Source organism: Mucilaginibacter gossypiicola, from assembly GCF_900110105.1.
Classification (GTDB): Bacteria; Bacteroidota; Bacteroidia; order Sphingobacteriales; family Sphingobacteriaceae; genus Mucilaginibacter; species Mucilaginibacter gossypiicola.
Window position 1 is genome coordinate 752,338 of record NZ_FOCL01000002.1, and the last position, 57,671, is coordinate 810,008.

The 57,671-nt window shown below is 44.0% G+C and carries 49 protein-coding genes (2 of these 49 only partly in view); 27 read left to right on the top strand and 22 right to left on the bottom strand.

Annotation, left to right across the window (positions count from 1 at the left end):
* Nucleotides 1-370, top strand: the end of a protein-coding gene (locus tag BMX50_RS08565; protein ID WP_091210075.1) for a c-type cytochrome domain-containing protein. Its footprint begins 1,787 nt before the window's first position; 370 of the gene's 2,157 nt are visible here — the last part of the coding sequence; its start codon lies beyond the left edge, outside the window; the stop codon is at nt 368-370.
* A gap of 170 nt (nt 371-540) precedes the next feature.
* On the opposite strand, the gene BMX50_RS08570 is transcribed toward BMX50_RS08565, so the two are convergent.
* On the bottom strand, nt 541-1,101 hold the full coding sequence (locus BMX50_RS08570) for an RNA polymerase sigma-70 factor (protein ID WP_091210076.1): 561 nt from the start codon (nt 1,099-1,101) through the stop codon (nt 541-543).
* Nucleotides 1,102-1,342: 241 nt separating this feature from the next.
* On the opposite strand from BMX50_RS08570, the gene BMX50_RS08575 reads away from it, so the two are divergent.
* The 5 genes from BMX50_RS08575 to BMX50_RS08595 all read left to right on the top strand — a co-directional run bounded on the left by BMX50_RS08575 (nt 1,343) and on the right by BMX50_RS08595 (nt 11,360).
* The gene (locus tag BMX50_RS08575) at nt 1,343-2,407 is read left to right on the top strand and encodes a FecR family protein (protein ID WP_091210077.1); all 1,065 of its coding nucleotides are present in this window, start codon (nt 1,343-1,345) and stop codon (nt 2,405-2,407) included.
* 221 nt (nt 2,408-2,628) lie between these two features.
* Complete coding sequence (locus BMX50_RS08580) at nt 2,629-6,099, top strand: TonB-dependent receptor (RefSeq protein ID WP_208864665.1); 3,471 nt, start codon at nt 2,629-2,631, stop codon at nt 6,097-6,099.
* A 23-nt stretch (nt 6,100-6,122) separates the two neighbouring features.
* Nucleotides 6,123-7,907 (top strand): RagB/SusD family nutrient uptake outer membrane protein, encoded by a 1,785-nt coding sequence (locus tag BMX50_RS08585; RefSeq protein WP_091210078.1) that lies wholly within the window; start codon nt 6,123-6,125, stop codon nt 7,905-7,907.
* A 167-nt stretch (nt 7,908-8,074) separates the two neighbouring features.
* The gene (locus BMX50_RS08590) at nt 8,075-9,202 is read left to right on the top strand and encodes an acyltransferase family protein (protein ID WP_091210079.1); all 1,128 of its coding nucleotides are present in this window, start codon (nt 8,075-8,077) and stop codon (nt 9,200-9,202) included.
* Nucleotides 9,203-9,452: 250 nt separating this feature from the next.
* A complete protein-coding gene (locus BMX50_RS08595) occupies nt 9,453-11,360 on the top strand; it encodes a beta-N-acetylhexosaminidase (protein WP_091210080.1) in 1,908 nt (635 codons plus the stop codon).
* A gap of 348 nt (nt 11,361-11,708) precedes the next feature.
* Here BMX50_RS08595 and BMX50_RS08600 read toward each other — a convergent pair whose 3' ends face one another.
* The 3 genes from BMX50_RS08600 to BMX50_RS08610 all read right to left on the bottom strand — a co-directional run bounded on the left by BMX50_RS08600 (nt 11,709) and on the right by BMX50_RS08610 (nt 16,265).
* On the bottom strand, nt 11,709-13,325 hold the full coding sequence (locus tag BMX50_RS08600; protein WP_091210081.1) for an aminopeptidase P family protein: 1,617 nt from the start codon (nt 13,323-13,325) through the stop codon (nt 11,709-11,711).
* Between the two features lie 355 nt (nt 13,326-13,680).
* Nucleotides 13,681-14,676 carry a glycoside hydrolase family 43 protein gene (locus tag BMX50_RS08605; RefSeq protein ID WP_091210082.1) on the bottom strand — a complete coding sequence of 332 codons (996 nt, stop codon included), beginning with the start codon at nt 14,674-14,676 and terminating at the stop codon, nt 13,681-13,683.
* Between the two features lie 359 nt (nt 14,677-15,035).
* Complete coding sequence (locus tag BMX50_RS08610) at nt 15,036-16,265, bottom strand: DEAD/DEAH box helicase (RefSeq protein WP_208864666.1); 1,230 nt, start codon at nt 16,263-16,265, stop codon at nt 15,036-15,038.
* A 377-nt stretch (nt 16,266-16,642) separates the two neighbouring features.
* On the opposite strand from BMX50_RS08610, the gene BMX50_RS08615 reads away from it, so the two are divergent.
* On the top strand, nt 16,643-17,143 hold the full coding sequence (locus BMX50_RS08615) for a GNAT family N-acetyltransferase (protein WP_091210083.1): 501 nt from the start codon (nt 16,643-16,645) through the stop codon (nt 17,141-17,143).
* Nucleotides 17,144-17,264: 121 nt separating this feature from the next.
* Here the strand turns inward: BMX50_RS08615 and BMX50_RS08620 are convergent, their stop codons facing one another.
* The 4 genes from BMX50_RS08620 to fumC form a co-directional block, all read right to left on the bottom strand.
* Nucleotides 17,265-17,699, bottom strand: coding sequence for a low molecular weight protein-tyrosine-phosphatase (locus BMX50_RS08620; RefSeq protein ID WP_091210084.1), 435 nt, complete (start codon nt 17,697-17,699; stop codon nt 17,265-17,267).
* 100 nt (nt 17,700-17,799) lie between these two features.
* On the bottom strand, nt 17,800-18,594 hold the full coding sequence (locus BMX50_RS08625; protein WP_091210085.1) for a S1/P1 nuclease: 795 nt from the start codon (nt 18,592-18,594) through the stop codon (nt 17,800-17,802).
* On the bottom strand, nt 18,594-19,169 hold the full coding sequence (locus tag BMX50_RS08630; RefSeq protein WP_091210086.1) for a hypothetical protein: 576 nt from the start codon (nt 19,167-19,169) through the stop codon (nt 18,594-18,596). The genes BMX50_RS08625 and BMX50_RS08630 overlap by 1 nt, the downstream gene beginning before the upstream one ends.
* Nucleotides 19,170-19,230: 61 nt before the next feature.
* Nucleotides 19,231-20,628 (bottom strand): class II fumarate hydratase, encoded by a 1,398-nt coding sequence (fumC, locus tag BMX50_RS08635; protein WP_091210087.1) that lies wholly within the window; start codon nt 20,626-20,628, stop codon nt 19,231-19,233.
* Between the two features lie 312 nt (nt 20,629-20,940).
* Between fumC and BMX50_RS34490 the strand changes: the two genes are divergently transcribed.
* Entirely contained in the window at nt 20,941-21,099 is a 159-nt protein-coding gene (locus BMX50_RS34490; protein ID WP_167667846.1) for a hypothetical protein, read from the top strand.
* 34 nt (nt 21,100-21,133) lie between these two features.
* On the opposite strand, the gene BMX50_RS08640 is transcribed toward BMX50_RS34490, so the two are convergent.
* The gene (locus BMX50_RS08640) at nt 21,134-22,804 is read right to left on the bottom strand and encodes a molybdopterin-dependent oxidoreductase (protein ID WP_091210088.1); all 1,671 of its coding nucleotides are present in this window, start codon (nt 22,802-22,804) and stop codon (nt 21,134-21,136) included.
* A gap of 140 nt (nt 22,805-22,944) precedes the next feature.
* On the opposite strand from BMX50_RS08640, the gene BMX50_RS08645 reads away from it, so the two are divergent.
* Nucleotides 22,945-24,012, top strand: coding sequence for a tellurite resistance/C4-dicarboxylate transporter family protein (locus BMX50_RS08645; RefSeq protein ID WP_091210089.1), 1,068 nt, complete (start codon nt 22,945-22,947; stop codon nt 24,010-24,012).
* Nucleotides 24,013-24,034: 22 nt separating this feature from the next.
* Here the strand turns inward: BMX50_RS08645 and BMX50_RS08650 are convergent, their stop codons facing one another.
* Nucleotides 24,035-24,640, bottom strand: a complete 606-nt coding sequence (locus BMX50_RS08650; RefSeq protein ID WP_091210090.1) for a hypothetical protein — start codon at nt 24,638-24,640, stop codon at nt 24,035-24,037.
* A gap of 196 nt (nt 24,641-24,836) precedes the next feature.
* On the opposite strand from BMX50_RS08650, the gene BMX50_RS08655 reads away from it, so the two are divergent.
* The 5 genes from BMX50_RS08655 (at nt 24,837) to BMX50_RS08675 (ending at nt 29,582) form a co-directional block, all read left to right on the top strand.
* A complete protein-coding gene (locus BMX50_RS08655) occupies nt 24,837-25,442 on the top strand; it encodes a DUF4142 domain-containing protein (protein ID WP_091210091.1) in 606 nt (201 codons plus the stop codon).
* A 119-nt stretch (nt 25,443-25,561) separates the two neighbouring features.
* Nucleotides 25,562-26,578: a Gfo/Idh/MocA family oxidoreductase gene (locus tag BMX50_RS08660; protein WP_091210092.1), complete on the top strand. Its 1,017-nt coding sequence runs from the start codon at nt 25,562-25,564 to the stop codon at nt 26,576-26,578.
* A gap of 39 nt (nt 26,579-26,617) precedes the next feature.
* Nucleotides 26,618-27,106, top strand: a complete 489-nt coding sequence (locus BMX50_RS08665; protein WP_091210093.1) for a TlpA family protein disulfide reductase — start codon at nt 26,618-26,620, stop codon at nt 27,104-27,106.
* Between the two features lie 449 nt (nt 27,107-27,555).
* Nucleotides 27,556-28,635: a glycine cleavage system aminomethyltransferase GcvT gene (gene gcvT, locus BMX50_RS08670; RefSeq protein ID WP_091210094.1), complete on the top strand. Its 1,080-nt coding sequence runs from the start codon at nt 27,556-27,558 to the stop codon at nt 28,633-28,635.
* A gap of 185 nt (nt 28,636-28,820) precedes the next feature.
* A complete protein-coding gene (locus BMX50_RS08675) occupies nt 28,821-29,582 on the top strand; it encodes a 2-phosphosulfolactate phosphatase (protein WP_091210095.1) in 762 nt (253 codons plus the stop codon).
* Between the two features lie 116 nt (nt 29,583-29,698).
* Here the strand turns inward: BMX50_RS08675 and gltX are convergent, their stop codons facing one another.
* Nucleotides 29,699-31,219: a glutamate--tRNA ligase gene (gene gltX, locus BMX50_RS08680; RefSeq protein WP_091210096.1), complete on the bottom strand. Its 1,521-nt coding sequence runs from the start codon at nt 31,217-31,219 to the stop codon at nt 29,699-29,701.
* Nucleotides 31,220-31,506: 287 nt separating this feature from the next.
* Here gltX and BMX50_RS08685 point away from each other — a divergent pair, with 287 nt between their 5' ends.
* Both BMX50_RS08685 and BMX50_RS08690 read left to right on the top strand, forming a co-directional pair.
* Entirely contained in the window at nt 31,507-32,724 is a 1,218-nt protein-coding gene (locus tag BMX50_RS08685; RefSeq protein WP_091210097.1) for a sensor histidine kinase, read from the top strand.
* The gene (locus tag BMX50_RS08690; protein WP_091210098.1) at nt 32,699-33,214 is read left to right on the top strand and encodes a DinB family protein; all 516 of its coding nucleotides are present in this window, start codon (nt 32,699-32,701) and stop codon (nt 33,212-33,214) included. The genes BMX50_RS08685 and BMX50_RS08690 overlap by 26 nt, the downstream gene beginning before the upstream one ends.
* 25 nt (nt 33,215-33,239) lie before the next feature.
* Here BMX50_RS08690 and BMX50_RS08695 read toward each other — a convergent pair whose 3' ends face one another.
* Nucleotides 33,240-33,719, bottom strand: coding sequence for a DUF1129 domain-containing protein (locus tag BMX50_RS08695; protein ID WP_091210099.1), 480 nt, complete (start codon nt 33,717-33,719; stop codon nt 33,240-33,242).
* Between the two features lie 97 nt (nt 33,720-33,816).
* Nucleotides 33,817-34,194: a DUF6249 domain-containing protein gene (locus BMX50_RS08700; protein WP_091210100.1), complete on the bottom strand. Its 378-nt coding sequence runs from the start codon at nt 34,192-34,194 to the stop codon at nt 33,817-33,819.
* A 900-nt stretch (nt 34,195-35,094) separates the two neighbouring features.
* Between BMX50_RS08700 and pdeM the strand changes: the two genes are divergently transcribed.
* The 6 genes from pdeM to BMX50_RS08735 all read left to right on the top strand — a co-directional run bounded on the left by pdeM (nt 35,095) and on the right by BMX50_RS08735 (nt 42,124).
* Entirely contained in the window at nt 35,095-35,751 is a 657-nt protein-coding gene (pdeM, locus tag BMX50_RS08710) for a ligase-associated DNA damage response endonuclease PdeM (protein ID WP_091210102.1), read from the top strand.
* A gap of 182 nt (nt 35,752-35,933) precedes the next feature.
* Entirely contained in the window at nt 35,934-36,725 is a 792-nt protein-coding gene (locus tag BMX50_RS08715; RefSeq protein ID WP_091210103.1) for a succinate dehydrogenase cytochrome b subunit, read from the top strand.
* A 41-nt stretch (nt 36,726-36,766) separates the two neighbouring features.
* On the top strand, nt 36,767-38,701 hold the full coding sequence (locus BMX50_RS08720) for a fumarate reductase/succinate dehydrogenase flavoprotein subunit (RefSeq protein ID WP_091210104.1): 1,935 nt from the start codon (nt 36,767-36,769) through the stop codon (nt 38,699-38,701).
* Nucleotides 38,702-38,808: 107 nt separating this feature from the next.
* Nucleotides 38,809-39,594, top strand: a complete 786-nt coding sequence (locus BMX50_RS08725; protein WP_091210105.1) for a succinate dehydrogenase/fumarate reductase iron-sulfur subunit — start codon at nt 38,809-38,811, stop codon at nt 39,592-39,594.
* Nucleotides 39,595-39,842: 248 nt separating this feature from the next.
* A complete protein-coding gene (locus BMX50_RS08730) occupies nt 39,843-40,277 on the top strand; it encodes an rRNA adenine methyltransferase (RefSeq protein WP_091210106.1) in 435 nt (144 codons plus the stop codon).
* Between the two features lie 314 nt (nt 40,278-40,591).
* A complete protein-coding gene (locus BMX50_RS08735; RefSeq protein ID WP_091210107.1) occupies nt 40,592-42,124 on the top strand; it encodes a SulP family inorganic anion transporter in 1,533 nt (510 codons plus the stop codon).
* Between the two features lie 124 nt (nt 42,125-42,248).
* On the opposite strand, the gene BMX50_RS08740 is transcribed toward BMX50_RS08735, so the two are convergent.
* Complete coding sequence (locus BMX50_RS08740; protein ID WP_208864667.1) at nt 42,249-43,259, bottom strand: zinc-dependent alcohol dehydrogenase family protein; 1,011 nt, start codon at nt 43,257-43,259, stop codon at nt 42,249-42,251.
* Between the two features lie 99 nt (nt 43,260-43,358).
* Between BMX50_RS08740 and BMX50_RS08745 the strand changes: the two genes are divergently transcribed.
* Nucleotides 43,359-44,213: an AraC family transcriptional regulator gene (locus tag BMX50_RS08745; RefSeq protein ID WP_091210108.1), complete on the top strand. Its 855-nt coding sequence runs from the start codon at nt 43,359-43,361 to the stop codon at nt 44,211-44,213.
* 5 nt (nt 44,214-44,218) lie between these two features.
* Here BMX50_RS08745 and BMX50_RS08750 read toward each other — a convergent pair whose 3' ends face one another.
* Nucleotides 44,219-44,668 (bottom strand): DUF4348 domain-containing protein, encoded by a 450-nt coding sequence (locus BMX50_RS08750; protein ID WP_091210109.1) that lies wholly within the window; start codon nt 44,666-44,668, stop codon nt 44,219-44,221.
* Between the two features lie 267 nt (nt 44,669-44,935).
* Between BMX50_RS08750 and BMX50_RS08755 the strand changes: the two genes are divergently transcribed.
* The 3 genes from BMX50_RS08755 (at nt 44,936) to BMX50_RS08765 (ending at nt 48,696) form a co-directional block, all read left to right on the top strand.
* Complete coding sequence (locus BMX50_RS08755) at nt 44,936-46,384, top strand: circularly permuted type 2 ATP-grasp protein (RefSeq protein WP_091210110.1); 1,449 nt, start codon at nt 44,936-44,938, stop codon at nt 46,382-46,384.
* A gap of 247 nt (nt 46,385-46,631) precedes the next feature.
* Nucleotides 46,632-47,567: an alpha-E domain-containing protein gene (locus BMX50_RS08760; protein WP_091210111.1), complete on the top strand. Its 936-nt coding sequence runs from the start codon at nt 46,632-46,634 to the stop codon at nt 47,565-47,567.
* Between the two features lie 160 nt (nt 47,568-47,727).
* Entirely contained in the window at nt 47,728-48,696 is a 969-nt protein-coding gene (locus tag BMX50_RS08765) for a transglutaminase family protein (protein WP_091210112.1), read from the top strand.
* A 229-nt stretch (nt 48,697-48,925) separates the two neighbouring features.
* Here BMX50_RS08765 and BMX50_RS08770 read toward each other — a convergent pair whose 3' ends face one another.
* The 7 genes from BMX50_RS08770 to BMX50_RS08800 all read right to left on the bottom strand — a co-directional run bounded on the left by BMX50_RS08770 (nt 48,926) and on the right by BMX50_RS08800 (nt 56,586).
* Nucleotides 48,926-50,128: a glycosyltransferase family 4 protein gene (locus BMX50_RS08770; RefSeq protein WP_091210113.1), complete on the bottom strand. Its 1,203-nt coding sequence runs from the start codon at nt 50,126-50,128 to the stop codon at nt 48,926-48,928.
* 57 nt (nt 50,129-50,185) lie between these two features.
* Nucleotides 50,186-50,782, bottom strand: a complete 597-nt coding sequence (locus BMX50_RS08775; protein WP_091210114.1) for a ribonuclease HII — start codon at nt 50,780-50,782, stop codon at nt 50,186-50,188.
* A gap of 87 nt (nt 50,783-50,869) precedes the next feature.
* On the bottom strand, nt 50,870-52,108 hold the full coding sequence (locus BMX50_RS08780; protein ID WP_091210115.1) for a PP2C family protein-serine/threonine phosphatase: 1,239 nt from the start codon (nt 52,106-52,108) through the stop codon (nt 50,870-50,872).
* A 40-nt stretch (nt 52,109-52,148) separates the two neighbouring features.
* Nucleotides 52,149-53,357 (bottom strand): ABC transporter permease, encoded by a 1,209-nt coding sequence (locus BMX50_RS08785; RefSeq protein WP_091210116.1) that lies wholly within the window; start codon nt 53,355-53,357, stop codon nt 52,149-52,151.
* 213 nt (nt 53,358-53,570) lie between these two features.
* Nucleotides 53,571-54,701 carry a glycosyltransferase family 2 protein gene (locus tag BMX50_RS08790; RefSeq protein WP_091210117.1) on the bottom strand — a complete coding sequence of 377 codons (1,131 nt, stop codon included), beginning with the start codon at nt 54,699-54,701 and terminating at the stop codon, nt 53,571-53,573.
* On the bottom strand, nt 54,685-55,659 hold the full coding sequence (locus tag BMX50_RS08795; protein WP_091210118.1) for a lysylphosphatidylglycerol synthase domain-containing protein: 975 nt from the start codon (nt 55,657-55,659) through the stop codon (nt 54,685-54,687). The genes BMX50_RS08790 and BMX50_RS08795 overlap by 17 nt, the downstream gene beginning before the upstream one ends.
* An 81-nt stretch (nt 55,660-55,740) precedes the next feature.
* Nucleotides 55,741-56,586, bottom strand: a complete 846-nt coding sequence (locus tag BMX50_RS08800) for a dienelactone hydrolase family protein (protein ID WP_091210119.1) — start codon at nt 56,584-56,586, stop codon at nt 55,741-55,743.
* 212 nt (nt 56,587-56,798) lie between these two features.
* Between BMX50_RS08800 and BMX50_RS08805 the strand changes: the two genes are divergently transcribed.
* Nucleotides 56,799-57,671 carry the 5' portion of a GAF domain-containing sensor histidine kinase gene (locus tag BMX50_RS08805; protein ID WP_091210120.1) on the top strand. 336 nt of this gene lie beyond the right edge of the window, so only the first 873 of its 1,209 coding nucleotides appear in the window; the start codon lies at nt 56,799-56,801; its stop codon lies off the right edge, out of view.

Genomic DNA, 57,671 nt, shown 5'->3' on the forward strand with positions numbered 1-57,671 from the left:
CGGTAACGGCAAATGGATCGCATCACAAAAAGATCTGGCAGTTATCATGTGGTTCAATAAACCAATTGATCTGCATTCGGTGAGCCTTAATGTGATGCGCAACATAGGTTCGCAGATCTTTTTACCTGTCGGGGTTGAAGTTTGGGGAGGTGCCGATCAAAACCACCTGAAGCTGCTAAGCACGATCAAAACAGGCACACCTAACCAAGCCGATCCGTTTGCGCTGACGCCGCTGGAATGTAAGTTAAGATCCGCACAACAGGTGTCCTGTATAAAACTGGTTGCACAACCGCTCAAAAGTGTACCGGCATGGCATCCGGCCAAAGGTAAACCGGGTTGGGTGTTTTTAGATGAAGTGTTTTTGAATTGATGGGGTTACTGGTTGAAGTTTAGTGATAGCTTTCTTCTTTTATGTCATTGCGAGGCACGAAGCAATCGCACGGAAGCAGGGCGGACCTGTATAGCATGCGATTGCCACGTCGCCCCCAGAGCTCATTCCCAGCCCCGCTCCTCGCAATGACATGGTTTTATTTGCTTCCTCTAAAAAAACATATAACTCACATGCTTCAACACCTGGCGTAATTTTTCAAGGGCGATGCTCATCTGGCGCTCAACAGTTTTAGGGGAGATATTGAGTTGTACGGCAATTTCCCGGTATTTCATATCGCTGAACCGGCTTAGTACAAAAATTTCGCGGCATTTCTCGGGGAGGGTTGCAATGGCTGCTTCTATCTGCAGGGCAAGCTCTTTTTCTTCAAGACCATTTTCAAGCGTATTACGCAGCTCATCAAACAGGTTGTTTTTTTCGAGATAATTAACGTAAAGGTTTTCTATTTTTTGGCGCTTGAGGTAATTGAGGCTCCGGTTTTGCACCATTTTAAAAAGATAGGAACTTACCGACGAGCAAAAATTCACCTCGTGCCCGCGCTCCCATAGGAGGGTAAACACATCGGCAGTAATTTCTTCGGCAATGGTTAAATCATTTACAAAGCGGTTGGAGAACAAAGTTAACCGGGTATAGTATAGCCTAAACAGGGTTTCAAAAGCTTTCGCGTCACCCTGTATAAATGAGGTTATAGGTAATTTGTTTTCCTGGATCATTAATCCTGCCTTTAATTAATCCGAATACTTTTTAAAAAACTTTAACAAGTTACGAAATTTTTCGTTCCGCATCAAATTTAATATGGAAATAATAAAAAGCTAACCCCAAACATTCTGTAAAAAAACAGTTACGCGTAATATGAAGGGGGCATTTACGCCACATGCCGAATAAAATTGAAAAATATTTCACCCGGCTTTGAGGGTATCCGTTTTTTCGATTGTCTTAACGATAATATTACAAATGGATAACGAAGAAGTAAAACTACTGTTGGTAAAATATATCACCGGCGAAGCTACCACACAGGAGCTTGAGCAGGTTAAACAGTGGATAAGTGCGCACCCCGAAAACGAGCAGTATTTTGCACAATTGTATGAAACCTGGCATAACATGCTTTACCTGCAGCCAGCGGTTGTAAATAAAGATCATGCCTATAATAAACTTTCGGCTGAGATAGAGCCCAAACAACCGTCGCGCTATGCAAGGCTGATCACCTGGGGAAAAGCGGCTGCCGCTATTGCTTTACTGGCGGCAGTTACTGCCACCTTATATAACAGGTATTCAAAAAACGTGGAGAGTGTCAGGCAAATAGCTGCTAATCCAGGCGCCATTAAAAAAATTGTTTTGAGCGATGGCACACAGGTTTGGCTTAATGCGGGCAGTAAGCTTAACTATACAGCCGATTTTGGCAAAACAACCCGTACTGTTTATTTAGAGGGCGAGGCATTTTTCGATATCGCCCCGGGCAAAAAGGAGATTCCTTTTATTGTTAACACAAAAAACTATACCATCAGGGATATCGGCACCAAATTTAACCTTAAGGCCTATACCACCGACCCATTCTTTGAAACTACCGTGGTAAAAGGAGAGGTATCGGTTGAAGGGAATGTAGATAACAACGCCCATGAAATGAGCCGCATTTATGTAAAGCCACGGCAGGTGCTCAGGATCTACTATCACCCTAAAAAAGAAAACTATAGCTACACCACACCCGACCCTAAAAGCCTGAGCGAGATCCAGGTATCAGAGATCGACTCGGCCAAGCTTGACCGCTATGACGGCTGGAAGGAAAACCTGCTGGTGTTTGACGGCACTACGCTTAGCGAGATAGCCAAAGTACTGGAGCGAAGATATAACGTAACCATAAACATGACCGATGCCGAATTGAGCAGCATCCGCTATTCGGGCAGCTTTAAAAACATCCCGAGCATTGAAAAGGTGCTTGCAATTATAAAGGCCAATACCGCTATAGATTATTCAATAAGCGGCAATACAGTAAACATTACACGAAACAACAATAATGATTAACGACTAACTAAAACAAAAAGGAAACTATGATTAAAAACTAACATTCTCTTTTACATAAAAAACCCGGATGTGCTACCAACACGCCCGGGCCTAAAGCAATCAAAGCTAATACCCTACGCTTGGGGAAGCATCGTATTAACTGATTAACAAACAAATTTATGATTAATTTTTACAGAAAGTCCGCTCTGGCCGCCGGCCCGTGGCAAAAAACGATCAAAATTATGAAGCTGGTAACCGTTCTGCTCTTAACGGGCATTATGCAAATACACGCTGCCGCTTATTCACAAAACGTTTACAACTTTAGTGTAAACAATATTTCTGTTAAGCAAATGTTTAAGCAGATTGAAAAAAGCAGTAAATACACTGTTTTTTACAGGCTTGACCAGGTTGACGTTGACAAGAAAATAAATGTGGACGTGCAGGACGCGCCTATTGAAACCGTAATGCAGAAGGTGCTGCAAAAACAGCCTTTAACCTTCCAGGTGGTAGATGACATTATCATCATAAAACCCGCAGATGAAAAACCAATTGTTACTTTAACCGTAACGGGGGTGGTTAAAGATGTTAGCGGTCAGCCCTTACCGGGGGTAAGCGTAAAGCTGAGGGGCAGTAATTTAGGCACAGTTACCGACATCAACGGTAAATATACCCTCACTATGCCCGACGGCAAAGGGACGCTCGAATTTGGCTTTTTAGGCTTTACCGCGCAAGCTGTACCGGTAAACGGACAAACCACCATCAACATAACCTTGCTTGAAGAGTCAAAAGCGCTGAACGAGGTGGTTGTAGTTGGCTACACCACGCAGAAAAAGAAAGACCTTACCGGCGCTGTTGCGGTAGTTAACGTTAAAGACCTTAACAAACAGGCTTCATCATCAGTGATCAACCAGTTACAGGGCCAGGCATCTGGTGTTACGGTTACCGGTTCGGGCCAGCCGGGCGAAGAACCTCAGATCCACATTCGTGGCTTCAATACTTTTGGTATTAATACGCCTTTGTATATAGTTGACGGTGTGGAAACAACCGATGTAAGTACCCTTAACCCTAATGATGTTGAATCGTTCCAGGTGTTGAAAGATGCCAGCTCTGCATCCATTTACGGTTCGAGGGCTGCCAACGGCGTTATTATCATTACCACCAAAAAAGGTAAAGGCAAGGTAAACATCCAGTATGATGCCTACTATGGTACGCAAAAACCTAAAGGCGGCAATGTTTGGGATATTTTAAGCCCGAAAGATATGGCTACCCTGAAAATGACTGCTCAGAAAAACTCGGGCATCACCGATTTTCAGGACGATCAATACAATCCGGATGGCACCGGTTCAACTTATACCCTGCCTGATTATATCACGCCTGCGGGCGCAAAAGAAGGTGATGCATCGGTTAATCCAGCGCTTTATTATGTGAACCCCAACTTCACATCGCCCGATGATTACAACAGCTTTTACCGCATAACAAAGGCCAATAAAGCTGGTACCGACTGGTATCATGCCCTTTTCAAAAACGCGCCTATTACAAGCCATAACCTTTCTATAAGCGGCAGTACGGATCAGGCCAGCTACTTATTTTCATTGAACTATTTTAACCAGCAGGGTACTTTGATTGATACTTATCAAAAACGGTACAGTCTGCGTTCAAATACAACCTTCAACTTAACCAAGCATATCCGCGTTGGCGAAAACCTGGCTTATACCATTACTAAAAATCCAAAGGTAAGCACCAATGATCCCGATGGTGTTATCACCATGGCCATTCGTGAGCAGCCAATTATACCGGTTTATGATATTAAGGGCAACTATGCGGGCAGCTATGGCTCGGGATTGGGCGATGCCAATAACCCGGTTGCCATACAAAACCGCAGTGCTGTTAACGGCGCTATCGACTATAGGATCTTAGGAAATATTTTTGCAGAAGCTGACATTATCAAAGGCCTTACTTTACGTACAAGTTTTGGTGGCGATATTGCCAACGGGCATGATCATTATTTCTCTTATCCAACTTATGAAAACGTTGAAAACTCGTTAACAAACAGTTACAGCGAAGATTCATACAGCAACTACAATTACCTGTGGACAAACACCCTGACTTATCAGCGCGAGTTCGGCAAACATAGTATCAAAGCTTTAGTAGGTACTGAAGCCGTTTCCTATTACAACTCCAGCCTTGGCGCAAACAGTAAAAACTATTTCTCGTTTGATCCTAATTACGTGAACCTGTCAACCGGTACTCCGGGCAGCAATTACAGCAACAAAAGCTCTTACTCACTTTTCTCTGAGTTTGCCCGTTTTGATTATGCCTATGATGATAAGTATTTATTCAATTCAACCATCCGCCGGGACGGGGCATCACAGTTCTCTGAAGCTAACAAATATGGCTACTTCCCTTCGTTTAGTGCAGGCTGGCGCATCTCGCAGGAGAGCTTCCTAAAAAACACTAAATGGATCACCGATTTGAAGATCAGGGGCGGCTGGGGTATTATGGGTAACCAGATCAATATTAACCCTGAAAACGCCTTTACTACTTTCAATACTGCTATAGGCCAGTCTTATTATCCTATCAATGGCGGCCCGGATATTGTTCCAGGTTTCTTCCAGGCGCAGATTGCCAACCCTAATGCCAAATGGGAAAAAGACATTAATACCAACTTTGGTTTTGATGCTACCTTATTTAACGGACAACTTTCTGTCACTGCCGACTACTATCGTAAAGACATCCGCGATCTGTTATTTAATGCCCCTCAATTAGGTACAGCAGGTAACGGTGCGGTGCCATACATAAACGTTGGCAAAATGAAAACCGATGGTTTGGATATATCTGTAACTGGTAATTTTAAAGCTAACAGCGACCTGAGCTTTACCACTACCGGCACGTTTACCACCTACAGCAATAAAATTAAAACCGTATCAACCGGTGCCGATTATTTTTACGGAGATCACCTGGGCAGGTTTGATAACTTCATAAGCCGCAACCAGGTAGGCCATTCATTGGGCGAGTTTTACGGATACCAGATAGAAGGTTTCTGGAACTCGCAAGCTGAAATAGATGCAGCCGACGCAGCCGTAAAAAAAGCGACCAATGATCCTAATGCCTATTATCAATCGGACGTTAAAGTTGGCCGTTTCCGTTATAAAGATGTTAACGGCGATGGGATAATTACCGATGCCGACCGTACTTTTATCGGCAACCCCAATCCTAAAGTTACAGCGGGTTTAAACTTGAGCGTTACTTATAAAAACTTTGATGCAAGTGTATTCCTGTATGGTTCATTTGGTGGCAAAATCTGGAACAGCGTAAAATACTGGACAGACTTTTATTCATCGTTTGAAACCGCCAAAAGCCATACCGCTTTGTATGACTCGTGGACACCAACCAACCATAATGCAAAAGCACCAATCCAGGAGCTTGATGCCTCAACCAGCAGCGGTTCAACACCAAACTCTTATTTTGTTGAAAACGGTACTTACGTAAGGATGCGTAACGCGCAGATCGGCTATTCATTTAACCTGAACAGCCTGAAGAAAATAGGGGTACAAAAACTAAGGATCTATGCTTCGGCAACCAATCTGTTTACCATTACCGGGTACAAGGGTGTCGATCCTGAGCTGAGCGGCTCTACCAGCACGTTTGGTATTGATGAGGGCAGCTATGGCAGTCCACGTACATTTTTATTCGGTGTTAACTTTTCATTATAACAGATTATTCAAGAAGGATTACGATGAAAGCATTAAAACATATTACAACAATACTGCTGGGGGCCTTAGCACTTAGCGCATGTAAAAAATCATATTTAGAAAAGCCGCTTACCGGCGCGCTTGAGCCACAATTTTTACAAACAGAAGAAGGAGCAAATGAGCTGTTGATAGGCTCATACGCCGTTCTTGACGGTCAACAGGGCGGTGATGCTGCCGTTGGCGGCGGCGGTGCCTGGGAAGCATCGCCTGATAACTGGATCTATGGGGGGGTAGCTGGCGGCGATGCTTCAAAAGGAAGTGTGGCGGGCGACCAAACCCCGATAGAACCCATCATGAAATATAACTCGGATGGCAGCAATGGCTTCTTTGATAGTAAATGGCGGGCCGATTATGAAGGTGTTTCGCGTTGCAACAACACCATCAAATCAATCATGAGCGTTACTAAAATATCTGATGCCAATAAAACTAACCTGCTGGCACAAACCAGGTTTTTAAGGGCTCATTATTATTTTGATCTGAAAAAGATGTTCAATAACGTGCCCTATCTTGATGAAACCACTACTGATATTAACCAGCCCAACTCTGGTGTTGATATCTGGGCCAAAATTGAGGACGATTTTAAATATGCTTACGCTAATTTACCAACTACACAACCGGATGCAGGTAGGGCAAACAAATGGGCAGCGGGTGCATATTTAGCCAAAACATATCTTTTTGAGCATAAATACACCGATGCCAAGCCGATTTTTGATGCAGTAATAGCGCAAGGCGTAACTGCCAACGGCAAAAAATATGCCCTTAATGCAAAGTTTAATGATAACTTCCGTACAGCAACCAATAACAGTGCCGAGTCGGTATTTGCTGTACAGGCAGCGGCCAATGCCGACCCTAATGGCCCCTCGCAAGCCAATAACGGCGACATGCTGAACTTTCCTTATGGCAATAGCAGCCCGTTCAGTTGCTGCGGTTTTTATCAACCATCGGTTGATCTGGCAAACCATTTCCGTACCAACCCAACAACAGGCTTGCCTTATCTTGATGATTATAACAGCCATGCCATCAAAACCGATATGAACGTATCGTCATCAAAAGATTTTACACCTGATGATGGAACTATCGATCCGCGTTTAGATTGGACTGCTGGTCGTCGTGGCATCCCTTATCTCGACTGGGGCTTACACCCGGGTTCTGACTGGATCCGCGACCAGGATTACGGAGGCCCGTATTCGCCGCTTAAAAATGTGTACGGCCAGGCCGAGCAGGAAACCAATGGTGATAATACTTCATGGGCACCGGGCTCAGGCATTAACTACAACCTGATCCGTTACGCCGACGTATTGCTGATGGCTGCCGAAGTAGAAGCACAGGTTGGTAGCCTGGACAAAGCCGAAAGTTATGTAAACATGGTACGTAACCGCGCTGCCAATCCGGAAGGTTTCGTGCACAAATACGTGGATGATGAAGATCCTACAGGCGGCTTTACCGATGAACCTGCAGCTAATTATAAGGTGAGCCCTTATCCTGGAGGTGCTTTTGCAAGCAAAGATTTTGCTTTAAAGGCCATCTACTTTGAGCGTAAAATTGAGCTGGCTATGGAAGGCCACCGCTTTTTTGACCTCGTACGCTGGGGTATTGCCGATACGGAACTTAATGCTTACGTTGCTTTCCAAAGCACCATCACCAATGATGTTAAGGGCGGCAAATTCCTTAAAGGTAAAAACGAGTATTATCCTATACCACAAAAGGAAATTGACCTTAGCGTAAAGGGAGGTTCGCCGGTACTGAAACAAAACCCGGGTTATCATTAATTAAAGCTGAAAGCAAAACGCGCAAAGCCAAAAGCTATTAAATTGGTGTTCAGCTTTGTGGCCGCTTATAACTTACCGGGATTGCACAATTCCCGGTAAGTTTATTATCTTGCCTTAACATCCCTGCTTTTTAAACAAGCTGATTATAAACATTTTTAAACCCATTTATGGACAAATCATCATCGCGGTTTTTATCGCTGGATGTATTTCGTGGCATGACTTTATGCTTCATGATCATTGTAAATACGCCCGGCAGTGGGGCAGCCCCATTTTCACCGCTTGAACATGCTGCATGGCATGGCTTTACCCCAACCGATCTTGTGTTCCCTTCCTTTTTGTTTGCTGTAGGCAATGCCATGAGCTTTTCAATGAAACGTTACCAGGAAATGGGTAATGCGGCAGTGCTAAGCAAGATCTTCAGACGTACGCTACTCATATTTTTAATAGGTTACCTGATGTATTGGTTCCCTTTCTTCTTAACAAACGGAGGTTTTCATTTAAAACCTATTGCACATACACGCATCATGGGCGTTTTACAGCGCATCGCGTTGTGTTATTGCTTTGCTTCGCTCATGATCCATTTCCTGTCTAAACAAACGGTTTTCATTTTATCCGGTTTGTTTTTAGTGATCTACTGGATTATCCTGCTGGTGTATGGCAACCCGGCCGATCCGCTGAGCATGACCGGCAATGCAGGTATCTATCTTGATAAATTTTTATTCGGCCCCGATCATTTATATCACGGTGAAGGTATCCCGTTCGATCCTGAGGGCGTATTAAGTACCCTACCTGCCATTGTTAACGTGGTAGTAGGATATTACGCCGGTAAGTTCATCCAGCAAAAAGGGAAGGGGTATGATACCACCACCAAACTACTGTTAACCGGCTGCCTGTTCATCTTTTTGGCCCTATGCTGGAATATGGTTTTCCCAATCAATAAAAAATTGTGGTCAAGCTCATTTGTGCTGGTTACCACCGGGCTCGATCTGGTGATCCTGTCGGCATTGATCTATACGCTGGAGGTCAACAATTGGAATAAAGGCAACTGGGCACGCTTTTTCACCACCATGGGTAAAAATCCGCTGCCTATTTATGTGCTTTCCGAAATATTACTGATCCCGGTAAGCATGATCATCATAAGCGGCAGCAATGCTGTCGACTGGATCAATACCGCCTTTTATCAAACCATAGCTCCCGGCCCGATAGGTTCATTATTGTTTGCTATCAGCTTTATGCTGATCTGCTGGCTGGTTGCCTATATCCTTGACAAACGGAAAATTTATATAAGGGTGTAATTTGGATATCGGATTTCGAATGTTCGATTTCGGATTTTTTTATCGCCCGGCGGCCGTGTCCTCACGGCCGCATGCTGGTGTTTTTGTCTGAACCCGAATTTATAGAATTAAGTAATTACCAGAATGCTCAGCAAATTCCAATAATTCCTTAAAATTCGAGTTCAGACAAAAAAATCAAGGTTCAGAAAACACTTCTTAATATTATTTAAAAAGTTTAATTTGCGTACATCCAATTAAATAACAATTCTTTATGAAGAAATTATCCTTATTGCTTTGCGGCTGTATGGCACACCTGCTTTCTGCAGCCCAAACAACCAAACCGGCCCTCGCGCTTATCCCGCAGCCGGTAAAAGTTACCCAAACTACCGGCGAGTTTGTGCTGCCCAAAACAGTTGTTGTTGAGGCCGGTTCATCTGCCGATGTGGCAAATGTAACTGCCTACCTCAAACGAAAACTATCTACATCCACAGGAGCATTTATCACTGTAAAAAGTACCGCCCCTACAGCACCTATCAGGCTGATCTTAAATAAAACTGCTGATACCGTGCTCAAAACCGAGGGATATAAATTATCTGTAACGCCTAAAAAAGTAGTGATCCGTGCCAATGATGCTGCCGGGCTATTTTATGGTGTACAAACGTTTTTCCAGCTGCTGCCTAAAGAGGTTGAGGGTTGGGAAATAGCCAAAGGTGTAAAATGGACTGCACCCGCAGTTGAAATTACCGACTACCCAAGGTTTGCCTGGAGAGGATTGATGTTTGATGTAGCCCGTCACTTTTTTACTAAAGCCGAGGTTAAGCAATACATCGATGCTATGGTTAAATACAAATTCAACCTGCTGCATTTACACCTTACTGATGACGAAGGCTGGCGTGTGGAGATCAAAAGCCTGCCAAGGTTAACCGAAGTAGGGGCTCACAACGTTAAAAAGGTAGGGCAGTTTGGTACCTTTACTCCACCTACACCTGATGAACCACGCACCTACGGCGGTTTTTACACCCAGGAAGATATCAAAGAGCTGGTACAATATGCTAAAGACAGGTTTGTTGATATCCTGCCCGAAATTGATGTTCCCGGCCATAGCCTTGCCGCTGTAGTTGCTTATCCAGAGCTTTCATGCACACCCGGTGCCGATAAATATGTGGTGAACTCCGGCGAACCTTTTATGGATTGGAGCGGCCCGCATAACCGCGCTATTGTTGACAACACCCTTTGCCCGGCCAATGAAGCTGTTTATACTTTTATGGATAAAGTAGTTACTGAAGTTGCCCAGTTATTTCCGTTCGGTTATATCCATTTAGGTGGCGATGAGTGCGCCAAAAATTTCTGGGAGCAAAGCGATGCCATAAAAGCATTAATGACTAAAGAAAACCTGAAGACCATGAGCGAAGTACAGGCTTATTTTGAAAAGCGCCTTGAAAAGATAGTTGAATCAAAAGGCAAAAAATTCATGGGCTGGGATGAGATCATTGAAGGCGGCCTGGGCCCAAATGCGGCAGTAATGAGCTGGCGCGGTATCCAGGGTGGCATCACCGCTGCCAAAGCCGGTCATGAAGTGGTGATGAGCCCAACTACATTTGCATATCTTGATTACATGCAAAGCGATCGTGTAAACGAAACCAAGATCTATGCCACACTTCGTTTAAACAAAACCTATTCATGGGAGCCTGTGCCGGATAGTGTTGATGCACGCCTCATTAAAGGCGGACAGGCCAACTTATGGACTGAGCAGGTATACAACATCCGCCAGGCCGAATATATGACCTGGCCACGCGGGATGGCTATTGCCGAGGATGTATGGTCGCCAAAAGGTACCAAGAACTGGGATGGTTTTTTCAGCAGGGTAGAGAAACACTTTCCACGCTTTGATGAAGCTGAAACCAAGATAGCCCCAAGCGCTTACGACCCATCATTTGATGCAGTACTAAACCCGGATAGCACACTAAAAATCACCCTGACTAACGAGGTAAACGGACTTGATACTTATTACAGCTTTGATAATTCGTTCCCCGACAGGTTTTATCCTAAATATACAGCACCGATAGATGCCCCTAAAGACGCAACCACGTTGAGGGTGATCACCTACCGCGGTAAAAAGCCAATCGGCCGTATGGTTACCATGCCATTGGCTGAGCTGAAAAGCAGGATTAAGAAGTAAGAGATAGTTTGCTTAAACATAAAAGCCCTTCGGATTAAGTTCCGAAGGGCTTTTATGTTTAATTACCTCCATGTCATTGCGAGCGATAGCGTGGCAATCTCGTAGCTATGCTCAGCGGCTTTGCATATAGTACAGGCATAACGACGAGATTGCCACGTCGCCCCATTGCACAACCCCGTGTTGCTCCTCGCAATGACATAAAGTTAATTTTCCACGCCGTCGCTCGGCTCCAGCCGAGTGTCAGCTATCTCGCGGCGTCTCGCCGCCGAAGCTGGCCAGAGGCCTGTCCAAAAGCCGCCACTCGCCCGGAGGCGAGCGGCGGCTTTTTTATCTTATCTTACCTTATTTTTACTTCAGCTCCGGGAATTTAGCGGCTTCAAAAATGCTTTTCTCAGTTGCGGCTTTTTCAACATCCTGCCATTTGCGTGGTGCATCGATGGATAGGATCGTACCCTTGTCTTTACCTATCTGTACATCATCTTCTATACGTACACCAATGTTCCACCATTTTTTATCGCAGGGGCTGCCGGCGGGGATATAGATGCCTGGTTCAACGGTGATCACCCAGTTCTCCTCCAAATTACCGCGACCGCCTTTGTCATGCACATCAAGCCCTAAATGATGCGAGCAACCATGCGGGTAGTACTTACGCACTTCCGAAGCATTTTTAATAATACCCAGCTTGATCAACCCTGCTGCTAAAACTTCGGCCGATTTCTGTTCAAGGCTGGCATACGGAACGCCTGCTTTGCATAACTTAAAAATTTCTTCCTGGGCATCATACACCAATTGGTAAATAGCCTTTTGCTCTTCGGTAAATTTGCCGGTGGCCGGTACAGTACGGGTAACATCGGCAGAGTAGCCATGATACTCGGCACCAACATCCATCAGCAGCAATTGGTTGTTAAGTTTTGTTGCCGAATTTTCTTCATAGTGCAGAATACAGCCATTTGCGCCGGCACCTACAATTGGCGGGTAGCCCTCGTCTTCTGCTCCATACCTTTTGTGTACATAGGTCATGATCCCTTCAACTTCGCGTTCGCTCATGGTTGGCTTTACCGATTTCATTACCTCCAGATGGGCGAGGCTTGATATTTCAACAGCTTTTTTCAATACCGCTATTTCTTCCGGTGTTTTTACACCGCGAAGCTTTGAGGTAAAAGTGTTAAATCCGATATTACCGCCTAAAGTATTGCCTATTTTGGCTTTAACCGCCACCAGGGTCACAGAATCCGGGCTGGCCAATAATTCCTGAACCAAAGGGCTCGCCTTGCTCAGGTCATTATTGTATCTCGCCTTAATATAGGTAACCATGCGTGCCAAATTTTGCGGCGTGGTACGATTGGCTATCAGGTTCATATCACTAACTGCCTGCCTGTCAAGATCAAGGATACCCGCCTTAGTTTTAAAAGCAGCTATCAGCTTCTTTAACTCGCCTGTCGAGCCGTCGCCCGTAACATCCTCGGGCAGCGCGTCATAATACACATTGGCAAACTTTTTAAAATCAACAGAGAATTTCGCAAAATCCTCGCTGTTATAAGCACGCTTAAAGCCCAGCTGCGATTTAGCACCTTCAACGCCCAAACGCCTGCCTGTCCATTGCTCACGACCGGCATCGCGGTGACGTACAAACAAAACTTCGTTATAGCTGCTGTCGCCATCGGCCTGCGTGTCTTTAAACACGAGCAGCACCGAGTTTGGCTCCTTATACCCCGAAAAATAATACAGGTCGGGGTTAGGATGGTATACATAATTAACATCGTTCGAAAACACCTGCTCGGGGTACGAGAAGATCACCGTTACTGAATTGGCGGGCATCAGGTCGCGGAGGGCCTGGCGTCTTCCGGCATGAAATTCTTTGCTTAAATAATCGGTGGGTAGGTTTTCGGCGGCTTGTCCGAAACAGCGGTTACTGCCGCTTAGGGCAAGTACAACTACTAATGCCCGAAAAAATGATCGCGTCATAATGATAAAGGAATAATGTCAGTCAAAAAACGGTTTAAGATACTAAATATCAGGGATTATCAACTTCACCCTTTTAGGGGGAAATACATGATGTGCAAATGATAAGATTTCAGATGTGCAAATTAAAACGCCTCCATTTCAGAAAAGGCAGAAAAGAAACTTACGAAGTTTTTGAAACTTCGTAAGTTTTGCCAAAATTATATCCGATATGTCATTGCGAGGAGCAGGCGAGGGATATTGGCGGGGCGCGACGTGGCAATCTCGTAACTATGCATTACCACAATAGCATATCCGCCCTGTATAGCTACGAGATTGCCGCGCTGTCGCTCGCAATGACATAAACTAAATAAGCAGCTTACTTAATCTTCCTTGCCGTTACACCTTCATTGGTGATCTTAACCGGCAGGATCTTGCCATCCTTATCAAAATACATTTTATCGATGCAGGTAACACGATGATTGCCATCTGTTTCGGTTAACGGGCGGCGGTGATAAACAATATACCATTCATCTTTACCCGGTACCTGGATCACCGAATGGTGACCTGCACCAGTGGCTATGCTGGCATCCTGTTTTAATATGGTACCAATACGGTTAAACGGACCAAAAGGCGAATCGCCAATGGCATAAGCCACGCGGTAATCCGGACCGGTCCAGCCGCCTTCGCTCCACATAAAGTAGTATTTGCCTTTGCGTTTAAACATCACAGGGCCTTCAACATAATCTTTTGGGGTGATCAGTTTATAGGTTTCCCCATCCTTAAATGGCTCAATACCTGTAAAATCATTTTTCAGCCTTACGATATTGCACTGACCCCAGCCACCATAGATCATATAGTACTGACCATCGTCGTCTTTAAAAACAAACTGATCAATAGGCTGAGCTTTATTGATGATCTGCCCGATGAGAGGTTTGCCCAAAAGGTCTTTGAACGGACCTTCGGGTTTATCGCCAACAGCAACGCCAATGCCGCCAACTTCATTATTGTTCTGGATATCGTTGGCTCCAAAAAAGATGTAGTATTTGCCATCCTTTTCGGTTACGGCAGGGGCCCACATAGCGCGCTTTGCCCACTTTACGGCAGCAGTATCTATAATATGCGGGTGTTTTGTCCAGTTAACCAAATCGGGCGATGAAAAGGCATCCATAAATACCTGCTCATTATATTTAGCCGAGTAGGTGGGGTACACCCAGTATTGCTTGTTAAAAATCTTAGCCTCCGGGTCGGCATACCAGCCTTCAACAATAGGATTACCGGATGTCTTTTTCTCTTGTGCTAATGCTTTGTTTGCAGATGTGGTAAGTGCCACACCTAATGCTGCCAGTAAAACCAGCTTTTTAGGGATAATCATTGGGAAATAGATTTTTGGTCTAAGATATTAAAATAGATAAAACGTTTTAGTAACGATGCACTAATTTATTCGAATTGAAGCGAATTAGACGAATTTAAGATTATCGGGATTAAACAGAGAGAACTCTTATCAAATTCATTCCGTTGACTTCAGTCAACGGAATGAGATAACAAATTAAAAGGCTTTAGCCAAATGCCGCTCGAACAGTTTGGGCTAAAGCCCGGGTGCTCGTTTATTTTTAACCGTTGACTAAAGTCAACGGCAATGAAATAATTATTGTAGATGCCGAGCTTCTATTCCCCGTAATTCGTGTAGTTCGATTAAATTGTGTTCAACTTAAAAGTATTCGTGAAAATCTTTTAATTACCGGTGTTCTGTTGTTTTGGTTTCTTTTTTCCCCAGCGGCGATTGGGTTTCCTCTTAGCATCTCCTTGCGCAGGTTCAGGCTTAAGGGGTTGTATTGCGGCTAACTCATCAGGCAGCTCCATCAGCTTGATAGGCTTTTCTATCAGCTTTTCAATATTTTTAAGCTTGCGCTCATCGCGATGGTTAACAAAAGTAATAGCAGTGCCGGTGGTAGCAGCCCGGGCTGTACGACCGATACGGTGGATGTAATCTTCCGGATCGCCGGGAACATCATAATTGATCACCAGGTCGATGCCTTCCACATCAATACCCCGCGAAAGCGCATCGGTGCCAATGATAACCGGGAGTAATTTGTTTTTGAACTTAAGCAGGATCTCCTCACGTTCTTTCTGCTCCAGGTCGGAGTGGAACGACATGGCGTTGATCTTGATAGCCTTAAGCTCTTTGTATAATGCTTTTACAATTTCCTTGCGCGATGCAAAAATGATAATACTTGTAAATGCCGAATCTTTAAGGATATGTTGCACCAGCGGCGTTTTTTGCTGATCATGCACCCGGTAAACCTGCTGATCGATACCGACAGCCGGCTGCGAAATAGCAATATTGATCTGCTCCGGGTCTTTCAAAATAGCCTTGGCCAGTGAACGGATGCGACCGGGCATAGTAGCAGAAAATAACAGCGTTTGTCTTTCCTTAGGCAGGTAGCTGATGATCTTCATGATATCATCCGAAAAACCCATGTCCAGCATACGGTCGGCCTCATCAAGTACCAGGTGCGTAAGATGATTGAGCTTCAGCACACCCGAAGTAAGGTGGGCAATAAGCCTGCCGGGAGTAGCTACAATAATATTTACATTATTCTGGATGCCACGGCGCTGCTGTTCGTAAACAATACCGTCACCTCCACCAAAAACAGCAATAGAGCTGATGCCCGTAAAATAGGCAAGGCCTTCAACCTGCTGATCTATTTGCTGCGCAAGCTCACGGGTTGGGGCAAGTATAAGGGCACTGGTATGGTGTTTATTTGTTTTGCTGATGCTGTTTAAAACAGGCAGCAGGTAGGCGCCGGTTTTACCGGTACCGGTTTGAGCGCATGCAATCAGGTCGCGCCCCTCCATAATGGTTGGGATAGCCATGGCCTGTATGGGTGTAGGGTTCAGGAAACCCATGCTCTCTACACCTTCAAATAATTGCTCGTTAAAATTAAAATCCTGGAAAGTCACTATATCTTATAAGTAAATTATGCAAGGTATAAAAAATTTAACGGGAAATGAGGGTTTTAGCATAATTGAGCAACCGTTAAGGATCAGAATAATTACATCGGTTCACTATCATGTAAATACAGGAGGCTCCTACGGAGCCAAAAGGTTTGTTTCATTTCCTATAAACATGGTACTCCTACGGAGTTCTATGCATGCGTGCTTTTTAAATTCCAAAGGAGTACCATGTTTATAGCCAATACAAGCCATATATCAAGGCTCCGGTAGGTGCCACCTATTACATTTCAAGGCACGTATCCTGCAAAATTTGTCTATAGCAACTCTTTAATGACACTTACGTTACCCTCACAATCAATTCAAAAATTTATTTTTGAAAACCTATGAATATTATCACCCAAACACCGCGCTTACTGATCCGCGAATTTACAGCCGAAGACGAAGTACTTTCAACTGTGATTGATGCTGATGACCGCCTTACACAGTATGTAAAGAAACGTACTCCACAGGAGAGTAAACAGGTTTTTAAGGACACCTTGAAAGAATACCAAAATGGTTCGGGCCTGGGCAGGTGGGGGGTTTTCAATATCGCCGATAATGATTTTATAGGCGTTTGCGCACTCAAACCCAGTGATTATGATAAGAGCCGAATTGAGTTGGGATATCGCCTGCACCTCAAATACTGGGGACAAGGCGTTGCAACCGAATTGGCAGAGGCATTAGTTAGCTACGGCTTAAATAAAATTGGCCTGAAAGAAGTTTGTGCCGTTACCCATCCTCAAAACGCCGCATCACAAAGGGTACTGATCAAAGCCGGGTTTGCAAGGGAAGGGATTGTGTTTTGGTATGGTGAAGATGTGCCGTTTTTTAGGGTTGAGCGGTAGAAAATAAAAAAGATGTCATTGCGAGCGAAGCGTGGCAATCGCATGCTATACAGGGCGGATTTGCTTCCGTGCGGTTGCCACGCTTCGCTCGCAATGACACAGCTTGAATGCTTGATTAAACTTACCTCAACCCTTTAATAATATCCTTACAACCGTTTTCAATCAATTCAAAAACCGGTTCAAACAGGCTGTCGTCATAGTACGGATCGGGCACTACCTTATCGCCTAAAAGGAGCTTTACTTTTGCAGCCTGTTCTTCGTTGCGGGCCATATCAAGCACATCGCTCAGGTTATTGCGGTCCATTACAAAGATGTGGTCGAACTCGTCAAAATCGGTTCGTTTAAACTGGCGGCAAACCTGTTTGCTGATATCAATTCCATGGTTGCGTGCGGCGCGGATCGAACGCCTGTCGGGAGCTTCACCTATATGCCATCTACCCGTACCTGCCGAATCAACATCCCAGCCCAGACCATTTTCATCTGCCAGGTGCTGCATGATCCCTTCGGCCAGTGGCGAACGGCAGATGTTGCCGAGGCATACCATTAGTATTTTCATTTTTTAGGTTGATTGGGTGGAAGGTGAGTGGTTGATTGGGTTGATTAAGTGAGTGGCTAATGTAATTGCTTAACTACTCACCTAATCAACCATTCACCAATCAACCAAATATCTGATTCAAAACACCGGCCAAACGAACGCCGGCTTTTACCATTTGGTCGTTTAGTAAACCAATGTATTTAAAGTTGTATTTATAGCTCAGGTTTTCACCGGGTTTAACGTCGGTGTACAGTTTGTCGGCAATCTGATCACTTTCGTAAATCCATTCACTTATCGGGGCGGCCTGAAGTTTGGTACGCTGAGCAGCGGTGGTATGATTAATCATAGTTGCATACTCAGTATAGCTCAATTGTTGAAAATCAATCAGCTGGCTATCCCAAACCGAGTGCAGGTTACTGTCTTTACCAAACCATTGCACTTTTACATCGTTACCGCCCTTATCACTTAAATGACCGGTATGCAAAGGCTGGTGTACATCCTCCACAATATGGATCAGCATACGCAGGTAAAGCAGCTTGTTGGTTTTAGTAGTGGTTTTCTTTTTGAGTTCGGCGATCAAAAAGTTCATTTTAGTATAGGCATCAACGGCCGTATCAGCTTTTAAATAGCCTTGTAGCTCAGGATAAGTATACGCCTTTTCCAGGTTAATAAAATGCCAGTTATACAGGTAATTGTAAGTCGGATCGGATTTGATAAAATCGGCCCAGTTACTGGTAATTGCTATTGATTCATTGCCTAAAATGGCCTCTATGGCTTTACGGGCTTTAGGTGTGAGGTAGCTATCGGCAACCTGTCCGCAAATACGGTGACCGTTAGTGCCCCAGGCCATGCTTTGCAGTGGGATATAAAATATAGCCACCAGTAGTAAAAGTTTCTTTAAAATTTGTGTTTTCATTACAATGGTTTTGGAATACAGCTTGTTCTTTTTATCAAGTGCACGTTAATAGGTATTACGTTTGATGTGCTTACAAACCTGATGAGCGAATCGCCTGTGCGGTGAACTTTAAAGTACTCTTCATAATCGCCAAATCTGAAACAGCCCTGTTCGTTTTTATATGAGCCATCGGCATTGCAAAACTGTCCTTTAATGTGCAGCGTATCCTGTCGTTGCGAATAAGTTCCGCGTACATATTCATCCCAGTGCCCTTTGCTCATACAGGTATCAGCTCCATAATTTACCTTGCTAACGGTACTAATCTTCAAAAGAAATGAATCACAGCTGAATTTAATGTCGTATAGCGAATATGTTACCAGGCTTTTTTGAGCGGGTACAGAGTCCTGTCGCCACTCACCCTGCAGTTTGCTATCTCCCGGCTCCTGCATATCGGGGTTCCTGCTGCATGAAGCTGCTACGATTAGGCAAAAGGCGAAAGGTAAAAGGCGAAAGGCTTTCTTTGAGCTGAAAGCTGAAAGCGAAAGGCTTAAAGCCTTAGTAAAGAAAAAATGGCGCAAATCAAAGCGTTTTGGCATAAACCGAATGCATTAAAAAAAGCCCCTCTCCTTCAGGAGAGGGGTTGGGGTGAGGTGGCTCTTATTTTAAGCTGCCTATCATATTTTCGGGGCGTACCCACTCGTCAAACTGCTCGTTGGTTAGTAAGCCTAAGCCAATAGCTGCTTCGCGTAATGAGCTGCCGTTTTTAAGTGCTGTTTTAGCAATTTTTGCTGCGTTTTCGTAACCGATATGCGGGTTAAGCGCAGTTACCAGCATCAATGAATTTTCGAGGTGCTTTTTGATGCCTTCGTAGTTAGGCTCAATACCTACAGCGCAATGATCATTGAATGATACGCAGGCATCACCAATTAACCTTGCCGACTGCAGGAAGTTAGCTGCCATAACCGGTTTAAATACGTTCAACTCGTAATGGCCGTTTGAACCGCCGATAGAGATAGCCACATCATTCCCCATAACCTGTGCAGCTACCATGGTAACAGCCTCATTTTGGGTTGGGTTAACTTTACCCGGCATAATAGATGAACCAGGCTCGTTATCAGGAATATGAATCTCGCCAATACCCGAACGCGGACCAGAAGCCAGCATCCTGATGTCGTTAGCAATCTTCATCAATGAAACCGCAATTTGTTTTAATGCGCCATGGCTTTCAACAATAGCATCATGAGCAGCAAGGGCTTCAAATTTATTTTCGGCAGTGATGAATGGCAAACCGGTAAACTGTGCAATGTATTCAGCAACTTTTACATCATAACCTTTAGGGGTATTGATACCTGTACCTACGGCAGTACCACCAAGTGCTAATTCTGAAAGGTGATCAAACGTGTTGCGCAAGGCTTTTAAACCGTGGTTCAGTTGTGATACATAACCTGAAAACTCCTGGCCTAAAGTAAGCGGGGTAGCATCCATCAAATGCGTACGACCAATTTTTACTACCGATTTAAAGGCCTCTGATTTAGCCTGTAAAGTATCGCGTAGTTTTTCAACACCCGGGATAGTCACGTCGATCAGCATTTTATATGCTGCAATGTGCATGGCAGTTGGGTAAGTATCGTTTGATGATTGTGATTTGTTCACGTCATCATTAGGATGGATAAAGGTTTTGCCTTCGCCCAGTTTATTGCCTTGTAATACGTGGGCGCGGTTAGCAACCACCTCGTTCACGTTCATGTTTGATTGCGTGCCCGAACCTGTTTGCCAAATCACCAGCGGAAACTCCGAAGCCAGCGAGCCGGCCAGGATCTCGTCGCACACCTGTGCTATCAGGTCGCGTTTTTCGGCAGGTAGTACGCCTAAGTCAGTATTGGTATAGGCGGCGGCTTTTTTCAGGTAAGCGAAAGCGTCGATAATTTCCTTTGGCATTGAAGCCTCGGGACCAATTTTAAAATTATTGCGTGAGCGTTCGGTTTGCGCTCCCCAGTATTTGTCGGCAGGTACCTGTACCTCGCCCATGGTATCGTGTTCGGTTCTGAAACTCATGGTATTAAATTTTGCAGGGGCAAAGTTATGTTTTTATATGATGCGGGGGAATGCGGGGTGTAAACTTTTTGATAGGAGAAGATTATTCTACTCGTCGTTGTTGGTGTTAGGAAGATTCAGATCGGTTGAAAATGTTGGTTAAAAAAGCCATGTCATTGCGAGGAGCGGCGTAGGCAAAAGCACATGGGGCGACGCGGCAATCCAGTAGCTACACAGGGCGGACATGCATTGGCTACGAGATTGCCGCGCTACGCTCAGTGACATATTTTTTTATTTCAAAATAGAGATAATTTCATCTTCCGAACACTTATAATGACAACACCAACAACGGCGCAGTTTTTTTGGAAAAATCCGATAAATCCCAAAAATCCTTTAATCCGGGTTCAGATAATGGCGTTGCCTCCGGCCGGGCTTTCCGCTCATACGCCTGCAGGCATTACGCTCTTGGCCGGTATCCGCTTCAATCCCTAACGCAAATACGTGATTTAATATACACCCTGATAAATCAAGTATTTGCAATCAAATCAAAGTATTCATCGTCCTCATTCTTCCCGCCAAAGCCTTTTCCAATCGTTTCGTGGCTTTCTACAAAATCAACACGGGCAATCCACTTTACCATTTTATAGCCTAATTGATTCTCTATCCTAAGCCTGAGCGGGGCACCATAAGCAGGGGTAAGCGGTTCGTAATTCATTTCCCAGGCCAAAATTGAAGCCGGTTTCATACAATTATCAAGCGTATGGGTATCGTAATAAGTACCGCCATATAAACCTTCCCCAAATGAGTAAAAAGCTACCGTAGTAACATTTGCATGCGGTTTAACCAATTCAACAAGTGCTTTTATTGGCACACCACCCCACTCCGCAATACCCGACCATCCCTGGATACAATGGTGCATGGTTATATTTTGCTCCTTGCCAAGGTTAATCAAATCTGTAATTGATAGCTCTACGGGGTTATCAACCAGGCCACCAACTTTCAGTTTATAATCTTTAAACCCATCGGCAGCCATATTGCGCCACTCTTCAGATTCGGGGATCTTTCCGTTTGCCCAAAAGTAGGGCGATATATCTTTGGGGCTGTAATAAATTTCCGGTTTAAATTTATTGATAGATAGTTTCCACAATGTTCCGTTGATAAAGGCTTCTATTTTTTGCAGCAATCGCGGCCTTCTCCATGATAGCCAGTGCGCAAAAAAACCAAACGCCACTATAAACAATATAAAGCCCAAACCAATATAAAGCCCCGAGGTATCAGTAGGGCTATCTGTACCGTGTATAATGTGGTTCATATTGCGTACAAGCCCCGTTGCCGCAACCATACTTACATGGATTACGATAAACGCAAGGTAAGCCAGCATCACTAAAAAATGAACAGAGCGCGCCCCCTGCCTGTTCCCGAAAAGCTTTGGCAGCCAATGAAACCTGTTTTCAATAGCCGGCGACATGGCCATGCCACTAAGCATAGCAACAGGGGCCAGTATAAACACCACCCCAAAATACGAGAGCTGCTGCAGCGCATTGTAATGATAAAACCCGTTTGGCTCAACCGGCATATTCAGCGTAGCGTAGTGAACAAATACATTCCACGAGTCGGGCAGTATTTGCCAGGATACGGGCACAAGCCTTTTCCACTGGTTGGTAGTAAAAAGCAGCACGCTAAATACGACGCCATTCAGCAAAAAAAACGGGACATTGATAAAATGCCAGCAACGGGCAAGCCCCACAGTATGGCGGTAACCGGGCAGGCCAACAACCGGGCTTAAATAACGGGCTTCATCTTTTGCCGTCCATATTTTATTGTCGGGTATTTTTAAAGGGGTGAATTTGATCCATTCAGAATCAGGCGTGCAATCATTATTCCAGTATAACCGGGGATGATCTGCCAGGATGGAAAGCCCGCTTCTGATAATGATAATTAAAAAGAAAAAGTTAACCCAGTGACTGAGGCATAACCACCACGGGAACCCTTTAGGATCGGCTTCGGTAACCGGGGCGAAAGAAGCAGATGGGTCGGCAGGCAGTCCCCATACAAGATACTGAAGCCATGCTACACCAACCGTAGCCAGCAGCAAAATGCCGATCACAACAAATATATAAGGTTTAATTCCTAAAAATAATCTTCTGTCTGCCGGGAAATGAACCGCTTGTTCCGCTGCGTTAAAGTTGGTAAACATATAAGGTAGGTGTAAATAGTTAAGTAAAAACTTACATATTATTTAAAGTATTGCAACACTGTTAAAGGTAATTAATAATTTGTGGATCTTTATTAACTAATAGCATAAACCCGGTAGCTATTATATACCTTAGATTGTAAATGATAGAACAACATCCGCCGCTGTCAAAACCCGGAGAACCGATTACAAACCATTCGCTTCAATCCTTTTTCCCCGGATATTTTGCGCTCGTTATGGCAACCGGAATAGTTTCCATCGGAGCCTTTTTATACAATATGCACCAAATCGCCAATACGCTGTTTGTGGCTAATATTTGCTTCTACATAGGGTTATGGGTTATTTTCTTTTTGCGGGTTATCAAATATCCCGTAGCTGTTTGGAAAGATATCACCAGCTCGTCGCGCGGGGTAACTTTTTTAACCATGGTTGCAGCCAATAATGTTTTGGGCAACCAGTTTGCTTTAATGACAAAACACCAGGACGTAGCCGTATTTTTATGGTGGCTGGGTATCATTTTATGGGTGCTGATCACCTACACCTTTTTTATTGTAATTACAGCAAAAGAACCCAAGCAAGGGGTGGAGGCAAGCTTAAGCGGCGCCTGGCTGCTTATTGTAGTAGCAACCGAATCTGTTGCGGTGCTTGGTGCACTGATTGCCGGCCAAACGGCCAATACCGATGTTGTGATCTTTATTTCATTTTGCGCTTTCTTAATAGGAGGAACGCATTACATGGTATTTATTTCGCTGATTATATACCGCTGGCTTTTTTTGAGCATGAAAGCCGAATTACTTACGCCACCTTATTGGATAAATATGGGAGCAGTTGCCATAACCACACTGGCTGGTTCCCGTTTGCTGATTTACGCCCATAGCCACGAATGGATAGCCGGTATACAATATTTTTTACCGGGTTTTACGGTTTTATTCTGGGCCTTTGCCACCTGGTGGCTCCCGATACTATTCTTACTACCTGTGTGGCGGCACGTTTTACAGCGGGTGCCGCTTAAATATGATCCGCAGTATTGGTCACTGGTATTCCCGGCAGGTATGTATACGGTAGCAACCTTTAATTTTTCAAAAGTACTCGAGCTTCCATTTGTTATGCATATCTCAAATGTTTTTATTTATTTATCGATGATAGCATGGGCAATAGTCTTTACCGGTATGGTGCGAAGCTTTATCAGGTATATTTTATCTCACAAATAACCCGGCCCAACAAAAACCAATATCACAAGTATAAGCTATCTGCCTTTTCAAACAGTTTCCTGTTGCATTCGGTAGCCCCTAATGAGTAATTAAACCGCGAAAGCGCATACAGTAACGGCAATTTGGCTGGCGCTATTTCGTTTTGTCGCAAATCGGCAAGCCAGTCGGCACCATCAAACTCCATGCGGTATTTTTTTTCAAGGCGTTCATAAATCCTATAGGCATCATCATGATCAAGCCATTCGGGTTTAATGTACAGGCCGGTAAGGTCGCCCATTTTTTTGCGTTCTTCAGCTTCTGCGGTATCGGCACTGCCAAATACAAAGTAAAAGTATAGCCACAGCAATAAACCAGCTCCGCCTATTATTGATGCGGTTGAATCCCTTTCAATAAAAAAGAATATAAAAGCAAAAAATGCAATGACAAGCGAAAACATGCGAGCATAACCCGCAATAATGCTTTGATAATTCAGCGGGATATTAAACCCGTTGCGGCTGCGCCAGGCGGCGCGGGTTACCAGCATGGAGCTGGTAGGAAACAGCGGAATGCCAATAACCACAAATTTGGTCTCTATCCACTGCCCGTTAACCTCATGCACTTTGCCCAAAAACAATGATCCTATTAACATATCAGGTATAATTTAGTCGTGTTATTATATATCACAACTTATAAAAGTGCTTTTAAACAAATGTTAAATATTTATTAAAAACTAAATAATACCGTTGAGCGCTTGTATCGCCCCCGTTTTAAACTTTACAAATAAGAAAATCAAACTTATTTAACTACAAAATGTTAACTGTAAAACAAATACATAAAACACTACTATGAAAAAGTTAAGTTTAATTGCAATGATGGCCCTGGCGGCATTATCATTCCAGGCGTGTAACGGCGGCGCCAAAAGCGGAGCCACCGATAGTTCGGCAGCTGTAAAAGATACTGCCGACAGCGCCAACAAAGTAAAAGACACTACAACTACAGGCGCAACAGGCATTGCTGTTACTGCCGATGATGCCAAATTTGCTACAGGCGCAGCCAACGCAGGCTTAGCCGAAGTTGCTATCGGTCAACTGGCCAGCGAAAAAGCTACCAATGCCAAAGTGAAAGACTTTGCCAAAATGATGGTTACCGACCATACCAAAGCCAATGATGAGTTAATGGCTATTGCCAAAACTAAAAACATTACCCTGCCATCTGCACCGGATGAAGAGCACGAGAAAAAGAAAGCTGACCTTGCTGCAAAATCAGGGGCTGATTTTGACAAAGACTATGTTGACGCCATGGTTTCGGGCCATAAAAAGGTGGAATCAATGTTTGAAGATGCGTCAAAAAATTGCAAGGACCCTGATCTTAAAGCATGGGCAGCCAAAACATTGCCTACCATTCAGCACCACTTAGCCGAAATTGAGGCTATCCAAAAAGGCATGAAATAATCAACTATTGATTATTTCAGAAAGAAAAAGGGAGATGTAACAATCTCCCTTTTTCTTTTATATAACTTGTGTGGGTGTAGCTAAAACGATACTTTTAACACAGCAAAATCTACTTTAATATGTCGAAACCAATAGTAACCGGCCTCATGGCCTACGGAATGTCGGGCAGGATTTTTCATGCCCCGTTTTTAACTACCAATCCGGGCTTTACCTTTAAAGCAGTGGTTGAACGCCATGAAAAAAAAGCCGGTAAAAAATATCCTGATGTTATTAGCTACGATACCATTGATGAGCTGCTTAACGACAACGAAATAGAGTTAATCATCATTAACACGCCCAACAATACCCATTTTGATTATGCTGTACAAGCCCTTAATGCCGGCAAACATGTATTGATCGAAAAACCGGCTGCCGTAACCTCGCATGAGGTAAAAGCACTGTATGATCTGGGCAAAAAACTTGATCTGAAAGTGATGATCTACCAAAACCGCCGTTATGACAGTGGCTTCCTTTCGGTAAAGGAAGTAATTGAAAGCGGCAGGTTAGGGGAGCTGATCGAGGTTCACTTCAGACTGGACAGGTACCGCATGGCTATCGGCGTTAAAAAATTCAAAGAAACGGCAGGCGTTCCTGGTGGAGGCCTTACCTATGACCTTGGGGCGCATTTGGTTGATAACGCTATCAGTATCTTCGGCCGGCCGTTGAGCTATGCGAAAACTACGGCTGCATTCAGACCAGATTCGCAGGTTGATGATTATTTCAATATCCACCTTAAGTACCCGAATCAACTTAATGTATACCTAACCTCGGGATTGCTCATCGCCGAGCATACCTACGGTTTTGTAGTACATGGAACATTAGGCAGCTTTGTTAAAATGCGCACCGATGTACAGGAAGCCCAGCTTGATGCCGATATGATGCCCACCGATGAAGGCTTTGGCATTGAACCCGAAGGCAGCGACGGTAAACTGGTGCTGATGGGGGCCGACGGGCAAAAAACTGTAGAGTGGATACCGTCACCCAAAGGTAATTATAACGGGATATTTGAGGCCGTATATCATACGGTACGCGAAAATGCGTTATTCCCTGTAACCGAAGAGCATGTTGCCTGGCAAATTGAATTGCTTGAAAACTAAAAATGTTGTAACTATGCTTATTAAATGCTAATTAAAATAATGAAGAAACTGTATTTACTGCTTTGTCTGATTATTGCCGCCGGGTGCAGCCAGGCACAAACGCCACCTGCTAATTCCGGCTTGCCGCCATATCACATCCTCACTACAGACAGTGTTTACGTTACTCCTGCCAACCTGAAAAAAAACAAGCCGGTAATGGTGATTTATTTTTCGCCCGATTGCAGCCATTGCCAGCACCTGATGTACGATCTGAAACCTGAGCTGCCCAAGTTAAAAGATGTGCAGATTGTGATGATCACCTTTATGCCAATGCTTAAAGGCATCCAAACTTTCCAGCGCGATTTTGACCTGGCCAAGTACCATAACATCACCATTGGTACCGAGGGTTATACCTATGTTGTGCAAAAGTTTTACAGCGTACAAACCACCCCATACATAGCCATCTATGATAAGTATGGTAAATTATTTCAGTCATATCCCAAAGTACCTAAAATTCCGGTGCTGATGGAAACGCTTAAAAAAGTATAAAGTATTTTATTTAAATATAAAGCCGGTTAAACTCAATTAAGTTTTAGCCGGCTTTTTTATTTAACGTACCATCAAGGTCTCTCGCAGATTTAAGTTAACCCACAAAATTGTTTTGCCGTGTAATCAGCAAGGCGTTTTGTTTTGCCCCTCTGGGGGCAAAGGGTATTTCTATACTTTTTATGCTACAAACCTTTTGCACCTCTGGTGCACTTGTCCTTAAAGACAGTTCAATTAATCCCTGATTATTAAATTATAAAAATCCCCCGGAGGGGGAAAAGGTTTGTAGAAATCACGTCGCCCCCTTTACCCGAACCCCAGAGGGGTTCAACATAGTTAAACTCGTAGAGGCCCGTGAGAAAATCATAAAGCAATCAACTCAATCAAAACTACCGAGGGGTACTGATTACGATTCAGATTAGTTACCTTTGCGGCCAATATTTAAGTTGACGATGAAGAATACCGCATTAACCGATATCCACGTAAAAACCGGCGCTAAAATGGTTCCATTTGCCGGTTACAACATGCCCGTTCAATACGCAGGAATCAACGCCGAGCACGAAACAGTGCGCAAAGCCGTTGGTGTTTTTGACGTAAGCCACATGGGCGAATTCATTTTAAAAGGCGAGAACGCGCTTGACCTGATCCAACGTGTTACCAGCAACGATGCTGCGAAATTGTACGACGGCAAAGTGCAGTACTCATGCCTGCCAAATGAAAACGGCGGTATTGTTGACGATCTGCTGGTTTACCGTATCGACGAGAAAACCTACATGCTGGTGGTTAATGCCTCAAACATTGAAAAAGACTGGGACTGGATCTCCAAATACAATACCAACGGCGTAGATATGAAAAACATATCTGACCGTACTTCACTGCTGGCTATCCAGGGCCCAAAAGCAGCCGAAGCTTTGCAAAGCCTTACCGAGGTGGATTTGGTATCGATGGAATACTACACCTTTAAAAAAGGAACGTTTGCAGGCGTTGAAAATGTGCTGATATCAGCTACTGGTTACACCGGAGCCGGCGGGTTTGAAATCTATTTTGAAAACCAATACGCTGAGCAGATCTGGGATGCCATTTTCAAAGCAGGCGAACCTTTCGGCATTAAGCCAATTGGTTTAGGTGCACGCGATACCTTACGTTTGGAAATGGGTTTCTGCCTTTACGGTAACGACATTGACGACAACACCTCACCTCTTGAAGCTGGTTTAGGCTGGGTAACCAAATTCAATAAAGAATTTACCAACGCTGAAGCATTGCAAGCCCAAAAACAAGCCGGTGTAAGCCGTAAATTGGTAGGCTTTGAAATGATTGACCGTGGTATTCCGCGCCATGACTATGTGATAGTTGATGCGGATGGCAATACCATTGGCAAAGTAACTTCAGGCACGCAATCGCCATCATTACAAAAAGCTATTGGTATGGGTTATGTAGATACCGCTTTCGCCAAAGAAGGTACCGAAATCTACATCAGCATCAGGGATAATAAAATCAAGGCACAAATTGTAAAACCTCCGTTTTATAAATAGGTCTTCGCCCCGAAGGGGAAATGCCTTCAAACTCCCCTCTTGAGAGGGGGCGCGGAAGGAATGAGCGTAAGCAGGGGTGTGTTATACAGCATTTATTCAGGCATGATTGACACACCCCTACACCCCTCTCAAGAGGGGAATCGCGCAGCCCCCGCTTTTATTTATTCATTAATTAAAATTTAAAGATGTCCGAGAATATCAATACCCAAACCCCTCCGTTAGCCAACGGAGGCCGGGGGGCGCACGTTTGTCTAACCCCTGCGCTATTACCGCTTTTTAACGTGGAAGATTATATTGTAGTGGTTATTGATATTTTCAGGGCAACATCATCTATATGTTATGGTATTGAAAACGGTGCTGAGGCTATTATACCGGTATCACAAGTTGAGGAGTGTGCCGCGTATAGAGAGAAAGGGCTGGATTACCTTCTTGCCGCCGAGCGCGACGGATCGGTAGTTGAAGGTTTTGATTTTGGTAACTCGCCATTTTCATACACTAAAGAAAAAGTGGCCGGTAAAACAATTGTGCTAACTACTACCAACGGCACCCATGCGCTTCATCTATCACGCAGCGCTAAAAAAATTGTTATTGGTTCGTTCCTGAACCTTACCGCTTTGAGCAACTGGCTTAACACGCAAAATGAAAACATCCTGTTAGTTTGCGCCGGGTGGAAAAACAATTTCAACCTGGAAGATACCCTTTTTGCAGGCGCTGTGGTTGACCAGTTAAAAGATAAGGGTTTTGTACTGGACGATGCCGCAATTGCAGCAAATGATCTTTTCCAGACCGGAAAACACGATATTAACGTTTATCTCAAGAAAACATCGCACGGCGAACGCCTGAAGAAATTAGGTATCGAAAAAGATATTGAGTTTTGTTTACAGATTGATCTGACTACTGCAATTCCTGTATTGGAAGGGGAGAAGTTAGTGAAGCTGAAGGCATAACACAAGTGATGTCATTGCGAGCGCAGCGTGGCAATCTCGTAGCCCATGCATATTCGATATGCTAAGCTACGAGATTGCTTCGTCGTTCCTCCTCGCAATGACATAAATTTTATATATCAGGCAGTAAACTCCACAAGCGCCTTTTCAATCCTGCTGATGGTTTCATCTTTACCAAGCAGGGCAACAATATCAAATACATGCGGGCCAAACTTACCACCTACCAGCATAATGCGGAATGGTAACATCACATCGCCCACTTTTAAGCCTTTTTGCTCGCCAAGTACTTTGAACTTAGCCTCAAGCTCATGTGCGTCGATAGTAGTTTCATTGTTTAATAACGTGATGAACTCACGATAAAACTCGGTTTTGGTATCAGTCCACTTAGGTTTTACGGCATTAAGATCGTACTCGTTTGGCTGTTCAAAAAAGAAGCCCGCCTGCTGATAAAAATCAGGGAGCAATACACATCTGTCTTTAATCAAACCGATAACTTTTGACAAATAGTCGTCATTATTAACAGTAACGCCTTTATCAGCAAATACTTTCTTAACTGCCAACTGCAAATCGCCTACTGCCAACTTCTTAATCCACTCGGCATTGAACCATTTGGCTTTTTCAAAATCAAACTTAGCGCCCGACTTATTAACACGCTCTATCGAAAATTTTTCAATCAGCTCATCAAGCGTAAAAATTTCCTGCTCAGTACCATCGTTCCAGCCTAAAGTAGCCAACAGGTTCAAAAAGGCCTCCGGTAAAAAACCTAATTCACGGAAACCTTGCGTTAATTCACCTGATTTTGCATCGAACCAATTCATGGCATAAACCGGGAAACCTAAGCGGGCACCATCGCGCTTACTCAGTTTACCATGGCCATCCGGTTTCAATATCAGCGGCAAGTGTGCCCATTGCGGCATATCGGCTTTCCAACCCAGGTATTCCCAAAGCAGTAAATGCACAGGTGCCGATGGCAGCCACTCTTCCCCGCGGAAGGCGTGAGTAATCTTCATCAGGTAATCATCAACTACCACAGCCAAATGGTACGTAGGCATACCATCAGCCTTTAATAATACCTTATCATCTACCTGGCTTGTTTCAAAACTCACATACCCTCGAATCATATCGTTAAAAGTAACGGTTTCGCCCTCGGGCATTTTGATACGGATCACGTGCGGCGTACCGGCAGCAAGCAATGCGTCAACCTCATGCTGTGGCAACGAAAGCGAGTTTCTTAAGGTATGGCGATAAGCTAATCCGTATTGAAAATTAGGGATCTCTTTACGATTTTTATCTAATTCTTCGGCAGTGTCAAATGCGTAGTAAGCATGGCCTTCCATCACCAGGCGTTCGGCATACTCGCGATAAAGCGGTTTACGCTCGCTTTGGCGGTACGGAGCATACTGCCCCCCGGCAACCGGACTTTCATCAGGGTGAAGGCCGCACCATTTAAGGCAATCTAAAATATATTCTTCGGCACCTTCCACATAGCGGGTCTGGTCGGTATCCTCAATTCGCAAAACAAAATCGCCGCCATGTTTTTTGGCGTATAAATAGTTAAACAACACGGTGCGCACGCCACCAAGGTGCAAGCCACCAGTTGGGCTTGGCGCAAAACGGACTCTTACTTTTTTATCGGTCATGATGGAGCAAAGATAAATTATATTTCAGATGGTAGATGTGCAGATTACAGATGTGCAGATTTTGGACGTGCGGATGTGCAAATATGCAGATGAAAAATGTTAATAATTGTTAATTAGATAGTTTAAAAACACAGTGTCAAATGACGGCATTTTTACGCCCTGTATGCATACAACCAATATACATGGTAACTAAGCCCCATTAATTTGCACATCTATCATCTGCATATTTGCACATCCGCACGTCTGCACATCTGAAATAATTTTACGTTATTTGGACTGTGCCCAGCATGAACCCATATCAACAGAAAAAACGTTGGAAATATTTGCTCCTTGCATTTGCCGTTGTAATTGCAATTGGCTCATTACTTTATACCCGTTACCTGGTAAAAAACATTGAGCGTTCGGAACGTACCCGCGCCCAGGTTTGGGCCATAAGTATGCGCCAGATACTTGCCTCAGATGATAATGATTTTTTAAACTATGTAATAGCCGTGCGTGATAGCCTCACCGTGCCCGCTATTGTAACTGACGAAAAAGGTGAAATAGTTTTACAGCGAGGTTTAGACACCACAAAGACTTTTATTAAGCTGGAAGCCGAAAGCAATAAAAAGAAAAAATATGATCCGGCTTATTTTAAAGAGGAGCTTCAATATATGAAGGGGCAGCATGCTCCTATTAAACTCCAGGTTTTGGGCGAAGAGAACTTTGTTTACTATAAAGACTCCCCACTGCTTACACAACTGCGCTTATTCCCTTATATCCAGCTTACTGTAATTGCTATATTTTTATTGATGGCCTATACCGCCTTCAGCTCGTCAAGAAAATCGGAGCAGGACCAGGTTTGGGTTGGCTTAGCCAAAGAAACGGCCCACCAGCTTGGTACGCCTATATCATCGCTCATTGCCTGGATTGAGCTAATGAAAGAGAAGTTTAATGCCGAAGATGATGTGCTGATTGCCGAAATGGAAAACGATGTAAAGCGCCTGGAAATAGTAGCAGATCGATTTTCGAAAATCGGCTCCAAATCCGTATTGGAAGAACATGGCGTGTATGCTGTAGTTAAGGATTTTGTTGATTATTTTAAAGTTCGCGTAAGCAAAAATATCAACTTCGAGCTTACCGGAAACCCTCATCTAAAAGCAGGACTTAATATTCCGCTGTTTGATTGGGTTATAGAGAATATCTTAAAAAATGCAGTTAACGCTATTGAAGGAAAGGGCAGTATCAAAGTAGAAATCAGCGGTAACAAGGTAAAAAACCAAATCTTTATCGATATTACCGATACCGGCAAAGGTATTCCCCGTTCTAAATTTGATACCGTTTTTCAACCCGGCTATACTACCCGTAAGCGGGGATGGGGGCTGGGCCTGTCGCTTACCAAACGTATAGTGGAAAATTACCACAACGGACAAATCTTTGTAAAAGACTCGGAAGTAGGCAAGGGAACAACATTCAGGATAATACTAAAAAACACGCGCAATGATAACAAAACCAAAACCAGGTGATTATTCGCCGTTTGCAGCGGGATATGTAGGGCTTGTTGGCGACAATGATGTAATTAACATGCTCGAACAGCAGATGGATATCAGCTACCAGCTGCTCAGCAATTTAACCGACGAAGAAGCTTTACATGCCTATGCCCCCGGCAAATGGACAGTTAAGCAGGCTTTGGGACACATGATTGATACCGAACGCACGTTTGCTTACAGGGCATTAGTGTTTTCACGCAACCATATTGAACTACCCGGTTTTGACCAGGATGTTTACGTTAACAATACCGATTTTAACAGTCAAAATATAAAAGATCTGGCTGAAGAGTTCAGGGCTTTGCGCAAGGGCAACCTTTATATGGTTAAAGCTTTCAGTGATGAACAATTAGCCCGTACAGGCATAGCCAGCAACCATTTGTTTACTGTAGCGGCGTTTGTATTTATGCTGGCCGGGCATGAGCGCCACCATTTAAACTTATTTAAAGAGCGGTATGGGATAGGGTAAGCCTGCCGCTCTTGTTTAAAACGAATTAATACCTTTTATAAAAAACACGGGTACGTAAAAACGGCCAAACCAAACAGAATATTATTCCCCTTAAAAACCAATACCAGGTCCATGGCATACTGGAGAAGATATTGTTAGGCATTTCCGGGCGACCACTGACGGCAACACAAATTGCCCCAATTATTGGTGATATAAACATCCAGCAGGCCCAGGCACCTAATCCCCACAGAAAGGCTTTCCAAAACTTTGGCCTTGGACTAAACACCATATCATATATAACCTTATTTTCTTCCGGTATGGTAGTCGGTTTCTCTACAAAACGAGGCCTTTGATCGGATTTATCCTCACGGCTTTTTTGCGGCTTATCCTGCCGTTCTTTTTGGGGTTCATCCCTTTTAAACTCGCTGCCACAATAAAGGCATTTGCTTATTTCCTGGGTATAATTGTATTCAAGCTGCCCGCCGCAATTACTGCAGCTAAGTGCTTTGTTGTTTGCTAATGACATGGTTTAAGCCGTGATTTGTCGGCGAATATAATTATTGGCCACAAACAAAAAAAGCCCAGCCAAAGGGCCGGGCCTTAAATAATATTGAATAAATCGCTTATAGTTTTTCGATACGCTGATCTTCTTTATCCAGCACTTCCTTTTTTTCGATACGGTATGAAATAAACAAGCCCGCTCCTCCAAAAATAGCTATCAGTGCTACGTATAAAAAGAAAACATCGTCGTCAAAACTATTGAATATGCCACGGTTTAAAACATATGCTAAAAACAATCCGATACCTGAGCCAATGAGCAACAAGCCCCATTTTAAATTTTGGTAAGGAGCCGATTGTGGTTTATAACTCCTTGGATCCATGTTTCTTTCGATCATAGCTAATTTCTCCCGTTTGTTTAAGTAAACGATCCCGAAGATCATTGCGAATAAGCTGAGGGGTATTATAATTCCTGCTAATACACCCAATTCACCTGCGCCCATAATATTTGTTTTTTTTAATTAAGTTAATTTTGTTTTTTCTCTCTGCAAATACCCCCGTTGTGGTGTATTTGTAAGCTATGACCACATGTTTTTTAAACAGGTTACACCCTGAATAAAAATATTTTCAACTAAACTTAATTGACTAAACCACTTGTCATGTTGAGCGATAGCGAAACTTGTTCTTCTATAAACATAACAGACATGCATGGCGAAGGAGAGGCTTCGTTAGTACCTATGGACATGATAAATAAAGAATATTCCCGTCAGCAGGTAAGCTTCGGGTGAAAGCGGGCAGAACAATGGTGGCCTTGAGCGCAGGAAAGGGCATAGCAAGTTTTTGCAGAAGCGTTGGGAAAGCGGGAGCGCAGCGGGGCAAAATAATTGCAGCCCGTGGTTCTGCCCGCTTTGCAGGGCAAAGGCTTGTGCGGCAAAGAAGCCTATCTGCTGACTTGACTTTTTGGATACTTTTGTGTCAAGACAAAAGTATCTGGCCCCGCGCGGCCAAGAGCGCGACGATGTTAGTTAATAGAACAAAGATCGTTGCCTATCTGTAAGGGTTTGTTTCATCCCTTACTAATGGAGTGACTTTATGTTACTGATTATTCAGGTATATTTTCAGCTTATTTATAAATATGGGCGTTGCCTGCGGCCCGGGCTTTCCATTACAAGTCCTCGCTTTGCCCACACACAACCCCGGCACACGCTCCGGGCTTTTCATTCCAATCCCTAACGCGGCCCCTGCACCCCATCGTTAAAATATATTTTACACGCCATCACGTTTATTCAGGGTTTCCCTGATAATTACTCGCCCTGTATAAAAAACTTATTGAAAAGTTTTTTATACAGGGTACAACAAAGCCAACCAATTCAAATAAATTTATTCGTATTAACTTTGCCTTAATGACAAGTGCGGCTACTCCATTTAACCTGCAGGGGCAGGACCTTTTATTACTTCCACAAAAAGCCATTTACTGGCAGCAGCAAAAAGCGCTGATAGTTGCCGATGTACACCTGGGCAAGGTTGGGCATTTTCGCAAAGCGGGGATAGCCATACCACGCGATATGGAGCAGAGCGACCTGGCTGTACTTTCTGATCTTATTTATGAACATAAACCTGAGAAATTAATTTTTTTGGGCGATCTGTTCCATAGCGATATGAATAACGACTGGGATTGGTTCATCCTTTGGCGCAGCCAGTTTCCTGCATTACAGATCATACTCATCCGCGGCAATCATGATATAATCGATGATAAGCATTACCGCAACCTTAATATCGAACTGCATGACGATTTATTGATAGGCCCATTCCTGATGATGCATCATCCGCTTGCCGATGATCAGCAGGCAGCAGGCTATGTTTTTTGCGGGCACATCCACCCGGGCGTAAACCTGAGCGGCAGGGGGCGACAAAGTATTACGCTGCCATGTTTTGCTTTCGGAAGCCGGCAGGTTATACTGCCGTCGTTCGGTAAATTTACGGGCCGGGTTGCTATCCGCAGCCTTCAAAACGACAGGATCTTTGCTGTATTGAAAGATAAGGTAGTGGCTATCGCCTGATTTTTAGCACTGCACTAACCTTTATTACAGCTCATTAACTGTCATGACAGTGTATTTACACCTTAACAGCCAGTCCATTGCTTTAGATTGATTCTAAATAGATTTTTGATCTTCAATAAGCCAAAACCTCTTCTATGTTTTGTTATTTAATAAATACTTTTGCCTAACAAATCCAATTCATAATGAGCGAATTCAAACAAACCTTAAACTCGTCGCTGGGCAAAAAGCTGATCATGGCTTTAACAGGCTTGTTTCTGTGTACCTTTTTAATTGTACACGTAGGCGGCAACCTGCTGTTGTTTAAACACGATGACGGTTTCAGTTTTAACGTGTATGCCAACTTCCTTACGCATTTTCCGCCTATCGAAGTAATTGCATACCTGTTGTACCTTTCCATTTTAGTGCATGCACTATACGGTTTGATCCTGACTGTCAAAAACCGTAAAGCCCGTCCTGTACGTTATGCAGTAGCGGCAAAATCTGATGCCTCATGGTCATCAAAAAACATGGGCCTTTTAGGTTCAATCATGTTCCTGTTCATCGTTATCCACATGGGCGATTTCTGGTTCCGTTACCACAACGACCAAACCATGGGCTTTAAAGAGTACCGTACCGATCTGGCTACAGGCGTTACCACCGCTGCCGAATACAAACCGGTTAACGCTGATTTCAGCCACTCTGTATCAACCGAAAACAATGTAGAGGTTGTAAGGGTAAAAGACCTGCATGCACGCGTTGTTTATAGCTTCAGCAACATTATTTACGTTATATTTTACGTAATAGCCATGGGCGCTGTAGCATTTCACTTGCTGCATGGTTTCCAGAGCGCATTCCGCACGCTGGGCTGGGTACACCGCAAATACACCCCGGTAGTTTACTTTATTGGCACATGGCTGTTTGCGGTTATTATTCCGCTGCTTTTTGCAGCCATGCCGGTTTATTACTACTATTTATCAACCCAGGGAGCTCACTAAGTTAGCTGGCCAAAAGCCACAAACATAAACATATAGAAGAGATGACATTAGATGCTAAAATTCCTCAAGGCCCATTAGCCGAAAAATGGAGCAAGCATAAATTTGATCTGAAGCTGGTTAACCCCGCCAACAAGCGTAAATACGATATCATCATTGTAGGTACCGGTTTGGCAGGCGCTTCGGCAGCTGCCACTTTAGGCGAGCTGGGTTACAACGTTAAGGCATTTTGTTTTCAGGACAGCCCACGCCGTGCGCACTCTATTGCTGCACAGGGTGGTATCAATGCTGCTAAAAACTATCAAAATGACGGCGACAGCGTTTTCCGTTTATTTTACGATACCATTAAAGGTGGTGACTACCGCGCCCGCGAGTCAAACGTTCACCGTTTGGCCGAAGTTTCGGTAAACATCATTGACCAGTGCGTTGCCCAGGGCGTACCTTTTGCCCGCGAATACGGCGGCTTACTTGATAACCGTTCATTCGGTGGTTCGCAGGTATCGCGTACATTCTACGCGAGGGGCCAAACAGGACAACAGCTTTTATTAGGTGCTTACTCTGCCCTTAACCGTCAGATCCACGCCGGTAAGGTAAAAGTATACACCCGTCACGAAATGCTTGACGTGGTAACTATTGATGGCCATGCCAAAGGTATTGTTACCCGTAATATGCTAACCGGCGCCATTGATACGCATGCAGGTCACGCGGTATTGTTATGTACCGGTGGCTACAGCAACGTGTTCTACCTGTCAACAAACGCTATCGGCTCAAACGTAACGGCAGCCTGGAGAGCACACAAACGCGGTGCTTTCTTTGGTAACCCTTGCTATACTCAAATTCACCCAACCTGTATCCCGGTAACCGGCGATCACCAGTCGAAGCTTACGCTGATGTCTGAATCGTTACGTAACGACGGTAGGGTATGGGCACCAAAAACGGTTGAAATTGCCGAGCAATTGCGCAAAGGCACATTGAAAGCCGACCAGGTTAAAGAAGATGACCGCGATTACTTCTTAGAGCGTAAATACCCGGCCTTCGGTAACCTTGTTCCGCGCGATGTGGCTTCACGTAACGCCAAAGAAATGGTTGAAGAGGGCAGAGGCGTAGGCGGTTCGGGCTTTGCAGTATTCCTTGATTTTGCCGATGCCATCAAACGTTTAGGCGAAGAAACCGTTAAAGCCAAATACGGTAACCTGTTTGATATGTACATCCAGATCACGGATGAAAACCCGTATAAACAACCAATGCGTATTTACCCTGCGGTTCACTATACCATGGGTGGCCTTTGGGTTGATTATAACCTGAGCACTACCATTCCTGGTTTATATGCTTTGGGCGAGTGTAACTTCTCCGATCACGGCGCTAACCGCCTTGGTGCATCAGCATTGATGCAAGGTTTATCTGACGGTTACTTTGTGATCCCTTATACCCTTGGTGATTACCTGGCTAAAATTGGCCCTAAAAAGGTTGACACTAACCACCCAGCTTTCGCAGCCACCAAAAAAGATGTAGTTGACCACGTAAATAAATTGCTGGCCCTTAAAGGCAACAAAACTACCAACGAGTACCACCGCGAACTTGGCCACATTATGTGGGAGTACTGCGGCATGGCCCGTACCGAAGAAGGCTTGAAAAAAGCCAAAGGTTTGATCCAGGCATTGAAAGCTGATTTCTGGAAAAACGCTATCGTAACCGGCGAAAACGAAGAAGTAAATGCTTCATTGGAAAGAGCGGGTCGCGTGGCCGATTTCATTGAGCTTGGCGAGCTGATGATCGATGACGCTTTGATGCGTAAAGAATCATGCGGTGGCCACTTCAGGGTTGAATCGCAAACACCAGATGGTGAAGCACTGCGCGATGACGAAAACTTTGCGTTCGTAGCTGCCTGGGAGTTTAAAGGCGAGAACCAGCCGGAAGAGTTACATAAAGAGCAATTGACATTTGAAGCAGTTCACCTGTCTCAAAGAAACTATGCTTAATTAGAGAATGGTTGATTAGGTGAGTGGTTGATAAAGTTAAACCCACTCACCCAATCAACCACTCACTCAATCAACAAAAACAACGATAACTCAAATCTAAAACAAAGATGAGTAACGGAAATATGAACCTGACGCTTAAAGTATGGCGTCAAAAAAATGCTCAAACCGCGGGTAAATTTGTAAGCTACAAAGCTGAAAATATTTCGCCTGACATGTCGTTCCTTGAAATGCTCGACGTGGTTAACGAAAGCCTGACCCACAAAGGCGATGAGCCAATAAACTTTGACCACGACTGCCGCGAAGGTATTTGCGGTATGTGTTCATTATATATCAATGGTCACCCACACGGACCAAAACGCGGTATCACTACCTGCCAGCTCCACATGCGTACTTTCCACGATGGCGAAACTATCACCATTGAGCCATGGCGCGCAGAAGCATTCCCAATTGTTAAAGACTTAGCGGTTGACCGCTCTGCCTTTGACAGGATCCAACAGGCTGGTGGTTATGTTTCGGTGAACACCGGTGGTGTACCTGATGGCAACGCTATCCCTATCCCTAAGGTTATTGCCGACGAGGCTTTCAACTCGGCCACCTGTATCGGTTGCGGTGCGTGCGTTGCTGCTTGTAAAAATGCATCTGCTATGCTGTTTGTATCGGCTAAGATCACTCAGCTGGGTTTATTGCCACAAGGTCAACCAGAGCGTTACCGTCGTGTGCAATCAATGGTAGCCCAGATGGACGAAGAAGGCTTTGGTAGCTGTACCAACACCGGCGCCTGCGAAGCTGAGTGCCCTAAAGAAATTAAGCTGACCAACATTGCCCGCATGAACAACGACTATTTCAGCGCGAAACTGTTCAGGGAAGAAGAAGTACACGAACAAAATCATTAATTGATTTTCTGTATAGTATAGCAAACGGCCCGGTGAAACCGGGCCGTTTTTGTTTTAGGAGTGATATAAACCATGTCATTGCGAGGAACGAAGCAATCGCACGGAAGCATAGCCGCTCTGTATAGCATGCGATTGCCGCGCTACGCTCGCAATGACATAGTTTTTGACGTCACTCTTTTTTTAATTGTCCTTTGTTTATATATCTTCCCAAAAGCATAAATTTAAATCACAAAAACTACAAGCATCCTATGCAATTCGACCCGGAAAACCATGTTAACAAACTTTGTGCTCAAGGAATGTTATTGGAAGGCGAAGCCAAACGAGATGAAGCTGCCGCATTGTTTCATCAGGCCTGGAATGAAGCAACAAATGCCCTTGAGAAGCTCATTGCCACACATTATGTAGCACGGCATCAACAGAACGTTGCAGATAAATTAAAATGGGACGAAACTGCGTTAAAATTCGCTTTTGAAATAGAAGGGCAGGAGATAAAAGGGGTTTATCCTTCACTTTATCTTAATATTGCCAAATGCCATGAGGATTTGGAAGACTTTGATAAAGCGCGTGAAAACTATCAGTCGGCCCTGAGCTATACCAGCTTCTTACCTGACGATGGTTATGGTAATATGATCAAAGCCGGAATTAATAATGGCATAGAGCGTGTTCAATCAAATACAAGATAAGTCCCTCCTTCATTGCCGTTGGTTTTAACCAACGGATAACAAACAACTAAGCAAAAGGGCTTCAGCCCAAATCCCGCATGTTTATTTTGGCTAAAGCCGCTTATCATCTTAGCTTATTCCGTTGGTTAAAACCAACGGCAATGAAATTTTACTTCAGCATATTAAAAAGCCTCAATATCCTCGCTTCGCCTCAGTCCGGCATTTTTGCATATTTTTGCGGGGCGACTAAATTTTGATGGTTTGCTCACATCCCTTTATTCATTAGCTTATCTACAAGTCTTCAATAAAGGCTACTCAATACTTAACCACTCTGGATGAAATTCTCTTTACATCTTTTCGACTTTTCGCAAAAAATCAACTATAAAAACGAAATCCTGGCCGGTTTAACCGTAGCCATGACCATGATGCCCGAATCATTATCATTTGCCATACTCGCCGGCTTTCCGCCGCTGATGGGCTTGTATGCCGCCTTTATCATGGGCTTGGTAACCTCCATATTTGGCGGCCGCCCTGGGTTGGTGTCGGGCGGAGCCGGGGCAACTGTTGTGGTACTGATAGCGCTTATGAAATCGCATGGGCTGGAGTATGTTTTTGCCGCGGTGGCTTTAGCCGGCGTAATACAAATTCTGGTTGGTTTGTTTAAACTGGGCAAGTTTATCCGCCTGGTACCGCAACCGGTAATGTACGGCTTTGTTAACGGCCTCGCCGTCATCATTTTCATGGCACAACTTGAGCAATTCAAAACCGTAGTTAACGGACAGGAAGCCTGGCTCAGCGGCACGCCGTTGTTGATCATGGCTGGCTTGGTAGCTTTAACTATAGCCATCGTAATCATTCTACCTAAGTTTACCAAAGCCGTGCCACCATCGCTTGTTGCTATTATTGTAGTGTTTGTGCTGGTCTTAGGCTTTGGCATTCATACCAAAACAGTAAGAGATATCGCGGCAGTAAGCGGTGGCTTTCCGCCGTTTCATATTCCGGCTATCCCTTTTAATATCGATACTTTAAAGATCATTTTCCCTTACGCGCTCATCATGGCAGGCGTTGGCCTTACCGAAGGCTTGTTAACCCTAAACCTTGTTGATGAAATGACCGCTACCCGGGGCAACAGCAACCGCGAATGCATTGCGCAGGGTAGTGCCAATATCCTCAACGGCTTCTTTTCGGGCATGGGCGGCTGCCCTATGATTGCCCAAACGCTGGTTAACCTATCGGCAGGGGCCAGGGCGAGGCTATCAGGCATCATTGCATCACTCACAATCCTGCTTATTATCCTTTTCGGCGCCCCTGTTATCGAAAAACTGCCTATGGCCGCACTTACAGGAGTAATGATCATGGTTGCAATCAGCACCTTCGAATGGATCAGTTTCCGGATCATTAACAAAATGCCTAAACAAGACGTATTTGTGGGGGTCCTCGTAGCGCTGATCACGATATGGCTCCACAACCTTGCCCTTGCGGTATTGATAGGCGTTATTATTTCGGCCCTGGTTTTTGCGTGGGAAAGCGCCAAACGCATTCGTGCCCGCAAATACGTTGACGAAGCGGGTGTAAAACATTATGAAATATACGGTCCGCTGTTTTTTGGTTCGGTGATGGCTTTTAATGAAAAGTTTGATATCGCCAATGACCCGCAGGAAGTCATCATCGATTTTAAAGATAGCCGCATTGCAGATATGTCGGGCATTGAGGCATTGAATAAGCTAACCGAAAAATATCACGGAGCTGGCAAAAAACTGCACTTAAAACACGTAAGTGACGATTGCAGAACACTGCTTAAAAATGCAGAAGGGATCATCCAGGTGAATATTTTGGAAGATCCCTCGTATAGGGTGGTTGAGAAGTAATTTTCCGTAGAGACGCATCACATGCGTCTCCCGCTTTACAAATCACACCGGATAAGCTCTTACTAATTGTCTGCCTTAAGGAAGACGCATGTGATGCGTCTCTACATTCCTTTTTTAACGCTGTTTACTCAGCAACATCAATCACCAGCTTACCGTTCGCCTTGCCGTTCTCCAATATATCATGAGCATCATTGGCACTTGCAAGTGTAAAAGAACGCTCGTCAACCAGCGGAACAAGCTTACCTGCATCTGCAAGTTTGGTAGCTTCCTCCATAATTTCGCCATGATGCTTGCGTCCTTTCCCGGCAATCATCGGCATCAAAGTAAATACGCCCGAATAAGTAGCCCCACGGAATGATAAAGGCGCCAGCTTATGCTCTCCCCAGCCCAAACAGCTTACCACATGCCCGGTATAATAACGGGCGGCAACAAATGAGGCATCTAACGTAGCACCACCCAAAGTGTCATAAACAATATCAAATCCCTCACCATTGGTATATTTGTTCACATATTCTTCAACGGTTGTGGCCCTGTAATCAATAAAAGTAGCACCAATGCTTTCAATATATTGCTGTTGTGCTGCGCTACCGGTAGCATAAACATCGGCTCCAAACGCCCTGGCTATTTGAACTGCCAAATGTCCAACACCGCCAGCGCCACCATGCACCAATACTTTTTGACCTTCATGCACATTTGCCCTATCCACAAGGCCTTCCCAGGCGGTAATGAAATTAAGCGGCATAGAGGCCGATTGGCGCATACTTAAGCTTGATGGTTTAACAGCAAGCAAATCGGCATCAAAAGCGGCATATTGCGCATAAGTGCCCTGTAAGCCGCCAATGCCACCGGCAAGTCCATACACTTCATCGCCTGCCTTAAAACGGGTTACACCGGCGCCAACAGCTTCAACGATACCGGCAAAGTCCATCCCTAAAATGGCAGGTAATGGCTGTTTGGCATGCCCGCCCTTGCCGGTGCGGATCTTGTTATCCAATACACTTACACCACTTGCTATAATGCGTACCAGTACCTGGCCTTCTGCAGCGGCAGGGCGTTCAACTTCGGTTATGGTAAAAGGGGCATTTGCTTCGGTGGCCATTAGTGCCTGCATGGTAGTTGTATTTTGAGTTTCCATTTTAGTAATTCTGCGTTGTTTGATTTTATAGTACAAAATTATACAACACACAGCCTGTTTACCTTGTACAAATCCTCGTAATAATTGTACATTTACACTATGGCTAAAGATAATTTATACCAGCCGTTCGAGATCGTATTGCGCGAGCCTCTCCATACCTGTCCCCGCAGCGAACATTCGCACAGCTTTTTTGAGTTTATTTATATTGTAAGCGGCACCGGGAAGCAGTGTATCAACAAAAGCAAATTCATATATAAGCCCGGCCACTTATTTCTGCTTACGCCCGATGATTCTCATTATTTTGAGATAGCAACCTCAACGCAATTCCTCTTCATCCGTTTTAATATGGCTTACATCAAGGACTACAAACTGCCGGGCGATGCAGCTAAACACCTTGAGTTTATCCTTAAAAATGCAGCCCAGGCACCCGGCTGTGTATTAAAGCACCATGAAGACAGCGCCATTGTGAAACCTATTATGCAAGCCATTATCAGCGAGCAAAATAAAAACAACCTTTATAGCAAAGAGCTTTTGCAGCAATACATCAACACCATTATTGTTATAGTTGCCCGCAATATTGCCATGAACATGCCCGATGAGGTTGATGAAAATACAGAGGAAAAAACACTTGATATTTTGCAATACGTTCAGACTAATATCTACTTCCCCGAAAAGCTGAGAGCAGAAGCCATTGCAGATAAAATGGGGATTTCAGATACTTACGTAGGCCGCTATTTTAAAAAGCATACCGGCGAAAGCCTGCAGCAGTACATCATCAATTACAAACTTAAGCTTATCGAAAACCGACTGCTGCACAGCAACATGCGTATGGTTGAAATTGCCAATGAGCTTGGTTTTAATGACGAGAGCCACCTGAACCGGATCTTCAAAAAATACAGAAATATAAACCCTTCGGAGTTTAGGAAAACCGGGGCGCCGCCGGCTATGGCTTAGGGCATTTAGTCTGATGCATCTTCTGCATGGTCCAGCCACCATTTTCCGTTCAGGCATTTAAAATAATGAAAAACCAACACCCCGGTATCTTCAACCATCAACTGAACCTTAACCGTAGTTTTGTTAACCCAATGTTTCTCCATCAATATTGTACCTCCCGGTAGTAAATTAATCTGCTTCCACTTTTGCATCGGCACTATGTGTACAAGGGCTTTTTCTTCCTCTGTATCCGGCAGCTCTATCACTTTAAAAGGGAATTTAACCCGTGATATCTGAAATGCGGCATCGGCATTAAACTTCTTAAAAAAAAGATTAAAATCTTCGGAGCCCGACTGGGTAATATTGTTATCTATTTCCTGATTTAACTGCTTTACCGGTGTTTTTAAACTACAAAATAATATCAGCGCTGTAGTAGCTATAATGGAAGTAAAATTGCCGCCTGATTGATATAACATGATATGGCCTGGTATAAAAATATATTGCTAATATACATAATACCCTGTTAACATACGCATTAAATAAGTCGCCCCGCTTTCGGTTCATATCAATTAAAACAATCCATGTTTCGCAACAACAAAATAACAAATATCGCACAAATTGAAAATTTGATTAAAAAAACTTTAAAAATTTCAAAATAATTTGCTTTTTTATCAAAAACACTTCATAAATTACAATTTCTAAAGATAACTGATTATCAATTTTTAAACTATTGTAATTTTTTCATGGAAGAATCAGCTTATTTTGACAAATACAACCCAATAAATAACGTTTGGGATGAAATGTATGGCTTAGATGCTAATGTTCGAGAACATTATCGCAAAGTTATTGACTACATTTCAAAAGAATCGGCCGACGACCTGAATAAAAAGGAAGAACTTGCCAAACGACTGTTCATGAGCCAGGGCATTACCTTTACCGTTTACAACAGCGGCGAAGGCATTGAAAAGATATTTCCTTTTGATATTATTCCACGTATTATCACTGCCGATGAGTGGGCCTTTGTTGAACGGGGCATCAAGCAGCGCCTTAATGCGCTTAATCTTTTCCTGAAAGATATTTACCACAATCAGTTTATTGTAAAGGATGGCATAGTGCCGATTGATATCATTTATTCGTGCCCTCATTTTTTGCGCGAGATGTACCAGCTTCAGGTACCTTATGATATTTATGTGCACATTTCAGGCATCGACCTCATCCGCGATGAAGACGGCACTTTTTATGTGCTGGAAGATAACCTGCGCACCCCATCGGGTGTAAGTTATATGCTCGAGAACCGGGAGATCACCAAACGGCTATTCCCTGATTTGCTGCCGCAATGCAGCGTGCGCAGCGTTACCGAGTATCCATCTATATTATATAAAAACCTCCTGGCGCTTTCGCCAAGGCAAATTCATAATCCAACTATTGTTTTACTTACGCCGGGCATTTACAATTCGGCCTATTTTGAACATACCACGCTGGCCCGTTTAATGGGGGTAGAACTTGTGGAGGGGCGCGACCTGGTGGTGAACAATCATAAAGTTTACATGAAAACCACTACCGGCCTGCAGCAGGTAGATGTGATATACCGCCGTGTAGATGATGAATTTTTAGATCCGCTGGTATTTAACCCGGCAAGCATGCTGGGTGTGGCAGGTTTGATGGGCGCATACCGCAAAGGCAATGTAGCCATTGTAAACGCAACAGGTACAGGTGTTGCCGATGATAAAGCGGTATATGCCTATGTACCCGACATGATCCGCTATTACCTGAACGAAGAGCCGATACTCAAAAATGTACCAACCCACCAGTTGGGCAATCCCGACGAGCGCGAAATGGTGTTTAAAAACCTCAATAAAATGGTGGTTAAAAAAACCAATGGCAGTGGCGGCTACGGGATGCTGATGGGCCATGCGGCAAGCGAACAGGAAATTGATGAATACAAAAAGGAAATACTGAAAGATCCGCGCAATTTCATAGCGCAGCCAACCATCAGCCTTTCGGCGGCACCCTGTTATATGCAAGGCGAATTAAAGCCGCGTAGGGTTGACTTAAGGCCTTATGCGCTTTATGGCCCCGATGGTATTGAAATTGTACCTGGCGGTTTAACCCGTGTGGCCTTAAAAGAAGGCTCGCTGGTAGTAAACAGCTCGCAGGGCGGTGGCAGTAAGGATACCTGGGTTTTGGCCTGAGGTTAAAGAAGAAGGAATTGCGAATAAAATCCCCTCTTGAGAGGGGGCGCGGAAGGCAGCGCAGTAGCAGAGGTGTGTTTCTGCGATAAGCTTATTACATGCGTAAACACACCCCTACACCCCTCTCAAGAGGGGAATCGCACAAGCCCGCGCTTTTTGAATAAAGAAATAAAGTATAATTAACAAAACCTGGCGGTATTAATCCGCCAGTATAATCATTCCCCCTTTAGGGGGTTAGGGGGCTCTTATGTTAAGCAGGGTTGCAGCAAGTTTTTATTGGTTAAGCCGTTACATTGAACGCAGCGATGGTATGCTGCGGATGTTAAAAATTAATTACGCCTCATCGCAGGATACGGTGCAGGAATTTACATGGGAGCCTGTAATGAGGATTTTTGCCGGGCTTAACGCCGGCGAGGCCGAAAAGCTGGACAACGACAGCCGGTCGGTTTTAAAGTATATGGTTACCGGAAAAAACAATCCTAATTCCATACTTAATATCATCACACTGGCACGAGAAAATGCCCGTGGCGTGCAGGAGCACATTACCAAGGACCTTTGGCAATGCCTTAATGAATATTACCACACCGTAAAAGATCCGCGCCTGGAACGTTCCCTGCACCGGGAGGACCCGATAGGCGTACTGGATGTGCTGATAAAACAGGTAATGCTTTATTACGGTACGGTAGAAATTACCATGGAACGCGGCGAAGGCCGTGCGTTTATGAACATTGGGAAATACCTGGAGCGGGCTATCCAGTCGGTTGATATTTTGGATACCAAGTTTAGTTCGATAAGTGACAACCCGGACCTCCTTACTGATACCACGTACTGGAAACATTTGTTGCTTTCATTGGGCGGATATGAGCTGTATTTAAAAACCTACCGCGAAGGCTTTGAGGCCGAAAACGTTTTGGAACAGGTTGTATTGAACAATGATTTCCCACGCTCGGTTATCTATTCGGTAAATAATATTCAGCGTTATTTCGACAGGTTGAAGAACGACAGCAATGCCGACGACTATCGGGAAATGTCGTTCCAGATAGGCAGGTTACAAAGCCGCATCAAATACAGTTCGGTAAAAAGCATTAAGCAGGAGGGGCTGCACCTGTTCCTCACCCAGATCAGGAGCGAACTGTACGGCGTGGGCAATTCATTAAATCAGCACTATTTTGCTAATTCATAAACTTAATTTGAAAATGTGCCGATTTGAAGACGAATCAATTTTCAAATCGACACATCTTCAAATTATTCAATTAACCAGTTAATAGATTTTGATTTGAAGTTTTGAAAACCTATTCCCTCATTTTCAAATTTTCAAATCCTCAAATTAAAAAATTAAAGCAATGCCTGAATTTAAAATCCAACATATTACAAAATATACCTATGAGGGCCCTGTGCGCGACAGCGCCAACCAAATTATCCTGTTCCCGATAAAAGACGACTACCAGGAAGTAATTAAGCAGGAGCTCAACATAACCGGGAACCCGGTAGTTGATACGCACACCGACTATTACGGTAATGAAGTTGGCAGTTTCACGTACAGCAATCAGCACAATATGCTGGTTATTAACTCAAAACTGGTTGTTACTACCCGTCAGCGTCCTTTGCCGGTAAACGATATTTTTCCTGAACAGCAATGGGAAGATCTTAAGCGCCTTCAGTACATGGTGCCTTATATTGATTTTCTAAAGCAGGAATATTTTGAGGGCCTGCCCGAACTGCAGGAAGTAGTTGAACAGGAGCGACGTAAAGACGAAACACCTTTCCAGGTGGCGCTTCGTTTTTGTGGTTGGGTATACAAAAACTTTGAGTACATCAAAGGGGTTACTACCGTTGAAACCACACTTGATGAAGTATGGAAGCTTAGAGCAGGCGTTTGTCAGGATTTTGCCCATATTTTGATGGTCATGCTCCGCCAGCTTAAAATACCATCGCGCTATGTAAGCGGTTATATTTGCACCCACAGCAGCGCTATGCGCGGCGAAGGCGCCACCCATGCCTGGGCCGAAGTTTACGTACCCGATTACGGCTGGCTCGGTATCGACCCTACCAACAACTGCGTTGCCAATGAAACCCATGTACGCCTGGCTGTAGGCCGCAATTTTTCCGACTGCTCGCCGGTTAAAGGTGTTTATAAAGGTGCTTATGGCCACAAACTGGAAGTATCCGTAGTTGTTGATGATGCCGATACTATTGTTTTTGAGGATAAAGCTCACGAAACACCTGCCGTACACGCGGTAACCGAATTTTCTAAAAACAGCTATCAACGGTACATGGAGATTATTCAGCAGCAACAACAACAGCAGCAGTAGTTTTCAGTTGGCGGTTTTCAGTTGGCAGAATGCACACAGAAAATATTTCATTGCGAGGAGGAACGACGAAGCAATCTCGTAGCTATACAGGAGGGCGGACATGCATTGGCTACGAGATTGCCGCGCTACGCTCGCAATGACATGATTTTTTATAGGTAATTCGTCACCGTTGTTGATCGCGAAACATCACAGCTTTTGCGGAACTCAAGAAATCCTCAAATCATGCAAATCAAGGTTCCACACTCTGATAAAAAGCAACCAGGTTTGGCGCTATTACATGCACATCGTGCTGCTCTTCAATCAGGCGACGGGCGTTGAGGCCAATGTTGCGGCAAAATTCCTCGTCGGTAATGCAACGCGCAATAGCATCATAAAACTCCTGCCGGTTGTTGGCAATGAGAATATTGGCGCCATTGGTAAAATTAATACCCTCGGCACCCAACGAGGTGGAGATGATACACTTTTCCATGGCCATACCTTCCACTATCTTAACCCGCATACCTCCGCTCGAAAGTAAAGGCACTACCATAATAGCCTTACTGTTCACAAACTCCGAAGCATCGTCAACCTCTCCCTGGATAAAGATCTTTCCCATCGCCTCGTAATCATCAAAGCTATCGGGGATATTATGACCTGCGACATAAAATTTTACGCGAAGGTCCCCCTCGGTAAGATCTTTATAAAAATTTTCGATAAACCACTCAATCCCCTCCCGGTTGGGCATCCAATCTAACGAACCTAAAAAAAACAAGCTCGGGAATTCCGTTTTATTGTAGTCGGGCTTATAATCGGGCAGGGAGATCCCCACCGGAAAAATATCAACCGGAATGGTAACGCCGTACGATACCATCGTTTTTTTGTCCTCGTTGGTAAATACGGCAATGCCATCAAATTTATTGAGCTGCTGCAGCTCGTAATCTTTAACCCTGCGGGCCAGCAAATGCAGGTACCATTTCTTAAACAGATCGCTTTTTTGTTGCGCCAGCCGCATCCATACCTGGTGCTCGATATTGTGCGACCTGTAGATTAACCGGGCTTGCGTATGCTTACGCATGGCAGCCAGGTATGGCGTTACAAACAAACCCTCAAACTGAATAACATCATATGCCGTTTGGCGCAATTCGCGTAGCAGGAGTTTTTCAAATTCGGCATCGTAATAGCGGTCAACATCGTTTGCTTTTTTGTTGAACAGATTGGTTACGGCATCAAGTACCGATACATTGATATTGATATCGTATGATGTATAGCGGATCTTTTGCAGCAGTTCATCTTCGGTTGTTTGTACACTGCCATTATATCTTTTACCATTTAAAGCCACCAGCGCAACTTCATGCCCAAGTGCAATCAACCCTTTAATGGTATTGCAAACCACAATGGCGTAACCGCCATTTTGCGGAAATGGTACACGATGTGTTAAAATTAGGATCTTCAAACGGTGGAATGGGTTTTTAACAAAAATACCATCCTGAACGTGGTATTCAAAACTTCATTAAAAAATACTTAACTGCGGATCGGTAACCCTGAAGGTACGACGATGATAGGGCGTAAAACCTATCTTCATTACTGTTTCGCGATGCTTTGTAGTAGGATAACCCTTGTTGGTATGCCAGTCATACTCCGGGTGTTCAGCCGCTATTTGCATCATATAATCGTCGCGGTAAGTTTTAGCCAATATGGATGCCGCCGCAATGCTGAAATATTTTCCATCGCCCTTAATAATACACTCATGCGGGATGTTCCTGTATTTTTTGAAACGGTTTCCGTCAATGATCAAAAACTGGGGCTCAAGATGTAATTTTTCAATAGCCCTGTGCATGGCCAGGAATGATGCATTGAGGATATTAATTTCATCTATTTCCAGGTTATCAACAGATGCCACGGCATAGGCAACGGCATTCTTCTCAATTTCGGCACGAAGCTGATACCTTATTTCTTCGGTAACTTGTTTGGAATCATTCAGTAACTGATGGTTAAAATCGGGAGGTAAAATAACCGCAGCGGCAAAAACCGGCCCGGCAAGGCAACCGCGCCCGGCTTCATCGCATCCTGCTTCTAAAAATTCGTACTGGTACCTGGCTGATAGCATCCGGCAAATATAATAAGTGTTGTAAACGTGTTAGCGGGGCAATTAGTATGATTAGTTTTTCAACAATAAAGATTACGCAGTTTTACGCTAAAAAATCTTTAGCGTAAGCAGGGTAATATCATCAATCGGTTTGCTTTTATGCACATTGTTCAGGTAATCCATCAAAGCCTGGTTAAAATTATCCGGTGATAGCTCGCCATGCGCCAGCACAAAATCAAGCAATTTATCCTCATTCCACACTTTGGAGCTTGGCGATTCAAAGTCCATAAGCCCGTCTGTATAGTTAAAGATCAGGCTGCCGGGTTCAACATCAACTTCGCCCTCGTTTAAAAAAGGCAAATCCTCAAAAACACCGATCATCGTAGTGCCCAATTTAAGCGGAATAGCCCCGCCTTCCGAGTAAAGGATGGTTGGATTGTGGCCCGCATTGATATAATTAAGCCGCCGCTTTTTTTGGTTATAGCGTGCAATAAAAAGGGTAATAAACCGCTCGCCTTTGGTATTGCTGAGCACAATTTTATTTAATCTGTCAACAATGTTGGTCAAATCACCATCAACCGCTGCCCAGGCATGCAAACTGGCCTGGAAGTTGGCCATCAGCAATGCTGCCGAAATTCCCTTGCCCGATACATCGGCAATGCACCATAAAAACTCATGATCATTAAGGCGGATGAAATCAAAATAATCTCCGCCAATATTTTGATGCGGAAGATATTTGGCACCGATCTCCACACTATCATCTTTGTGCTCGCGCATGGGGATCAGCATATTTTGCACTTCTACCGCAAGCTCCATCTCGCGCTGAAAACGTTCGGACTGCAACCGCTCGCGGAAAAGCTTTTTATTTTCCAACGCCACAATGATCACGTTCATCAGCGTTTGGATGAAGTTGAGATCGTTGTTAAGCATCTCGCCCGAAGTATTAAAATCGCCGATGAGGGCGTAGGCCAGCGCTTTGCTTTTATGATATACCGGGATGAAATAATTGTATTTTTTGAGTACGGGGTCGCGGTGTCCGGCTATAGCAGTAGGGGCTTTAACCTTACTCAGTTTTTTACAGGCGCGGGCCAGCACCACCGACGATTCAATATCGCCGCCATATTTGGCTATACAGGCAAATTTATTATCCTTCTCAATCAAAAAACGCAGTTTGCCTACCTGCAAATAATTTTGCAGAATAACTTCCAGCATTTGAATGAGGATAGGAGTAGCGGTGTTTTTGTTTATTGCCCGCGTAATTTCCAGTAAAGAATTTAATTCCGACTGCCGTTTGAGCAAAAGCCTGATCAATTCGTCTTCGCCGGAACCGTCGTCTATATTCAGCATATTGATATAAGTCCGCTGACTAAAATAGAAGAAATAATTTTTAAATACGAGTACTTTGTGATTTTATATCAAAGGCATCGCGTAAGCCAACGGTAACCAGGTTAAAAGCATACACCAGCAGCATGATGGCCATACCCGGAATGATAGCCAAAAACGCCGAATCCATAACAATATAACCATAGTGTTCCTTGATCATGCCTCCCCAGGTTGGGGTAGGGGGCTGTGCGCCAAAGCCTAAAAAACTAAGCCCGGCCTCTAAAAGTATGGCCGACGCAAAATTCGATGATGCCAATACCAGCATGGGGCCGGTTATATTGGGTAAAATATGTTTGGCTATAATGCGCTTGTTACTAAAGCCCAAAGCCCTTGCCGCCTCAATATATTCCACTTGTTTAAGGCCCATTACCTGCCCGCGCACCAGGCGCGCAACCTCAACCCACATGGACAGGCCAACGGCTATAAATATTTGCCATAATCCTTTACCCAGTGCAAAAGATATGGCTATCACCAACAGCAGGGCGGGCAAAGCCCACAAAATATTCATTAGCCAGCTTAAGGATGCATCTATCCAGCCACCAAAGTACCCGGCTACAGCCCCAACGGTTACGCCAAGCAGCATACTGATAATAACCGACATCAGGCCTACGGCCAGCGAGATGCGGGTACCCAATAACAGGCGGCTCAGCATATCCCGGCCATAGCCATCGGTACCAAGCCAAAAAGTTTTAAAGCCGATATTTTCTTTCCGGATCCTGGCGTCGAAACTGTGATAAACAGCTGCCGAAGCAACCACTGCAGACGTTTGGCCATTATCGTTAAAAATAACCTTGCCATCTTTATAAACGGGCTTTTGGCCGGTAATCACTTCAAAAATATTATATACCTTCTTTTCGGGTTTATCCTCATCGCCTATATATCCATTAATGTAAATGGAGTCTTTAACGAAATGATAGCCGGTAATCGGCACCTCTTTATAAAACGAAGGCTGCCCGTACAGCATCCTTGAAAATATATTTACGGTATCAACAGGCTCCGTTTTCCGGAGTCTTAATATCATATACGTAGATCCCGGCTTTTTTATACTAAGCTGGATGACCATATTATTGGCCAGGGGAGTATCATCGGGCATAACGAGGTAGCCCAGTATGGCAACAAGCAAAGTAAGCAGGATAAATGCCAGCCCGGCTACAGCAATTTTATTGCGCTTAAAAACACGCAAGGTGCGTTTTGCTGGTGTAATTTCGGCCAATGTGTTAACAGTTCATGTGTATTGGCTAAATATCGTTTAAATAGGCACAATTAGCAATAACGGCTGTTTTCTTTACAAATGCATTATGAAGCTAAAAGCTCAACGCTGAAAGCCTAAAGCTTAACAACTCTTTGTGGATAAATATTGGGGAGTAATCTGCCTTTGATCGTGCAAGCTTTGAGCCTTAAGCCTTCTGCTTTTAGCTCGTGGGGCTTACTTAACTACACGGCCTTTCCAGGCGTATTTTTTATTTTTTCCTAAAAAGCCGATAATAACAAAATAAAGGACATTAAGTGGCAGAACAAAGCTTACATACAATAACAGTTCGCGCCGTTTTAAGAAGTTCATGATAGGGGTCATGTAAAATAAGTCTATCGCATATTTAATGCCGATGGTAAGCAAAAACAGTTTCAGGAAATAGATATTAAAAATCCCAAGCACAGCTGTAAACAACAACATGAAATTACAGAGCCAGATACTAAGTGCAAAAGCCACCATCTTTTTGTTTTTGTACTTGGTTGACTTTGATGCCCAGCGGCGTCTTTGCTGTATAAACTCTTTCAAATTGGGTTTTGCATGGGTATATACAATCGCCTCGCGCCGTTTCAAAAAGCCTATCCTGCCGGGATGGCGCTCAGCTACTTTATGCAAAAGGAGCTCATCGTCGCCCGAGGCCAGATCATCTATACCTGTAAAACCGCCTACTTCATAAAATACATCTTTACGATACGCAAAATTTGCACCATTGCATGTGGCAGCAAAACCATGACCTAAAAAGGAACCTCCCATACCAATAAGCGATGAAAAATCGAGCGTTTGCATCCGCTCAAATACCGACTGCTCCTGAAAATAAGTTACCGGCGATGAGATCATCACCAGATCGTTTTGCTCAAAGAAACCAACAATGGTGCGTAGCCATTGATTGCCCATACGACAGTCTGCATCTGTAGCTACCATTAAATCGCCTGTTGAAAGCTTGATAGCCTCGGCAATTGCCTTCTTTTTATAGGAGTTTAGTGTTTCGCCAAGTTTAAGCTGAAGCAATTTAACACCCTGCGCCGCATAGCTGCTTATAATAGCGGCCGTATTATCTGTTGAATGGTCGTCAACAATAATAATTTCTAACAGGTGCTTTGGGTAATCCTGGGCTAAGATATCTTCGATAGTTAAATGGATCTTTTCCTCTTCATTCCGGGCCGCTATAAGCACAGTAACTTTGGTATGTACCGAATTAGCAACAACCGGCCCCATCGTGACCTTTGCCCAGCCTATACGCAGATAGATCAGCAATACCACATAAAGCCCAATAGAAAACAACGAAATAATACTAATCAGCGCGGTCAAAGAATTTGAGTTTTAAAACGAACAACGATCCTAAAATAGCAGGAATAAATAAATTAATAAGCCATATTGATGATACGCCGGCTATTACGGCAATATTTTGATCTGTTACATAAACAAACAGGTGCGAAGCTGTAAAGCCGCGTACGCCAATGTCAAAAAGATCAAGCGATGGTATGGCTGATGATACCAGGAAAAACAACGTTAGCATCATCATCATTGGTGCAATATTCATATTGGGCACCAGCATCTGAAAAACCAGGAAATACTGGAATGAAAACGTGAGGTAACGCGCAATACTGAAACCCATGATCTTGATAAGCTCATGCGTGCGGTAACGCCCCATTACCTCAAAAAAGCGGTGATACTTTTTGATAAATGGAACACGGTCAAGCAGGGTAACCGCCCAGTTTATATTAAAATAAAATATCAGTTGTATGGCAACTATTATTGCGCAAACAGCCGTTACGCCCCAGGCCAACGCCAAATTGGTATGAATATAGTTGGCAACAAACCATATCATGGCTATTACCCCCAAAACATTGGTTACCGAACCCTGACTAAACGAACCTACCCCCATGGCAAAAATACCCGGGACACGTTTGCGCGGCGGCAAAAACATTACGCGGCCGCCATATTCGCCCAATCGGTTTGGCGTGGTCACAGCCCAGGTAAGTCCGCAAAAAACAGCCTCAACTGCTTCCCACAAACTGATATTGATGAGGGTTTTGGTTACGTACCGCCACTTAAGTGCCTCCAGAAACCAGTTTAAAAACATCAATAAAACTACCAGCCCCATGACAATAACAACATGGGTAGTACTTATTTGCGATGCGAAATGTTCAAACTGCTTTAGGTCGTTATTCTTTTTATTGAACTGCCGGTAAATAAACCACCCTGCAACAATTAATATACCGGCCTTAAGTAGATACGAAACAACCTTTTTTGCAGAACGTGTCAAGTAGATAAATTTTATGCAATGTTACAAAAAAATGGGGCATGCTAAAGCTTGCCCCATACAACACCACACGGTTAGTTTTGTTTACTTCAATCTGGCTTTTAAAAACACCAGCGTATTTGCATAAGCATCTTTGGTGGCATCGCTGTTATAAATAGGATTACTTGGGTTAGCAAAACCGTGGTCGGCGTCATATTGGTGCAGGTACACTTTTTTACCGGCGGCCTTCATATCGGCATCAAACTTGGCTACAACCTTTGGGTTAATCCACTGGTCTTTGTTGGCAAAGTTGCCCAGCACATCGGCGTTTAGCGTTTTTAGTTTATTAACATCCTGCTCGGGCATACCGTAGTACATTACACAAGCTACCGCTTTTTTACCCGCAAGTAAACTGGTTTGCAGGCTCCAGCCGCCGCCAAAGCACCAGCCAATGGTGGCAATGTGTGCATTAGCTCCGGCGTAGGTAATTGCGCCGTTTACTATGGCACGCGCCCTGTCATCATTTACAGCCTGCATAAATTTGCCTGCATCTTCGCGCGTGGTTGCTACCTTACCATCGTACAGGTCAAGGTCGATGATATTTACATTGCCCAGGTCATTATACAGCTTTTCCGATTCCTTTTTTACATAGTCATTAAGTCCCCACCATTCGTGTATCACCAATAAATAATTGTTGGTAGGCTTTTTTGCTTTCATAAAAAATGCCGATGCCTGTTTCCCATCGGGTGTTTTGTAGGTGATGGCCTCACCAATGCTGCTTTGAAAATGCATTGGCAGCGGGTTTTTGTGCGACATTTTAAATTTCGGGTTTGACGCCAGCATGGCAAATTGCTGCGTTGCCGATGGATTGCTACAGCAAACAACTTTGCGCTGCGCAAAAGTCATAGTAGCTAAACCAATAAATAGTGTTACCAGGAGCAGTTTTTTCATGGTTAAAAATTTTACGTTAATAAAAGCTGATATGTGGTTTAAAACAATACGTTGGCAATGTAGTTTTAGTTGTTAGGCTCATGTAATTAACCGGCATAAATTTATGATAATGTAATATACAATTACCTAAAATTTAATGCATCGTATTTATTATCCATAGAACCTTATGGAATAAAAACACGTATATAATAATTACCTATATATAATATAATATGCCTACCCAACCAATTCCTGATAATGAAATGGAAAGGCTTTTAAGCCTGTCAGAATTTGACCTGGATTACACCGAATACAAAGATAGCTTTAAAGACCTCGCCAAACTGGCCGCCAAGGTTACCGGAACCGAAATCTCGTTGGTTAACCTTATCGACTCCTATACCCAATGGAGCATCAGTGGCCATGGGCTGCAAATTGAACAAATGCCCCGCGAAGATTCTGTTTGCCAGTATACCATTATAAACGGTGAATATTTTGAAGTAGGCGACCTGCAAAACGACGAGCGTTTCAAGAATAAATTTTATGTAACCGACGAACCGAAGCTGAGGTATTATTATGGAATTCCGCTTAAAACGAGTGATGATCATAATATAGGCGCTTTATGTGTGCTGGATAAAAACGTTAAAGAGCTTACGCCCGAAAAGGTTGAGCTTTTAAAAATCATTGCCGATGAAATAGTAAACCGGTTAAAAGATTTAAAGGTAATTGGCAAACTTAAAAACAAGCTTTCTGAGGCCAATGAAACTCAAAAGAAAGTAGCACATGACATCCGCGGGCCATTAAGCGGCATTATTGGTCTTGCCCAGTTTATCAGCGAGCAGGGGGAAGCCAATCAGATAGAAGAAGTTCTTGAATTTATCAACCTGATCCATAAAAGCGGCCGGTCGATACTGGAGCTTGCAGATGAGATCCTGAGTGCCGATAAAAAGGATCACAAACCCATACCTAACGGGGCCGAATTTAACCTGCTGGTATTTAAAGATAAAATTGAAAGGCTATTTATCCCGCAGGCGCGGAATAAGAATATATTGCTTACCGTTAAAACCTCGTCTGAGTCGGAACGGATCCCGTTTGCGCGGAATAAACTA

Bases quoted from the DNA above. Each gene is read 5' to 3' on its own strand.
- BMX50_RS08570 (WP_091210076.1), bottom strand. From the start codon at position 1,101: ATGATCCAGGAAAACAAATTACCTATAACCTCATTTATACAGGGTGAC.
- BMX50_RS08575 (WP_091210077.1), top strand. From the start codon at position 1,343: ATGGATAACGAAGAAGTAAAACTACTGTTGGTAAAATATATCACCGGC.
- BMX50_RS08580 (WP_208864665.1), top strand. From the start codon at position 2,629: ATGAAGCTGGTAACCGTTCTGCTCTTAACGGGCATTATGCAAATACAC.
- BMX50_RS08585 (WP_091210078.1), top strand. From the start codon at position 6,123: ATGAAAGCATTAAAACATATTACAACAATACTGCTGGGGGCCTTAGCA.
- BMX50_RS08590 (WP_091210079.1), top strand. From the start codon at position 8,075: ATGGACAAATCATCATCGCGGTTTTTATCGCTGGATGTATTTCGTGGC.
- BMX50_RS08595 (WP_091210080.1), top strand. From the start codon at position 9,453: ATGAAGAAATTATCCTTATTGCTTTGCGGCTGTATGGCACACCTGCTT.
- BMX50_RS08600 (WP_091210081.1), bottom strand. From the start codon at position 13,325: ATGACGCGATCATTTTTTCGGGCATTAGTAGTTGTACTTGCCCTAAGC.
- BMX50_RS08605 (WP_091210082.1), bottom strand. From the start codon at position 14,676: ATGATTATCCCTAAAAAGCTGGTTTTACTGGCAGCATTAGGTGTGGCA.
- BMX50_RS08615 (WP_091210083.1), top strand. From the start codon at position 16,643: ATGAATATTATCACCCAAACACCGCGCTTACTGATCCGCGAATTTACA.
- BMX50_RS08620 (WP_091210084.1), bottom strand. From the start codon at position 17,699: ATGAAAATACTAATGGTATGCCTCGGCAACATCTGCCGTTCGCCACTG.
- BMX50_RS08625 (WP_091210085.1), bottom strand. From the start codon at position 18,594: ATGAAAACACAAATTTTAAAGAAACTTTTACTACTGGTGGCTATATTT.
- BMX50_RS08630 (WP_091210086.1), bottom strand. From the start codon at position 19,169: ATGCCAAAACGCTTTGATTTGCGCCATTTTTTCTTTACTAAGGCTTTA.
- fumC (WP_091210087.1), bottom strand. From the start codon at position 20,628: ATGAGTTTCAGAACCGAACACGATACCATGGGCGAGGTACAGGTACCT.
- BMX50_RS34490 (WP_167667846.1), top strand. From the start codon at position 20,941: ATGACAACACCAACAACGGCGCAGTTTTTTTGGAAAAATCCGATAAAT.
- BMX50_RS08640 (WP_091210088.1), bottom strand. From the start codon at position 22,804: ATGTTTACCAACTTTAACGCAGCGGAACAAGCGGTTCATTTCCCGGCA.
- BMX50_RS08645 (WP_091210089.1), top strand. From the start codon at position 22,945: ATGATAGAACAACATCCGCCGCTGTCAAAACCCGGAGAACCGATTACA.
- BMX50_RS08650 (WP_091210090.1), bottom strand. From the start codon at position 24,640: ATGTTAATAGGATCATTGTTTTTGGGCAAAGTGCATGAGGTTAACGGG.
- BMX50_RS08655 (WP_091210091.1), top strand. From the start codon at position 24,837: ATGAAAAAGTTAAGTTTAATTGCAATGATGGCCCTGGCGGCATTATCA.
- BMX50_RS08660 (WP_091210092.1), top strand. From the start codon at position 25,562: ATGTCGAAACCAATAGTAACCGGCCTCATGGCCTACGGAATGTCGGGC.
- BMX50_RS08665 (WP_091210093.1), top strand. From the start codon at position 26,618: ATGAAGAAACTGTATTTACTGCTTTGTCTGATTATTGCCGCCGGGTGC.
- gcvT (WP_091210094.1), top strand. From the start codon at position 27,556: ATGAAGAATACCGCATTAACCGATATCCACGTAAAAACCGGCGCTAAA.
- BMX50_RS08675 (WP_091210095.1), top strand. From the start codon at position 28,821: ATGTCCGAGAATATCAATACCCAAACCCCTCCGTTAGCCAACGGAGGC.
- gltX (WP_091210096.1), bottom strand. From the start codon at position 31,219: ATGACCGATAAAAAAGTAAGAGTCCGTTTTGCGCCAAGCCCAACTGGT.
- BMX50_RS08685 (WP_091210097.1), top strand. From the start codon at position 31,507: ATGAACCCATATCAACAGAAAAAACGTTGGAAATATTTGCTCCTTGCA.
- BMX50_RS08690 (WP_091210098.1), top strand. From the start codon at position 32,699: ATGATAACAAAACCAAAACCAGGTGATTATTCGCCGTTTGCAGCGGGA.
- BMX50_RS08695 (WP_091210099.1), bottom strand. From the start codon at position 33,719: ATGTCATTAGCAAACAACAAAGCACTTAGCTGCAGTAATTGCGGCGGG.
- BMX50_RS08700 (WP_091210100.1), bottom strand. From the start codon at position 34,194: ATGGGCGCAGGTGAATTGGGTGTATTAGCAGGAATTATAATACCCCTC.
- pdeM (WP_091210102.1), top strand. From the start codon at position 35,095: ATGACAAGTGCGGCTACTCCATTTAACCTGCAGGGGCAGGACCTTTTA.
- BMX50_RS08715 (WP_091210103.1), top strand. From the start codon at position 35,934: ATGAGCGAATTCAAACAAACCTTAAACTCGTCGCTGGGCAAAAAGCTG.
- BMX50_RS08720 (WP_091210104.1), top strand. From the start codon at position 36,767: ATGACATTAGATGCTAAAATTCCTCAAGGCCCATTAGCCGAAAAATGG.
- BMX50_RS08725 (WP_091210105.1), top strand. From the start codon at position 38,809: ATGAGTAACGGAAATATGAACCTGACGCTTAAAGTATGGCGTCAAAAA.
- BMX50_RS08730 (WP_091210106.1), top strand. From the start codon at position 39,843: ATGCAATTCGACCCGGAAAACCATGTTAACAAACTTTGTGCTCAAGGA.
- BMX50_RS08735 (WP_091210107.1), top strand. From the start codon at position 40,592: ATGAAATTCTCTTTACATCTTTTCGACTTTTCGCAAAAAATCAACTAT.
- BMX50_RS08740 (WP_208864667.1), bottom strand. From the start codon at position 43,259: ATGGAAACTCAAAATACAACTACCATGCAGGCACTAATGGCCACCGAA.
- BMX50_RS08745 (WP_091210108.1), top strand. From the start codon at position 43,359: ATGGCTAAAGATAATTTATACCAGCCGTTCGAGATCGTATTGCGCGAG.
- BMX50_RS08750 (WP_091210109.1), bottom strand. From the start codon at position 44,668: ATGTTATATCAATCAGGCGGCAATTTTACTTCCATTATAGCTACTACA.
- BMX50_RS08755 (WP_091210110.1), top strand. From the start codon at position 44,936: ATGGAAGAATCAGCTTATTTTGACAAATACAACCCAATAAATAACGTT.
- BMX50_RS08760 (WP_091210111.1), top strand. From the start codon at position 46,632: ATGTTAAGCAGGGTTGCAGCAAGTTTTTATTGGTTAAGCCGTTACATT.
- BMX50_RS08765 (WP_091210112.1), top strand. From the start codon at position 47,728: ATGCCTGAATTTAAAATCCAACATATTACAAAATATACCTATGAGGGC.
- BMX50_RS08775 (WP_091210114.1), bottom strand. From the start codon at position 50,782: ATGCTATCAGCCAGGTACCAGTACGAATTTTTAGAAGCAGGATGCGAT.
- BMX50_RS08780 (WP_091210115.1), bottom strand. From the start codon at position 52,108: ATGCTGAATATAGACGACGGTTCCGGCGAAGACGAATTGATCAGGCTT.
- BMX50_RS08800 (WP_091210119.1), bottom strand. From the start codon at position 56,586: ATGAAAAAACTGCTCCTGGTAACACTATTTATTGGTTTAGCTACTATG.